A 56361-nucleotide genomic window follows, 5' to 3' on the forward strand; every position below is an offset into this window, starting at 1 on the left:
CCGGTACTCGGGCATCACGTAACGACCGCGACACAGTGCGTCGGGGGGCACGTCCTCTCCCCACGCTTGCCAATCCAGCATGCCGGCGGGCAAGGGCTCTGGAGGTGCGGCCAAAACAGGGCTGATCGACAGGCCGATACCACTTACCATTCCGGCCAGTACAGTCCAGTAGTGTCGCTTGCCCATCTTCCTCGGTGTCCTTGACGAATGGAATCGGTATTATACAGGCCGCACGTTGCACGTCTTCCCTGCATAGCCTCGCCTTGAGCACGGCAGGGGCCAGCATGCGGCGCTGCCATCAGTCCGTCAACCGAGATCACCCGAGCAAGGACCGAGGATGCTACAGGCCACTCCCCCCGAGCGACTCGACAAGATGCGCCACTGGATCGCCCAGCGCCAAGCCCTGGCCCCATCCGACGTCTCATTGCGCCTGGCCGCCGGCGATGCCAGCTTTCGCCGCTATTTCCGCCTGACGCTGCCCGACGGCGGCACCCGTATGGTGATGGACGCACCGCCGTTCCAGGAAAGCGACAACACACTCCGCTTCGTGACCATCGCCCAGGAATGGCGACGGGCGGGGCTCCCGGTACCGCACCTCTACATCGCGGATCAGGAAGCCGGCTTCGTGGAACTCGAGGACCTAGGCGACACCGCTCTGCAACAGAACTTTACCGGCATCGACGACCCGGCGACCCTGGCCTGGCACGAGCGTGCCATCGAACTGCTCGAACGGCTCCAGTCACACGCGCCGATCGCGACACTTCCTCCTTATGACGAGGCGCTGTTGGGACGCGAACTCGACCTGTTTCCCGAATGGTGCCTCGAGCGACTGCTGGGTATCACTCCCCCCAGCACCTGGCATGAGCTGCGCCAGACCCTGATCGATGATGCCCTGCGACAGCCGAGCGTCGCAGTGCATCGTGACTTCGATGCCATGAACCTGATGGTCCGCGATGATGCCCTGTATCTGATCGATTTCCAGGATGCAGTGGCCGGCCCACTGACCTACGACCTGATCTCGTTGTTGCGTGGCCGTTACTGCCGTTTCAACGAGGCTCGCTACGCAGCCTGGATCGAGGCCTTTCGTCGGCGGGCAATCGCTGACGGCCGCCTGGATAGCGACATCGATACCGAGACATTCCGCTACCTGGCCGACGCCATGGCCGCCCAGCGCTCGCTCAAGGTACTTGGCATCTTCTGCCGGCTGACATTACGCGACAACAAGGCCGGCTATCTGGCACGATTGCCACACTTCCTCGCTCACTTGCAGGACAGCCTGGCCCCTTGGCCAGTCTTCGATGACGTCAGTGCCTGGCTCGTGGATTCCTTCGCCCCAGCGTTGAATGCCGAGCTACAATGCCGCGGCATCACCACAGGAGGGGCATCATGAAGGCCATGATCCTTGCCGCTGGCCTCGGCACACGCATGCGCCCCCTGACCGACCATTGCCCCAAGCCACTGTTGCCGGTGGCCGGCAAGCCGTTGATCGTACATCACCTGGAACGCCTGGCCGCGGCCGGCATCCACGAGGTGGTGATCAATGTCAGCTATCGTGCCGAGCAAATCATCGACACCTTGGGCGATGGCCACCAGCACGGGATTTCCATTGCCTGGAGCCGCGAGGACTCGCCGCTGGAAACCGGCGGAGGCATTCGCCAGGCACTGCCCCTGCTGGGTGAAGCCCCCTTCCTGCTGGTCAACGGCGACATCTGGTGCGATGCCGATTTGAATGATCTGCCGCAACTAGGCAACGACCTGGCCCACCTGTGGCTGGTCGACAACCCCGATCATCATCCCGAAGGCGATTTCCATCTCGATACCAACTGCCGAGTGCACGAGTCAGGCACGCCGCGCCTGACCTTCGCCGGAATCAGCCTGATCGCCCCGGCGCTGGTCGCCGACCGGCCACCCGGCGCTTTCGCCCTGGCCCCGCTGCTGCGTCGCGCCATCGCCGACGGCCGCGTGGGAGGCCGCCACCATCGCGGCCAGTGGATCGATGTCGGCACTCCGGAGCGTCTGCGACGGCTCGACGCCTGGCTGAGCGACACGAACCAATCTCGCGGCTGAGCCCGGTGCCCCAGCGGTGCTATGCTGCGCCCATAGCGATAATGACATTCACCTCTACCAAGGAACCCCTGCCCATGAAAGCCAGTATCAAGTGGACCGATGGTCGCCAGTTCGTCGCTGAGTCGGGGAGCGGCCATAGCGTGGTCATCGACGGCCCCCCCGAGCACGGCGGACGCAATACCGGTCCAAGACCCATGGAAATGATGCTGATGGGCATGGGCGCCTGCACTGCCTTCGACGTGCTGCAGATCCTTGAAAAGTCGCGCGCGCCGGTCAGCGACTGCGTGGCGAGCCTCGAGGCCGAGCGCGCCGACGAGACGCCTAGCGTGTTCACCAAGATTCACGTGCACTTCACGGTCAGCGGCACGGGGCTCAAGGAGGCCCACGTCAAGCGTGCCGTGGAGCTATCCGCGGAGAAGTATTGCAGCGCCTCGATCATGCTCGCCAGAGGCGGTGTCGAAGTGTCACATTCCTATACTATTGTCGAGGACTGAGCGAAGTGAGGCGGTCGGCCGCGACCGTGACAAAAAAATCTTCTCGGGCGGGTGCGCCGCCCGCGCGGGATGTGCATAATACGCGGCTTCGTTCACCAACGAAGACGTAGATTCATGATGCCGGAATATCCCGTTCGGCCATGGATTTCTCGTTTTCGATGTGGGTTCCGGCGCAGGCTCGTCGGGTAGCACTCACCTACCATCAGGGAGGCTCGGAAGTGACCGATAATCTCCGACTCCATGGGTTCAACAACCTGACCAGCTCGCTGAGCTTCAACATCTACGATATCTGCTATGCCAAGACCGAAGAGCAGCGCAAGGCTTATATCGACTATATCGACGAGCTGTACAACGCCGAGCGCCTGACGCAGATATTGAAGGATGTGACCAATATCATCGGCGCCCATGTGCTCAATATCGCTCGCCAGGATTACGAGCCCCATGGCGCCAGCGTGACCATCCTGATTGCCGAGCACGAACTGGACGAGACCAATCCGGAGCAGGTCGAGCCAGGGCCGGGTCCACTACCGGAAACCGTGGTCGGCCACCTGGACAAGAGCCATGTGACGGTGCACAGCTATCCCGAGTCGCACCCCGACAACGGCATCAGCACCTTCCGCCTGGACATCGACGTCTCGACCTGCGGCATGATCAGCCCGCTGAAGGCGCTGAACTACCTGATCCACAGCTTCGACTCCGATATCGTCACCATGGACTACCGCGTCCGAGGCTTCACTCGCGACGTCGACGGCAAGAAGCTGTTCATCGACCACGACATCACCTCGATCCAGGACTACCTGGCCGAGGACACCAAGAACGCCTACCAGATGGTCGATGTCAACGTCTATCAGGAAAACATGTTCCACACCAAGATGCTGCTCAAGGACTTCGAGCTGAACAACTACCTGTTCGGCACATCGAGCCGCGACCTCACGTTCGAGGAAGCTCGCAATATCGAGGACCGCCTGCGCAAGGAAATGCTCGAGATCTTCTACTCGCGCAACCTGGACTGAGACGGAAGACGGAAGACGGAAGACGGAAGACGGAAGACGGAAGACGGAAGACGGAAGACGGAAGACAAGGATAGCTTCGTCCAGGAATCGAAAACCCCGCCAGGCACAGCTTGACGGGGTTTTCTTCTTTCTTGCGCCTTCCTCTCTTACCCCTCAGATTCGATAAACGCTCTTGGTCATCACCTTGGACATCAGACGCATGCCCAACTTCACCGGCAATGGGAAGCGTGCGCCACCGGCTTCCAGCGCCCAACGTTCGTGATGGGCCTCGTCCTCGCGCATCTGCTCGAGTATCTTCCGCGAGCGGCGGTCGCCGGCAGGCATTTGTCGCAGGTGATCGTCGAGATGCTTGCCGACCTGCTCTTCAGTGGCGGCGACGAAGCCCAGACTGACCCGGTCGCCCACCGCACCGGCCACGGCACCCAATCCGAAGGAAGCGGCATAGAACACCGGATTCAGCACGCTGGTGTGGCCATGCAGCTCCTGTAGGCGGGCATCGCACCAAGCCAGGTGATCGATCTCCTCCTGGGCAGCCTGTTCCATCTGCTCGCGCATGTCCGCGAGCTTGGCGGTCAACCCCTGGCCCTGATAGAGCGCCTGGGCGCATACCTCGCCCGTGTGGTTGATGCGCATCAATCCCACCGCATGCTCGCGTTCGGCCTCGTTCATCGGTTCGTCGACGATATCCGTCGCCGGTGACGGCCGTGACGGCTGGGCCGCGTGGGGCACCAGGGTTCGCAGCACGGTATCGAATTGATGGATCAAGCGGTCGGCACGTGAAAGCTGACGCGTCATGGTGGCATCCCTGTGGCTGATGGCAACCATTCTACCTTGCCCTTGGCTCGGAATGAACGAGGCCCCGAAAACGGGGCCTCACGGTAAACAGGATGCACCGATGCGTCGTCCGCTTGATTCGCCGCGCCTCGTTCGGGTCGAACGGCGCCAGCTACCCAGCCGGCCATGTGAAGCGCCGACCGCCCATCAGGTGCATATGTATATGGTAGACCGTTTGGCCGCCCTTTTCATTGCAATTCAGTACCACTCGATAGCCATCCTCGGCAAAGCCGTATTCCTTGGCCAGCTTGGCCGCAGCGAACGACAACCGCCCCACCAGCGGCAGATTGTCTTCCTCCAGATCATTCAAGGTGGCGACATGTTGCTTGGGGACGAGCAGCACATGAGTCGGCGCCTGGGGATTGATGTCGTTGAACGCCAGAACATCCTCGTCTTCATAGACGATGTCGGCGGGAATATCGCGATTGATGATCTTGCAGAACAAGCAGTCCATGGATCACTCCAGTTCGAATTGAGGCTGAATGATGCCGTCAGGGCAAGAGGTTACCCTCGCACGGCACTGTTGTCAGTCCATATGCTCTGTCATCGGTGCCAGACAGGGCCCCGCTTGCCGAACTAGACATTGGTCGAAAGCCTGTTGACCTACCATCAGGAGCCACCTAGCCTGCGAAATGTTGACGTTAACATTTATGTGATGTCAGCACCCACTCACCCCACAAGCGATACAAGAACAAGCCTGGAGCACACCATGACATTCCGCGAGATCACAGGATATTTCTGCAAGACCGCCCTCATCGCCGCCTGCTCGGCCACCATGGCCACGGGCACCGCGGTGGCCGATGACCATAGCCTGAAAATCGGCATGTCCTTTCAAGAGCTCAACAACCAGTACTTCGTGACCATGCAAGAGGCGCTAGAGGCCGCTGCCGATAGCCTCGGGGCCGAGCTAATCATCACCGATGCCCGCCATGACGTGGCCAAGCAAGTCAACGACGTCGAGGACATGGTCCAGCGCGGCATCGATATCCTGCTGCTCAACCCCACTGACTCGGTGGGTGTCGAAACGGCGGTGCTGGCCGCCGAGCAAGCCGGCGTAACCACAGTCGCGATCGATGCTCAAGCCAACGGTCCCGTGGACGGCTTCGTGGGCTCGAAGAACTTCGACGCCGGCTACAAGGCTTGTGACTACCTGGCCCAGCAACTCGGCGGTGAAGGCCAGGTAGCCCTGCTGGACGGCATTCCGGTAGTGCCGATTCTGCAGCGCATCGAAGGCTGCACGGCCGCCCTCGACGAATACACCGGCATCGAGATCGTCGACAAGCAGAATGGGCGCCAGGAACGCACCCATGCCATGACGGTGACGGAGAACATCATCCAGGCTCATCCCGATCTCAACGGCCTGTTCAGCGTCAATGACATCGGTTCCCTGGGGGCGCTGATCGCCATCGAAGCCGGCGGCAAGGACATCAAGCTGGTCAGCGTCGACGGTCATCCCGAAGCCATCGAGGCAATCAAGCGTCCCGATTCCGCCTTCATCGCCACCTCGGCGCAATACCCCCGCGACATGGTGCGCCTGGGTCTCGGCCTGGGCCTGGCCAAGCACTGGGGTGCCAGCACCGCACCCGCGGAAATTCCCATCGATGTGGAACTGATCGATCGAGAAAAAGCCGCCAACTTCAGCTGGTAATCCCTACCGCAGACGCTGACAACGTGTGCCGCCAGCGGCGGCACACGAGGGTATCCCCATGACACCATTACTTTCCCTGAGACACATCTCGAAGTCGTTCCCCGGGGTCCGGGCCTTGCACGATGTGTCGCTCGATGTCCACGCCGGCGAGGTGCATGCCTTGCTCGGCGAGAACGGGGCCGGCAAATCGACCCTGATGAAGATCCTCTGCGGTATCTACCGCCAGGACGAGGGCAAGATCGTCATCGACGGCAAGGCCTGCGACTTCCACGGCTATCAGGATGCCCTGGAGGCCGGTGTGGGCATCATCTTTCAGGAATTCAGTCTGATCCCCGACCTGGATGCCGTGGATAACATCTTCCTGGGTCGCGAACTGCGCAACGGTGTCGGCCTGCGCGATCGCCGGCGCATGGAACGGGAAGCCGCCAAGCTGTTCACGCGACTCAAGGTATCGATCCCGCTGGATTGCCCGATCGCCGAGCTGAGCGTCGCCGACCAGCAGTTCATCGAGATCGCCAAGGCACTGTCGCTGAATGCCCGCATCCTGGTCCTCGACGAGCCGACCGCGACACTGACACCGAGCGAAGCCGACCACCTGTTCACCATCATGCGCGAGTTGCGCGACCAAGGGGTCGGCATGGTGTTCATTTCGCATCATATGGAGGAGATCTTCACCATTTGCGATCGCGTCACTGTGATGCGTGATGGCGAGAAGATCGATGATTGCGACATCGAGTCGACCACCGCCGATGACTTGATCGAAAAGATGGTCGGCCGGCGCGTCGAGAACATCTTTCCCGAGCACCGCTGCGATGCCGACTGGAAAGATGTGGTGCTGGACATCGAAGCTCTGCGCCTCGACACCAACAGTCCCGAACACTCGCTCAAGCTGCACCGCGGCGAGATCCTCGGCTTTGCCGGCTTGGTGGGCTCCGGACGGACGGAACTGGCCATGGGACTGATCGGCGCGACCCGTCCCGCTTACGCCAGGGTGCGCGTGGAAGGCAAACCGGTCAGGCTGCGCCATCCCGCCACGGCCCTCGAGCAGGGCATCGGTCTGCTGCCGGAAAGCCGCAAGACTCAGGGGCTGATCCTGCCGTTCTCGTGTCGCGACAACATCTCCTTGAACAATATGACGCAATTCCGGGGGGCGCTACCACTGATCAAACGACGCCAGGAATCACACACCGCCGGTAAATTGATGCAAGCAGTCCGCGTCAAGGCGCCCAGCCCCGAAACCCCGGTGAGCGATCTCAGTGGCGGCAACCAGCAGAAGGTAGTCATTGCCCGCTGGTTGGGCCATCAGTGCAAGGTCCTGATCTTCGACGAACCGACTCGCGGCATTGACGTCGGTGCCAAGTCCGAGATCTATACCCTAATGAAGGAGCTCACCGCCCAAGGCGTGTCGATCATCATGATCTCCTCGGAACTACCCGAAGTGCTCGGCCTGTGTGACCGCGCCGCAGTTTTCTACCACGGCAGGATTGCCGCCGAACTGCAGGGCAAAGACCTCAACTCACAATCCATCATGCATCATGCCACGGGGGGACTCAGCTCATGAGCCAGCTCGCCTCAACACCTGGCACCGCCTATCAGTCACTCAGCCTGCGACTGGCCCGGTGGCGCCGCACCCCTATCTTCTACCCACTGATCGGTTTCATTGTCGTGTTCATCGCGATGGCGGTGATCAATGACAACTTCCTGACTTCGAGCAACATGGTCAACCTGGCTCGCCAAGCGTCGATCATCGCCATCATCGCCGCCGGAATGAGCCTGGCCATTCTCACCGGGGGTATCGACCTGTCGGTTGGTCCGGTGATGGCCCTCTCGGGTACGGTCATGGCCGGCCTCATGGTCGCCGGCGTCCCGCCAGTACTGGCCATCGTGATCGGGCTACTGGTGGGTGCCGCCTTCGGCGCCGCCAATGGCGTCTTCGTCGCCTTCGCCGGCATGCCACCGATCATCGTAACCCTGGCTACCATGGGCATCGCCCGCGGGCTGGGGCTGATCTATACCGGGGGTTATCCCATTTCCGGCTTGCCTCAGGAATTCGCCTTCTTCGGGCGCGGCAGCCTGGCCGGCATCGAGATGCCGATCCTGATCATGATTGGCGTCTATGCCATCGGCTATGTACTGCTCAGCCATACCGCCACTGGCCGTTACCTGTATGCCATCGGCGGCAACGAGGAAGCCACCCGACTGTCCGGCATCCGTGTCTCGCGCTACAAGCTGCTGGTCTACACCCTGAGCGGCACGACCGCGGCCATTGCCGGACTGATCCTGACCTCGCGCCTGATGAGCGGCCAACCCAATGCTGGGGTCGGCTTCGAGCTCGACGCCATCGCCGCCGTGGTACTGGGCGGCGCCGCCATCACCGGTGGTCGCGGCATGATCCTCGGCACGCTGGTTGGCGCCCTGCTACTCGGCGTCCTAAACAACGGCCTCAACCTGATGGGAGTATCGCCATACCTCCAGAACGTCATCAAGGGCTGCATCATCCTGCTGGCCATCTACATCAGCCGCAAGCGCACGCCTTGACCCTCGTGCGTCACCAGAAAACGACTCGTTCCATCCACGACATATCGGAGCTCTATCATGCCCCGCCAGCAAGACCAGATGAAAGCCGTCGTCTGCCACGGCCCCTACGATTACCGCCTGGAGCAGCGCGACATCCCGAGCGCAGGCCCCAATGAGATGATTCTCAAGATCGTCGCCTGCGGCATCTGCGCCAGCGACTGCAAGTGCCGCTCCGGCGCGGCGATGTTCTGGGAAGGCGATGCCCCTTGGGTCAAGGCCCCGGTAGCCGCTGGCCACGAGTTCTTCGGCGAGGTCGTCGAACTCGGCGAGGGCGCCGGAGAGCACTTCGGCGTATCGCTGGGCGATCGCGCCATCGCCGAGCAGATCGTGCCCTGCAACAAGTGCCGCTACTGCACCTCGGGCAAGTACTGGATGTGCGAAGTGCACAATATTCACGGCTTCCAGCGCGTGGTTGCCGAGGGAGGCATGGCCGAGTACCTGAAGGTTGGCCCGACCGGCCGAGTGCACCGTATCCCCGAGTCAGTCAGCGATGACGATGCCTCCTTCATCGAACCCATGTCGTGTGGCATCCACGCGGTCAACCGCGCCGACATCCAGTTCGACGACGTGGTGGTGATCGCCGGTGCCGGCGCCATTGGCCTCGGCATGGTCCAGGCCGCCCACCTCAAGACGCCGCGCAAACTGATCGTGGTCGACATGGTCGACGAGCGCCTGGAACTGGCCAAGACGTTCGGCGCCGACATGGTCCTGAACCCCGCCCGCAACGACGTCGAGGCTGAGATCAAGGCCGTCACCGACGGCTACGGCTGCGACGTCTACATCGAAGCCACCGGAGTTCCGGTGGGGGTGACCCAAGGCCTCAACGTGATCCGCAAGCTGGGGCGCTTCGTCGAGTTCAGCGTGTTCGGCAAGGAAACCAGCGTCGACTGGTCGATCATCGGCGACCGCAAGGAACTGGATGTGCGCGGCGCCCACCTGGCGCCCTACACCTATCCGATCGCCATCGACCTATTCGCTCGCGGCCTGATCACCTCGAAGGGCATCGTCACTCACCGCCTGTCCCTCGACGACTTTAGCCACGGCTTCGACCTCGCCGACTCCACCGACTCGATCAAGGTCATCCTCAAGCCGTGAAGGAGATCGACATGGATACCGTCATAGGCATCGATATCGGTACCCAGAGTACCAAGGCCATGGTGATCGATCGCCATGGCCGGATCTTGGCCCAGCATAGCCATGGCTACCGCGTCGACACCGCCAGGCCACTTTGGGCCGAACAGTGGCCGAACGTCTGGTGGGATGCCGTGCTCATCTGCATCCGCGCCTGCCTGGCAACCCCCGGGATAGATCGCCGTGGCGTCAAGGGTCTGTGTGTCAGCAGCCTCTATGGTGGCTCGGGAATTCCGGTCGATGCTGACATCCGCCCCGTGCACCCCTGTCTGATCTGGATGGACCGGCGCGCCGAGGCCCAGGTCCAGTGGGTCAAGGAGCATCTCGACCTCTCTCGCCTAGAAGCCGTCACCGGCAATGGGGTGGACAGCTATTACGGGTTCACCAAGATGATGTGGCTCAAGGCCGAGCGCCCCGAAGTCTGGTCACGCACCCGCTACCTGCTGCCGCCCAACAGCTATATCAACTATCACCTGAGTGGCGAAATCGCCATCGATCACAGCTCGGCCGGCAATATCGGCGGCATCTACGACCTGGCGGCGCGCGACTGGTCAGCGGAAATGATCGATGCATTGGACCTCGACCGAGACAAGCTACCCACCCGACTGGTCGAGTCGGGCGCGACTGTCGGCGGCCTGCTGCCGGCGCTGGCCGACTCGCTAGACCTGTGCGATGGCATCCCCGTGGTCGCCGGTGGCGTCGATGCGGCGATGGCCACGCTAGCGGCGGGTGCGACCCGGCCCGGCAATCACGTCGCCATGATCGGCACCAGCATGTGCTGGGGAGTGATCAACCAACGCCTTGATGCCGGGCAGGGGTTGATCAGCATGCCGCATGTGCTTAACGGTGACCGAGACCTGTATACCTTTGGCGGTGCCCTGACCGCCGGAGCGTCGGTCAGCTGGTTCGTCGATACCTTCTGCGGCGAGGACAAGGCCGCCGCCGGGGATGGTAGCAGCGTCTTCGAGCGTCTCGAGTCGCTTGCCCGTGAGCTGCCCCCGGGTGCCGATGGCCTGCTGTTCCTGCCCTATCTGATGGGAGAGCGCAGCCCGGTATGGGATGCCCATGCCAGTGCCGGTTTCATCGGCCTCAGCCTGTATCACCGCCGCCACCACCTGTATCGCGCCGTGTTGGAAGGCGTGACCTTCGCCCTGCGCCACAACATGGAAGCGGGGGTGCGGCAAGGGGTAACCCTCGACCCCCGACTCATCGTGGTCGGCGGTGCCACCCAGTCGGATCTATGGATGCAGATCATCTCCGACGTGACTCGCATGCCGGTCTACACCTACCGCGAGGATGTGGAGGCGGCCCTGGGGGCCGGCCTGTTGGCAGGACAGGCCATCGGATTATTCGACCTCGACCAGCCCTTGCAGCATGGAACCTTGATCGAACGTGCAAAACCATCCGACGAGGCAGCGCGTCGCTACGAAGAACTCTTCGCGTTGTATTGCCAGCTCTATCCGACTCTCAAGCCAGTCATGCACCGGCTCAATACGATCAGCTCAGCAGTGACCGATTGAAGGACGCGCCATGAACTTCGAACTCCAGGAAAAACGCATACTCGTCACAGGAGCGACCAGCGGTATCGGGCTCGATATCGCCTGGTCGCTCACCGAACTCGGCGCAGAGCTGGTGCTGTTCGGTCGTAACCGGGACAAGCTCGTCGAACTCGAGCAGGAGTTGGGAGCACGTACCCTGGCACTCGACATTACCGATGAGGCCGCGGTATCCGAGGCCTTCGCCGAGATGCCCGCCCTTGATGGTCTGGTCAACTGCGCAGGCATCTCGCGACTCGAATCCGCGCTTCGGGTGAGGGCTGAGGACCTGGACGCCCTGATGACCACCAACGTGCGTGCGGCCGCCATCGTGGCCCGAGAAGCGGCGGCCAACATGCTCGCTCATGGACGCCATGGCAGCATCGTCAACGTCTCCAGCCAAGCGGCCATGGTCGCGCTCGAAGGTCACCTCGGCTATTGCGCATCCAAGGCCGCCATGGATGCCATGACACGCGTACTGTGCCTCGAGTTGGGGCCGAAGGGCATTCGCGTCAATAGCGTCAATCCGACGGTAACCCTGACGCCCATGGCCGAACGTGCCTGGTCGGATCCCGCCAAGCGAGATCCCATGCTTGCCGCGATTCCCTTGGGACGCTTCGCCACCCCCCGGGAAGTTGCACTGCCGGTGGCATTTCTGCTGAGCCGGTCCGCTTCGATGATCAGTGGTACCTGCCTGCCTATCGATGGTGGCTATACCGCCCACTGATATCTTGTTATCCGGCCATCCCAGTCCCCTTTTCTTATCTCCAATGGAACCCGACGATATGCCTTCTCAGCTCGACACCCTGAAATGCTTCTCCCTGGTGGTAGCCGATACCGGCGATCTCGACGCCATCCGCCGTTACCAGCCCCAGGACGCCACCACCAACCCCTCGCTGATTCTCAAGGCCTTCGAATTGCCCGGCCATCAGGCGCTGATCGACGAGGTGCTCGCGGCGATCAAGGCGACGGGCGGCGAGCGCCAGCCCCAGGTCGAGCAGGCCGTCGACGAACTCGCCGTGGCCATGGGCGCGGAGATCGCCCGCGCGGTACCAGGCCGGGTGTCCACAGAGGTGGCCGCCCGACTGTCCTTCGACATGGAAGCAAGCATCCGCAAGGCCCACGAGCTGATCGAGCGCTACGAACGACGCGGCGTGGCGAAGGACCGGGTGCTGATCAAGCTGGCCGCGACCTGGGAAGGCATCCGTGCCGCCGAGGTGCTCGAGAAGGATGGCATCCAGTGCAACCTGACACTGCTGTTCAGCGACGCCCAGGCCCAGGCCTGTTTCGATGCCGGAGTGTTCCTGGTCTCGCCGTTCGTCGGCCGGGTCAGCGACTGGTACCAGCAGGCGACCGGCCAGGACTTCACTGCCGATACCGACCCCGGCGTGCAGTTCGTGCGCGGCGTCTGCCAACGGGTCAGCCAGGGCGGTTACGACACCGTGGTGATGGGCGCCAGCTTCCGCACCACCGGCCAGGTACTGGCGCTGGCCGGCTGCCCGCGCCTGACCATCTCGCCGACCCTGCTCGAGGAACTGGCCGCCACCGATGGTGAGGTGAAACCTAAGGTGCTCATGACCCGTAGCGGCGGCCCGCGCCCGGCAACGCTCAGTGAACCCGAGTTCCGCTGGGGCCACAACCAGGACGCCATGGCCAACGACAAGCTGGCCGAAGGCATCCGTCGCTTCGCCGAGGACCAGGAACGTCTTGAGGACCTGATCGCGGACCGGCTGGCGAGCCTCTGACCCGATAACCGCCTGACCCTAACCGCTTCGTGCTTTCCAACGGTCACGGCTCGAGTGGTCAAAAGGGCGATGGACGCTGCACGGTGGCGGGCGGAAGCCCCCACCTCCGGGACTAGCGCAATAGAGTGGCAGAGATCACGACCTCGCGGGCGGCAGTGGCGGGGTCGTCGATCTGCTCGAAGAGCAATTGAATCGCTTCGTGTCCCGCCTGGTAGGTATCATGAACGGCACACGGCACCGATACATCGAAAATATCGGCATATGGAAGGCGATCGACACCCACCACGAGAACATCGTCCCGGGAAACATGGGCATCGTGCAAGGCGCGCATCGCACCCAGCGTAATCAGTTGGTTAAAACCGAAGACGGCTTGGGGAAGCGCACCTCGACGCAGATAGTCGGCCATGTCGCGGTAAGCCGGTTGAAGGGTGTAGTCACCCGGTCGCTGTTCAAGCGTCAAGGTGACACCAGCAGCGTCATAGGCCCCCTTGAGACCAGCCAGGCGTTGTTGCGTGATCTGCGAGCCACGAGGGCCAGTCAATGCCAGCACCTGCTGGATGCCTTGCTTCACCAACTGCTCGCCGAGCAATCTTCCCGCACGGTGGTTGTCCAGTACGACGCGACTAAAATCAGCAACGTTCAAGGTACGGTCCAGCATCACCACCGGCAACCTGGCCTGACGCAGTCGATCGAGATAGACGGGACGATACTCCGCATCGTCGGAGACGGGAGACAGGATGATACCAGCCACCTGGTAACTGAGGAGGGTCTCGATCGCCACTTCCTCGAGTTCCGGCGCGCCATCAGTATCGATGAGCATGATGGTGTAGTTCTGCTTCTTCGCATCACGCGAAATCGCCTTGATCACCTCGCTATAGAAGGGATTGTCGACACTCGCTGTGACCAGGCCGATCAAGCGATTCTCGCGACTTCTGAGGTGGCTGGCGAAAGCGTTAGGGACATACCCCAGTTCCCGAGCCGCGGCGAGAATCTTTTCTCGTGTCTCCGGCTTGACCTTGTCAGGTTTGTTCAAGGCACGCGACACCGTCATGTTGGTCAAGCCCACATGCTTGGCGATGTCGGTAATGGTCACCTTATTGCGTCTTGCCATGCCTCACCCGAGATGCCAAGCCAGTTCAGCGAAAACGTCGCTGAGCAAGCAGGTGCCGCACCAACGGTGCGAGAATCAGTTCCATGGCCAGTGGCATGCGGGCTCCCGGCACTACCAGTGTATGCGGGCGACTCATGAAGGAGTCCTGGATCATCGCCAGCAGATAGGGGAAGTCCACCGTGGAGGGATCGCGGAAGCGGATCACCACGAAGGACTCGGCATCGGTGGGGATATCCTGGACCTCGAAGGGGTTGGAAGTATCCACCGTAGGGACGCGCTGGAAGTTGATATGGGTACGCGAGAACTGCGGCTGGATATAACGCACATAATCGTGCATGCGCCCCAGGATGGTATCGATTACCGCCTCCTGGGAATAGCCACGCAGCTTGGTGTCGCGGTCGATCTTCTGGATCCACTCCAGATTCATGGTCGGAGCCACCCCGACCAGCAGATCCACGTGGCGGGCGATGTCATGCTCGGCGGACACCAACCCGCCATGCAGGCCCTCGTAGAACAACAGGTCGGTGCCACAGGGCAGCGGCTGCCAGTCGGTGAAGGTACCGACCCGGTGGCCACCCTCGATCATGCGCTTGTCTTCGGCATGGATATAGTGTCGATAGGTACCGGTGCCATGCTCGCCGTACTCTTGGAACAACGCCTCGAGCCGGTCGAGCAGGTTAGCTTCAACGGCGAAATGCGACAGTTCGTCCTTGCGCTCGGGTTCCTCGCGAAAGATCCGCGCCAGTTCATCCTTGGTATAGCGATGAAAGGCGTCGCCGTCGACCATGGCGGCATGCACGTCCTCGCGGGCAAACATGCGCTCGAAGGTACGCCGGACCGTGGTGGTACCGGCCCCCGAGGAGCCAGTCACAGCGATGATCGGATATTCCCGCGACATCAGACAACGCTCCGAGTCAAGTCTCTCTGGCGATGGCCCGATGGGCGATATCGCGCCGATAGTGCGCATCAGGCCAGTGAATGGCCGATACTCCCCGGTACGCCGTATCGCGTGCCTGCGACACGCTCTCGCCCAGGGCAGACACACATAGCACGCGCCCTCCACTGGTGACGACTCGGCCTTTGTCGTCATGGGCGGTACCGGCATGGAACACCTTGCAATCGAGGCTATCCACCGTGTCGAGCCCTTCGATGACATCGCCCTTGCGATACTCTCCAGGATAGCCACCGGCGGCCATCACCACCGCAACGGCTGGGCGAGGATCCCACTCGCAACGCTCGCCGGCCAGGCGCCCCTGGGCACCGGCCAGGCACAAAGAGGCCAGGTCCGATCGCAGGCGCTGCATGATTGGCTGGGTCTCCGGGTCGCCGAAACGACAATTGTATTCGATGACCTTGGGTGCACCTTCAGCATCGATCATCAAGCCGGCATACAGAAAGCCGGTATAGGGATGGCCCTCGTCGGCCATGCCGCGTACGGTGGGCAGGATGACCTCGTCCATGATCCGTTGGTTCACCTCCGGCGTCACCACCGGCGCCGGCGAATAGGCTCCCATGCCGCCGGTATTGGGGCCAGCGTCGCCGTCGAGGGCACGCTTGTGGTCCTGACTGGTGGCCATGGGCAATACGGTCTTGCCATCGACCATGACGATAAAGCTGGCCTCTTCGCCCTCCAGGTACTCCTCGATCACCACACGTGCCCCGGCATCGCCGAAGGCATTTGCCTCGAGCATGTCACGAATCGCGGCCTCCGCTTCCTGCTCGGTCATGGCCACGATCACCCCCTTGCCGGCTGCCAGACCGTCGGCCTTGATGACGATGGGGGCGCCTTTCTCGGCCAGGTAGGCCAATGCCGGCTCCACGGCGGTGAAGGTCCGATATTCGGCGGTTGGAATACCATGACGGGCCAGGAAATCCTTGGTGAAGGACTTGGAACCCTCGAGCTGAGCCGCGGCCTGAGTGGGACCGAAGATGGCCAGACCAGCAGCCTGGAAACGATCGACCACCCCTGCGACCAAGGGTGCCTCGGGGCCGACGATGGTCAGGTCGATTCCGATGCGGCGGGCGAAGGCTTCCAGCCCCTCGAGGTCGCTGGCCTCGATCGCCACATTGGTCAGCCCCGGGTCCTGTGCCGTACCGGCATTGCCCGGGGCAACGTAGACCTCTTCCACCTGCGCGGACTGAGCGACTTTCCAGGCTAGGGCATGTTCGCGGCCACCGCCGCCGATGATCAGAACCTTCATCTGGGAAACCTTGATCGATGGTTATGGAAAATCGGCGTATTATGCCAGAAAGTGATCGCCTCTTCCCGCGAGCTTCGCACGCTCAGTCTTCGTCGTCGTCCTTGCGACTGCGCTGATTGATGGTCTGCTGCCAGAAGCGCATGTTTTCCTCGGCCAGCTCGCGCATGAGCTCCATCGGCGAATGCTGCATGGCCTGCTGCCACTGATCCTGCATGCGCTGCTGCTGTTCCAGCATCAGGCGCGTGCCCTGCTCCAGATAACGCGCCAGCGGCAGCGGTTGCGACATGGCATAGACACGGATCAACTGCTCCAGCAGGCCGTTGGAGAATACTTCGGCTTCGCTGTCGGCCTGCTCCTGTTCGATGATGATCGACAACAGGATCGTTCGGGTCAGATCCTCACCGGTCTTGGCATCCTCGACGCGAAACGGCACCTCATCCAGAATCAGCCGACGCAGGTCCTCGAGGGTCACGTAGCGGCTCTGCTCGGTATCGTAGAGCCGACGATTGGCATATTTGCGAATCACGCGCACGGCGCTGCTCCTGATTTGTCGTCTTTGCTGCTATTGTGCACCGCGCTAAGCTTTCAAGCCAATCCGCGTGCATCGAGTCCCCATGAACCTGATCCTGCTCGCCGCCCAAGACCTTCTCGACGACCACTGCGCCGTGGTTCGCGACCCACGCCGCCTGCGTCATCTGCGCGAAGTGCACCGCGCCAACGTTGGCGACGAACTGACGCTGGGCGTGGTCGGCGGCAAGCTCGGCCGGGGACGATTGACCCAGCTCGACGCCGACGAGGCACGATTCGAGGTCGATCGACTCGATCAATCCCCTCCCCCACCACTGCCGGTGCACCTGGTACTCGCCCTGCCACGACCGCGCATGCTGGCACGCTCACTGGAACATGTCACTGCCCTGGGGGTAAAGCAAATCACCTTGTTGCATACCCGGCGGGTGGAAAAAAGCTACTGGCAATCCCCGGAACTCAGGCCCGAGAAGATCCATCAGCACCTGGTGCTGGGGCTCGAACAGGCTCGTGACACCGTACTGCCCGAGGTGAACCTGGCGACCCGCTTCAAACCCTTCGTCGAAGACCGCCTGCCCGGCCTGCTCGAGCATCGTCGTGGGCTACTGGCCCACCCCGGCATGCGCGATGCCTGTCCGCGTGGCATCGACGAGCCCACGTTGCTGGTTATCGGCCCGGAAGGCGGCTTCATTCCTTATGAAGTCGAGCGGCTGCTCGAAGCCGGCTGCCATGGCATTCACCTGGGCGGACGCATCCTGCGCGTGGAAACGGCGGTCACGGCGCTGCTGTCACGACTGTTCTGACTGCAGCCGTTCCAGCAATCGCCGGGTGGCGAAGCCATCCGGTATGTGGTCGATGCTACGCTGGTATTCACGCAGCCCGCGACGCGTATTGGGGCCCATCACCCCATCCGGCGTCCCGGTATCGAAGCCCTGGGCGTTGAGCCGCTGCTGCATTTCACGCACCTGACTGCGCGACAACGGTTGTTCGTGACGGGGCCAAGACTGGGCTACCGTACCACGCCCAGCGATTCCATCGGCGAGCGTCCCCACCGCCAGAGCATAGCTGGTGGCGTTGTTATACCGCAGAATGGCCCGGTAATTGGGGCCGACCAGAAACGCCGGACCCTGCGCACCGGCGGGAGCGATCACCGAGGCAGAATCGAAATTCGGCAAGGCCCCGCCAGCCAAGGGACGCACACCCTGTGACGCCCACTCCTGGCTGGACAGGTGGGTGGAAAGCTCGGTCCGGGAATAGTCGAAGCCATCCGGTAGCACGACTTCCCCCCCCCAGGGCTGACCGGAGCGCCAGCCGGCCTCTGCAAGATAGTTGGCGGTGGAGGCCATGACATCGGGAATGCTGCCCCAGATGTCACGGCGTCCGTCACCATCGCCATCCACTGCATGACGTTCGAAACTGGATGGCAGAAACTGGGTATGCCCCATGGCCCCGGCCCACGATCCCTGCATGCGCTCACGACTGATATCGCCTCGCTCCAGGATGCGCAGCGCCGACATCAGCTCGTTGCGAGCGAAATCCGGGCGACGGCCGTCATACCCCAGGGTGGCCAGCGCATCGATGGTCGAGAAGCTACCGAAATTGCTGCCGTAATTACTCTCGATCCCCCAGATGGCCGTCACGATTTCCCGAGGCACACCGTAGCGACGTTCCATTTCTCGAGCGGTGTCGCCATGCTCGGAGAGCTTGGCACGCCCTTGGTCGATCCGCGTCGATGATACGGCGATATCCAGGTATTCCCAGATCGGACGTACGAACTCCGGCTGCGAGCGATCAAGCTCGATGACTCTCGGTTGGTAGCTCACCCTGTCGAAGGCTGCCGCCAGAGTGGCTTCGTCGATGCCTTCGGCACGTGCGCGGGCACGGAAATCGGTGACCCAGGCCGCGAAACTGGCAGGTCGCACGACCACTTGGGAATCGTCGACTGCCGCGGATGCGGTAGCGGGGGAAGGCGTCGTTTCGTGCGCCTGCGGCGTGACCTTGGCGGCCGCCGGCCGGGAGCCTTCAGGAGTGGCCTGGCAACCGGCCAGGGCCATCAACAGCAGCGATGGGATCAGAATCTTGCGCATGGTCATCCTTGTGAGCGTGCTCGTCAGGCCGGACGAAGGGTGCCGACCGTCCGAGTCGCGAAGAGGTCGGTGCATGATAACTCGGCTCACCGGGTGTCGGAATCCTGAGGCAGGCGTTGCGCGTTGGCCTTGGTTTCCAAACCGCTCTTCAACTCGTGGGTCAGGGGGTCGTAGTTGGGACGCAGCTCATCCTTGACCGTGCCGCTCCACAACTTGGTTCCCAAGAAATAACCGGCGCGCCCGATGACATGAGCGGCAACCGGCGCTGTCATCAGCACGAAGACGATGACACCGAAGGCCCTGGCAACCACCGCCACCTCGGCGAAATGCAGTGCCACGGCCAGCATCACCAGTGCCACACCCAGAGTGGCGGCCTTGGTGGTGGCATGCATGCGCGTCAACAGATCCGGCAAACGCAATACCCCTACGGCCGCCAGCAACATGAAGGAGGCTCCGGTGAGCAACAACGCCCCCTTGATCACCTCAATCATCCTGCGGTCCTCCGCGTTCCAGAAAGCGGGCGAAGCCAATGGACGCCAGAAAAGCCATCAACGCCATGACGATGGTCACATCGAGAAAGCTGGCCACGTCGGTCATGATGGCGATGACGCCAATGACGCCGACGATCAGCGTCGAGAACAGCTCCAGCGCCACCACCCGATCCGGTAGCGTTGGTCCTTTGACCAGACGTACGAACGCCAGGCACATCGCCAGCGTCATCAGCGCCAGGGTTATGCCGATCACGATGTCCACATGACCTCCTCGGTGCGTAACATCCTTAGCGAAACAGCTCCAAGGCACGTCGCTCTAGCTCTGCCAACCCTCGACGCAACTCCGGCTCATCATCCAGGAACATGGCATGGATATACAGCACCCGGCGGTCGTCGGATACGTCCAGGCTCAGGGTACCGGGTGTCAGCGAGATCAGGTTGGCGACGAAAGTGATCTCGAATTCGGTCTCCGCCTTGAGCGGCATGGCGATCACGCCGGGCTTCATGTACCAGGGCGGCGTCACGATGTCGAAAGCCACACGCAGATTGGCCTTGACCAGTTCGCCCAGGAAGAAGCCGACGAACATCACAATACGCGGCAAGCGCTGGGAGTAGCCGTCCAGTGCCTCGACCTGTGACTGAATCAATGCCAGGGTGACATAACCGAACACCAGACCCGCGAGTAGATTGGGGCCACTGAAATCGCCGGTCAGGACCACCCAGGCCAAGGCCAACAACAGATTCCAGGCCGCGCCGATCATGGTGTCACCCCCGTCGAACGCCCCATGACGGCCTCGATATAACGCGTGGGGTCCAGCAATTGCTCTGCCGATGCTTCCGCCAGGGCATAGATAGGCTGCCCATAGAGGCCGATGAACAGGGTACACAGCGCCAGACCGACGATAGGCAGATACATCTGCCACAGTTCGCGTTGGCCGATGGGGGCGACTTCCGGCTCATCCTTTCGAGTCTCGGGTGGCGCCTTCCAGAAGACCTCGGCCCAGATCTTGATCATCGAATACAACGTCAACAGCCCCACCAGCAAGGCAATGAAGGTCACGCCATAGGCCTCGGTCTCGATACCGGCCCGTATCACGATGAACTTGGCGAAGAATCCCGACAGCGGCGGCACACCCGCCAGTGACAACGCCGGGATCAAGAACAGTACCGCTAACCAGGGATGGCTCCGATATAGCCCACCCAGCCGCTTGAGCTCATAGCTGCCACACAGGCGGTTGACGAAGCCACTGACCAGGAACAGATTCGTCTTCACGATGATGTGGTGCACGATATAGAAGACACCGCCAATGATCGCCAGCGGCGTGAACAGCGCCAGGCCCAGGATCATGTAGCCGATCTGGCTGACGATATGGAACGACAGGATACGCCGGAACTCGAACTGAGCCGTCGCGCCCAACACCCCCGAGAGCATGGTCACCCCAGCCCCCCACAGCAGGATCTCGTGGGTATAATCGGGATTCTGGTTGAAGATCAACGTAAAGACCCGGAACAGGGCATAGACCCCGACCTTGGTCAGCAGACCGGCGAACAGCGCCGATACCGCCACCGGCGGGGTATGGTAGGACGCCGGCAGCCAGAAGAACAACGGAAAGGCGGCCGCCTTGATACCGAAGGCCACCATGAACATCACGGCCAGCACATCAACCATGCCGTTCCCCTCGACCTGCCCAAGGCGCTGGGCGATATCGGCCATGTTGAGTGTCCCCACCAAGCCATAGAGCAGCCCCACCGCGGAGAGAAAAATCACCGAAGACAGCAGGTTGAGGGTCACATATTTGATGGCGCCCTCCATCTGCGCCTTCTCGCCGCCGAGGATCAGCAACGCGAAGGACGCCACCAGCATCACCTCGAACCAGACGTAGAGATTGAAGATATCGCCGGTGAGAAAAGCCCCGGCGACGCCGGCCAGCAACAGATGCATCAGTGGGAAGTAACCGAAGGCCTCATGGCCACGCCCGGTAGTGGCCAGCGAATAGAGCGCTACCGCGAAGCCGATGATGCCGGTCATCACCACCATGATGGCACCGAGCAGATCGGCGACCAGGCTGATACCGAAGGGAGCCTGCCAGTTGCCCATCTGCATGACCAGGATGCCGTGCTCGCTCACCGACGACAGCAACCACAGGCCGCTCACCAGCAGACTGCCGGTACCGGCCACGGCGACGAAGCGCTGCACCAAACGCTGCCGCCAGAACAGCAGCGAGACCACTCCCGACAGCAACGGGATCAGGATGGGCAGCGCGACTTCAGTGCTCACGTATCGGTATCCTTCATCTTGTCCAAATCGTCGGCCTTGACGATCTCGTAGGCTCGGCGAATCAGTACCACGGCGAAGGACAGTACTCCGAAAGCGATCACGATGGCGGTCAACACCAACGCCTGCGGCAAGGGATCGGCGACTTTCCCCAAGGGCTCGGCGAGCCCCTCGGGCACCAGGGGTGGCGCCCCCCGGGTCAAGCCGGCAGAAGTAAAGATGAGTAGATTGGCCGCGTTGGACAGAAGCATCAGACCGATCACCAACTTGACGATCGAGCGGCGCAGCATCATGTAAATCGCCGCCGCATAGAGAATGCCGATCACCACGGCCATCAACGGTTCCATGGCTTTCCTCCATTGCCTATCACCGGTCGTACCTCAGCCGTCATCCCGGCCTCCATCCATCAGCCCCACCACTGCCGTCAGCACCGAACCCAGCACCACCAGGTAGACGCCGATATCGAAAATCAAGGGGGTCGAGAACGTGAAACCGATCAGCGGGATCGTCCACCACTGGGCGGTCATGAAGGGCTGGCCGTGCCACCAGGCAGGCAATGTCGAGGCCACCCCAAGGAAAAGCCCCATCCCGATCAGGTCCTGGGGGGCAACCCGCAGCATGGCACGAGTCGCCTGAGTGCCATAGGCGAACATGTAGAGCGCGAACGCGCCGGCCGCCACCAGGCCGGCGATGAAGCCGCCTCCCGGTTCATCATGGCCACGCAGCAGCAGGAATACCGAAAACAGCAACTGCAACGGCATCAGCAAGCGTGCCGCGACGCTGAGAATCAACGTACCCGACCTAACCATCCCTAGGCTCCTTTCGTTCGGGTTGGCGTCGAGCATCGTATTCATCGACGTGGAAGCTCAACATGGCGTAGACCCCGATGGCCGCCAGAGCCAGCACGAACACCTCCCCCAAGGTATCCAAGGCACGAAAGTCGACCAGGATCACGTTGACGATGTTGTGGCCATGACCCTCAGGCTGACTGTTGGCAATCATGTAATCGGCAATGCTCGGGAACAGTCGCTCATCGAGCACCGTCAGTATCAGCAACGTCATAAGCAACCCCGTGGCACCGGCGACCACCAGATCGCGAACCCGCTCCAACGTGGTGGACAGGCTGGCGAAGCGCGGCAGGCGAAACAGCACCAGGATCAACAGGATTACCGTGAGGGTCTCGATCAGTAACTGGGTGATACCCAGATCCGGGGCACTGAAGATCACGAAGGTCAGGGCGATACAGAAGCCCATGACGCCGACCGAGGCCACTGCGGCGAGCCTCAGGCGCATGATGCAGGCAGTGACCGCCCCAGCCACCATCAGTCCGGCCACCAGCGCCTCATGAAAGCGGACATCCAGGGCGAAGGAAAAAGCCAACCCATGCCGGGACCACAGGGTATAACCGGTCAGGCCGACCAGTACCATCAGGGTCATGACCAGATAATTGCGGATATAGCCATTCTGCAGCATGCGTGTCTGCCAGACGGAGATCGTCACGATCAGATCCATGATCTTGAAATATCCCATTTCCGGACCACGCGCGAACAACGGCTCCAGGGACCGCATCCAGATCCGCCAATAATCCCAGTAGCGAAAGATCAGCAGCCCTAGCACCAGGCTCACCAGCGACAGCCCCAAGGGCAGGTTAACGCCGTGCCATAGAGATAGCGAAGCCGGCAGCGGCGCACCGTTCACACTGCTGGCGGTGGCTCCCACCAAGCCGGACGCCAGCCCAGGCATCAGCCCCAGCAACAATGACAGGCCAGCCATCACCAGCGGACCAGCAAGCATCTCGGGAGGCCCTTCGTGCGGCGCCCTGGGCATTTCGCGCCTATTCCCGAAAAACGGCCGTAGCGCGACGATGGCAGCGGCGGCCAGAGTCATCACCGCCGCTGCCAGACTCAGCGCCGGCAGCAAGACTGTGAAGCGTTCGGCGTGCAGAACAGACGTGAACATCAGTTCCTTGGCAGTGAAGCCGAACAGCGGGATTACCCCACCCAGCGACAATGCCGCGACGCCGGCGCAGGTGGCGGATACCGGCATCACCCGACGCAACCCGCCCATGGCCGAGATATCCTTGGTGCCGGTTTCATGATCGAGAATGCCCGCGACCAGGAACAACGCCCCCTTGTACAACGAATGTGCCAGCAGGAAGGTACCGAAAGCGATCATGGCCTCTTCGGTACCGATACCCAGCAGCATGGTCAGAGTGCCCAGCGCCATGATCGTGGAATAGGCCAGCAAGGACTTGATGCCGGTATGACGCAGAGCCAGGAAGGCTCCCGTCACCATGGTTACGGCCCCGAACAGCGACAGCAGCGTCACCCAGGCTTCTGTGCCGCCCATGCCTGGCTGCATGCGTGCCAACAGATAGATGCCGGCCTTGACCATGGTCGCCGAATGCAGGTAGGCGGAAACCGGTGTCGGTGCCGCCATGGCGTTGGGCAGCCAGAAGTGGAACGGGAATTGAGCCGACTTGGTGAAGGCACCGGCCAGCAGGCAGAGTAGAATGGGCAGGTAAAGGGGATGGGCGCGCAGGGTATCGCCTTGGGCCACCAGCGTCTGCAACGACCAGCTTTCCCCGACGACGGCCAGCATGACCAACCCCGCCATCAGCGCCAGGCCTCCAGCGACAGTGACGAACAACCCTTGCGATGCTGACTTGCGGGCCTCGGGGTCGGTATGGTTGAAGCCGATCAGCAGATAGGATGTGATGCTGGTAAGTTCCCAGAATACGAACAGGGCTACCAGGTTGTCGGCCAGCACCAGGCCGAGCATCGACATCATGAAGGCCACTAGCACCACATGGAAGCGAGCCAGATCGGGATGCCCCTTGAGGTAAGCGCTGGAATAGACCAGCACGAAGACACCGATCACACTGATCAGCAAGGCGAACAGCAATGCCAGGCCATCGAGCAGGAAGGTCAGTTCAATGTCCAGGCCCGGCACCCAGGCTTGCTCGAATACCAACACCTCGCCGCCGACCACTGCCGGCAGTTGAGCGAACAGCCACAGCGACAGGGCGGCAGGCAACAGGGCCATCACCAGGCCGGCACGGTCACCGAACCAACGGTGCAGCAGCGGCGCGAAGGCCGCCAATACGAAGCCTCCCAATACGGCCAGTTGCATGCCCCTTGGTCTCCTGTCACCGTATCCCGATCCGGCATTGCCAACGCCTGCTCCAGGCTGTCGAAAAAAGTGCCTGGTCACCGTTCGCAGCGGCACTGCGCTCCCATCTAGAGCAAATTAGACTCTATCGATTCACATCGATGGTAATCAACAACTGGATCGGAAAGCCTGCGTGTCCGTTTCCTTTACGATAGAGTATGGCGGCGTCGATAGGCTCAATCACACCCCTATTTCGATGGACCCACGCAGGACAATCGATCGATGACATTGCTTTGGATTCCCTTGTTGACCCTGCTAGGCGTGCTGGTCCCCGCGCTCACCGCAAGACGTGGGCGCGGCTTTTGCACGCTAGCCACGGTAACGCTACCGGCCATGGCCCTGCTCCTCACCCTGAGTCAGGTGCCCGCTTTACTCGACGGAGAGCTTCCCCGCGTCGCGCTTAGCTGGATTCCCAGCCTAGGGCTTGACCTAGCCTTCCGTATGGACGGCCTCTCCCTGATGTTCGCCACCTTGATCCTCGGTATCGGCCTGCTGATCATCCTTTACGCCCATTTCTATCTCTCGGCAGGGGAGCCCTACGGCCGTTTCTATGCCTATCTGGTACTGTTCATGCTGTCCATGCTTGGCATCGTGATGGCCGACAATCTCCTGTTACTGTGGATATTCTGGGAGCTGACCAGCCTGTCGTCCTTTCTGTTGATCGGCTATTGGTCACACTGGACGGATGCCCGCAAGGGTGCCCGCATGGCCATGACGGTAACCGGCGCAGGGGGGCTGGCGTTATTGGCAGGCTTCCTGTTGCTGGGTGATATGGTCGGCAGTTTCGATCTGGGCGTAGTGTTGTCCAGTGCCGATGTCATTCTCGCTGACCCACGCTATCCCGTCATGCTGGTGTTGGTGCTGCTTGGTGCCTTCACCAAATCGGCGCAGTTTCCGTTCCACTTCTGGTTGCCACACGCCATGGCGGCACCAACGCCGGTCTCTGCCTACCTGCATTCGGCAACCATGGTCAAGGCTGGCATTTTCTTGATGGCGCGCCTGCATCCGGCACTCGGCGACAGTGAGCTGTGGGGATGGCTGGTGACCCTGACCGGTATGACCACTTTCCTGTATGGCGCCTGGTTCGCCCTGCTCAAGACCGACCTCAAGGCCATCCTGGCATTTTCCACCGTTAGCCACCTTGGACTGGTCACCGCGTTGCTGGGTATCGGCAGTCCCATGGCGATCCTCGCCGCGCTGTTCCATATCCTCAATCACGCCACCTTCAAGGGTGCGTTGTTCATGAGCGCCGGGATCATCGACCATGAAACCGGCGCCCGTGAGCTCGGCAAGCTGGGCGGATTGCGCCGCGCCATGCCGATCACCGCCTTGTTGACCACCATCACCGCGGCGTCCATGGCCGGGGTACCGTTGCTCAACGGTTTCCTGTCCAAGGAGATGTTCTTCACCGAGACCCTGGATACGGCGCTGCTGGGCGGCCTGGGCTGGCTGCTGCCAGTGCTGGCCACGCTCGGGGGCATCCTGTCGGTGGCCTATTCCCTGCGCCTGGTACATGGTGTCTTTTTCAAACCCGCCAAGGAGGTTCCTCCCAAGTCTCCCCATGAGCCGCCACGCCTGATGCGCGCGCCAGTGGAGCTGCTGGCCACCTTGTGCGTCGCCGTGGGACTATTCCCTGCGGCCCTGGCCACCGGGATACTCGATCTGGCCACCCGCGCGGTACTGCGCGAGCCGCTCGACTTCCACCTTGCCATCTGGCACGGCGTCAACCTGCCACTGGTGATGAGCCTCGCCGCCCTGGCTGCCGGGATCACCGCCTATGGTCTGCACTCGAACATCCGACACTTTGCCCGCCAGTTCGCGCCAATAGATGCCCGACTGGTTTTCGAGGGGACTATCCAGTCCCTGGTCGCCCGCACTCAAACGCTAACCCACCGGCTGGAGAACGGCTCGCTGCAACGCTACATGAGTCTGCTGCTGGGCACGGCACTGCTGCTGGCCACCCTGGGGCTGGTCGAACTGCCTGAGCTCGCCGGCGACAAGCCCACCCAACCGCTGGATGCCATGCTGGTGCTGGGCTCGGCGCTGATGATCTTCGCGGCGTTGGGCACCGCGATCACCCATCGCTATCGCCTGATCTCGCTGCTGATGCTGTCGGTGGTGGGGCTGGTGGTATCCCTGACCTTCGCCCGCTTCTCCGCACCCGACCTGGCGCTGACCCAGTTGTCGGTGGAGGTGGTGACCATGATCCTGCTGATGCTGGCGCTGTTCTTCCTGCCACAGAAGACGCCACAGGAATCTTCGGCAAGCCGCATTATCCGCGACCTGGTCTTGGCCGGCACGCTAGGCATGGTGGTGGCAAGTCTCAACTACGCAGTACTGACTCGTGAAATCGACAGTATCGCCGGTTTCTTCATCGCCAACAGTGTCCCTGGTGGCGGTGGCCACAACGTGGTCAACGTGATTCTGGTCGATTTCCGCGGTTTCGATACCTTGGGCGAGATCACCGTACTGGCACTGGCCGGCCTGGCGATCTTCAAGCTGCTGAATCGCCTGCGCTTGTTCATGCCTCATAGTGATGGCGAGGGGCGGGTCTGGTCGCCGGACCGTTATCCGATGATCCTCACCACCGTATCCCAGGCGCTACTGCCCTTGGCGCTACTGGTCGCGGCCTTCATCTTCCTGCGCGGCCACAACATGCCGGGTGGCGGTTTCATTGCCGGCCTGGTCACCGCCGTGGCATTGATCCTGGTGTACATGGCGCGTGGCGTGGAATGGACTCAGAACCGGCTCGATTTCCCCTACCAGCCGGTGGCCATTGGCGGGGTGGCCGTCGCCACCCTCACTGGGCTGGGGAGTTGGTTGTTTGGCCGTCCTTTCCTGACCTCGGCATTCGGTCACTTTCATATCCCGCTGGTCGGCGATATCGAGCTGGCCACCGCCATGCTATTCGACTTGGGCGTTTACCTGGCGGTGGTTGGCGCAACCCTGATGATCCTCGCCAACTTGGGCAAACTGACCACACCGCATCGCCCGACCAAGGAGGCGCCAGCCGTTTCCCGCAAGGAAACGCCAGCACCTCCCAGCGAGGAAGCGCCTCTGATCCTCGACACCGAGAAGTCCCAGCGCCCCAGCAAGGAGAAAGCCTGATGGAAAGCCTTTATGCCATTACCACCGGCATCCTTACGGCCTGCGGCCTGTTCCTGACTCTGCGCGGTCGCACCTTCCCCGTGGTCGTCGGCCTGACGCTGCTGTCCTACGCGGTCAATCTATTCCTGTTCTCGATGGGCGGGCTGACCACCAACGGAGCGGTCATCATCGATGGCCCCAGCAACTACGCCGACCCTCTGCCCCAAGCCCTGGTGCTTACCGCCATCGTCATCGGCTTCGCCATGACCGCCTTCGTGGTCATCCTGGCGATGCGCGCCCGTGGCGACCTGGGCAATGACCATGTCGATGGCGGAAAATTCGAGGAGTTTCGGGAGGACCGTCGATGATGCAGCATCTGGTCATTCTGCCTATTGTGCTGCCATTGGTGGCCGGTGTCGTCTTGCTGCGCAGCCGACAGGGTAATACCCATCACAAGCGTGTGATCGGCGTCAGTGCCACCGTAGCACTGCTGGCGGTAGCCATTGCCCTTGTGATCAAGGCATCGAGTGGCGAGGTGACTTACTATGCCGTGGGCGACTGGCAGCCACCCTTCGGTATCGTCATGGTGCTGGACCGCCTCTCGGCACTGATGATACTGCTCACGGCGATCCTGGCACTGGGTTGCGTGGTATTCGCCTGCGCCGGCGACGATGAGCAGGGCAGCAACTTCCATGGCCTCTTCCAGTTGCAGTTGATGGGCATCAACGGTGCCTTCCTGACCGGCGACCTGTTCAACCTGTTCGTGTTCTTCGAGGTGCTGCTGCTGGCCTCCTATGCCCTACTGATGCACGGTGGTGGCAAGGCACGCATTCAGGCCGGCGTGCACTATGTGGTCCTCAATCTGGCCGGATCGTCGCTGTTCCTGATTGCCGTTGGCGTCCTCTATGGCGCCACCGGCACCCTCAACATGGCCGACATGGCCGTACGCCTTAGCGAACTGAATCCCGAACGCGCCGGGCTGGTCAGTGCCGGGGCCCTGCTGCTGCTGGTGGTGTTCGGTCTCAAGGCCGCCATCCTGCCACTCTACTTCTGGATGCCGCGCGCCTATGCCGCGGCACCGGCGCCAGTGGCGGCACTGTTCGCCATCATGACCAAGGTGGGAATCTACGCCATCCTGCGGGTCTATCACCTGGTGTTCGGCGATCATGCCGGACCGCTGGCGGCCCTGGAGCAGCCTTGGGTATGGTGGCTGTCACTGGCGACACTGGTGGTAGCGGCCATTGGCGTGCTGGCGGCACGCGACCTGCGTTTGCTGGTCGCTTATCTGGTGCTGGTGTCGGTGGGTACCCTGCTGGCAGGTATCGGCATTCACACGCCCCAGGCCATAAGCGCTCTACTTTTCTATCTCGTGCACACGACCCTGGTGACTGGCGGCTTGTTCCTGCTCGCCGAACTGATCGGCTTGCAACGCGGCAAGGCCAACACGCGCCTGGTCAAGGGCCGTCCCCTACAGAACGGAGGCCTGCTCGCCAGTCTGTTCTTCCTCAGCGCCGTGGCCGTGGCGGGACTACCGCCACTCTCCGGAGCGATCGGCAAGGCACTGCTGCTCGATGCCACGCCGGCGGACCACCAGCCTTGGCTGTGGCCGATCCTGCTGGGCGCAGGCCTGTGCTCGCTGGTCGCCCTGTCGCGTGCCGGCTCGACACTGTTCTGGCGTAGTCACGAGGGCGAGCCCAACCGTGCCCCATTGACACGACGCCAGTTGTTCGGCGTGTCGTGGCTGCTCGGTGCCTCGCCCTTGCTGGTGATACTGGCCGGTCCGGTCAGCGATTATACCCAAGCCACGGCCGAGCAATTGGCCAGCCCCGACCCGCATATTCAGGCGCTGCTGCCTGAAGCTGTTGCTGGAGGTGATACATGATCACACCACGCTCCTGGCTGCCTACACCTCTACTGTCGATCCTGCTGCTGATCGTATGGTTGTTGTTGGTACGCAGCCTGTCCCTCGGCCATATCCTGCTTGGCGCCACCCTGGGTGTCGCCATCCCGTTGCTGACCCGACGCTTCTGGGACGATCAGCCGATGGTCAGAAAACCCTGGCTGCTGCTGCGTTTCATGTTCCGTGTATTGATCGACATCATCATCGCCAACCTCCTGGTTTCGTGGATCATCATCAATCCCTGGCGGCGTTCCCGCCCTGCCTTCATCGAGTATCCGCTGACGCTGGAGCACAGCTTCCCGATCACTCTACTGGCCAATACCATCAGCCTGACCCCTGGTACGGTCTCGGCCAATCTGCGCATGGATGGCAGAACGCTGCTGATCCACGCCCTGGATGTGGACGATGAAAAGGCCTTGGTAGAGGAAATTCGCGAGCGCTACGAGCAGCCACTCAAGGAGATCTACGAATGCTAGATACGGCACTGTGGATCAGCCTGGCACTGATCCTGATGGCTCTGGCTCTGAACGTCTATCGTCTCATTGTGGGCCCGGACATGCCCGATCGTCTGCTGGCGCTGGATACCATGTATGTCAACTCCATCGCCCTGATCGTGCTGCTAGGGTTGTGGCTTAATACCAAGACCTATTTCGAGGCGGCATTGCTGATCGCCATGCTTGGTTTCATCAGTACCGTAGCGGTCTGCAAGTATCTGCTACGCGGCGACATCATCGAATAAGCCGAGGAAAGGAACACGACATGACCTATTACGTGATTCTGGAAGGTGTCATCGCCTTTTTCCTGGTCGCTGGCGGCGCCTTTACCTTCATCGGCTCGCTGGGCATGGCTCACTTTCGCGATTTCTACATGCGCTTGCACGGCCCCACCAAGGCCACCACCATGGGCATCGGCAGCACTCTAGTCGCCTCGATGCTGTATTTCGGGGTTATTGAAAGTCAGCCGGTCGTCCAGGAAATGCTGATCACCCTGTTCCTGTTCATCACCGCACCAGTGTCCGCACACCTGCTGGCCAAGACCGGGCTTCACCTGCAATTGCGCCACGCTGACAAGACTCGTGGCAAGCCGGTCGAATTGCGCAAGGAAGAAATTGGCGAGAAGCCGGTGCCACACCCCGACAAGGGGCATGGCTGACACAGGGCGCTACGCGCCGGTTACGAGTCGCGGGCCTCGGGCTGCGAGCCCCCGTAGCCGTAGTTCTTAGCTCGTAGCCCGAAGCTCGTCGCCCGCGGCCTTTATTACCAGCCGCGGGTATGCTGCTCGACCAATTGGCTCAGCAGCTCGATGTGCTCGGGGCGGTCATTGAGCGCGGGAATGTAGCGATAGGTCTTGCCGCCGGCACCGAGGAAGTTGTCGCGGTTCTCAACTTCGAGTTCCTCCAAGGTCTCGAGGCAGTCGGCGGCAAAGGCAGGGCTGATGATGTCGACCTGTTCGATCCCCTCACGTCCCCAGGCCTTGAGCGTTTCATCCGTGTAGGGCTTGAGCCATTCCTCGCGACCAAAGCGTGATTGGTAGCTCATCAGCCATTCGTCGTCGGACAGCTCCAGCGCCTCGGCCACCAGACGGCTGGTGGTCTCGCAATGACGTGGATAGGGATCACCTTCCTCGGCATAGCGCTGGGGAATGCCATGGTAGGACAACAGTAACCGGCCCCGTTCCCCGCCGTGCGCCGCCCAATGTTCGCGAATGCTCGCCGCCAGCGCCTGAACGTAAGCCGGGTGATCGTGATAGTCGCGCACGAAGCGCAGCTCTGGGAGATGCGGACAAGGCGTCAATGCCCGGGCCAGACCATCGAACACCGCTGCGGTGGTCGAACGCGAGAACTGCGGGTATAGCGGCAAGACCAGGATGCGCCCCACACCGGCCTCGCGCAGGCGCAAGCCACTTTCGCGCAGCGAAGGGTTGCCATAGGTCATGGCCAGTTCCACCGGGATCGTCTCACCATAAAGACGCTCCAGCGCCGCGGCCAAGGCACGCTGCTGACGTCGACCGATCGCCAGCAGCGGCGAGCCTTCGCCCGTCCAGACCGCCTGATACCCCTTGGCGACACGCCCCGGGCGAAAGCGCAGAATCACTCCATGCAGAATCAGCCACCACAGCGGACGCGGAGCATCCACCACACGCTTGTCCCACAGGAATTCGCCTAGATAACGGCGTACGGCATCCGCGGTCGGGGCATCGGGGGTTCCCAGGTTGACCAGCATCACACCGAAACGGGGGGATGGCATGATCGCCTCCATGCAAGGAATGATGGCGGCATTGTACCAGCCCGGGTGCCGATCAATGGAATAAAGTTATACTATCAATGTCATTCGTATAACTTCTGACCAACCTAGGCTCCCAAATCCGGATAGTCGTCAAAACACCAGTGGCATGCGCGAAGTCAGAGGATCGCGATAATGGGTCTCACGCCCGATCATTTCGTCGTGGGGATCGTGCTGTACCAGATAGGCACGATGGATGCCGGAGCGATTGAGTTCGAGATAGACGTCCTCGAGTGTGCGGAACAGCATCGGCTTGCCGCGTTGGGTCAGCATATGTCGCTTGCCTTCGACATCCTCCAGTTCGATCTGGTAGAAGCGGCTACCGGTATGGGTAATCACGCGAATCTCGAAATTGTCCTGATGGCCGACAAAGGCCTTGAAGTCCTGAAGTTCCATGAAACTTCCCTCCTGGAAAGCGAGTTGACCGTCACAGCATATCGATGGGCCAGCATGCCAGCGCACGATGACAACCTTGTGTCCCTGTGACGTTAGGAGTGTGACCTTTGTCCAACCCACCAGGTTCCCCGGCTACTGATAGCTGGAGGGATCGATGGCCTTGCCCAGGGAGTTGCGGTCGACCCACTTGCCGGCCTTGGTTTCCCGATAGCGGAACACCACCCGGTCACCGATCTGCACCGGGATCTCGGCCTCCTCGGTTTGATAGCTATAAGTTTCGCCATCGACCACCAATCGATAGCGATAGAGGTCCGGCATGCCCAGCCACTCCTTGAACGGACCTTCGCGCTCGATTTCCTGCAGTTCCCCTCGAGCCTCGAGCTTGGGAGTACGCTTGCCGCGACGAAATCCGCCTGCCATATCCTCTCCTTTCGATACCGGTATTGAGGGGCGGCATTATAAGCCCCGTGCGATCAGGCTCAAGCATGTCCGGCTCGTCAGCCCCGGCCAAGCGCTCACTCGCCGAAATGCTGGCCGTAGCTGTCGGGCGCCAAGTCTTCGAAACGCGTGTATTTGCCAATGAAGGCCATGTGCACGGTACCGATCGGCCCGTTACGCTGCTTGCCGATGATCAGCTCGGCCAAGCCCTGATTGTCGGGGTTATCAGGATTATAGACCTCGTCGCGATAGACGAAGGCAATCAGGTCGGCATCCTGCTCGATGGCGCCGGACTCGCGCAGGTCGGACATCACCGGGCGCTTGTTGGGTCGCTGCTCCAGTGAACGGTTTAGCTGCGACAGGGCGATCACCGGACAGCCGAATTCCTTGGCCAGCCCCTTCAGCGAGCGTGAGATTTCGGAAATCTCGCCGGTACGGTTTTCGGAGAAACCGGGGATCTGCATGAGCTGCAAGTAGTCGATCATGATCAACCCGATGTTGCCATGCTCGCGAACCAGGCGCCGAATTCGCGAACGCATCTCGTTGGGCGACAGCGCCGCGGTATCGTCGATGAACAACTGCTTGTCCTTGAGCAGATTTACCGCCGAGGTCAGCCGTGGCCAGTCCTCATCCTCGAGTTGCCCGGTACGCACACGGGTCTGATCGATGCGCCCCAGCGATGAGAGCATGCGTAGCATCAAGGCGTCGGCGGGCATTTCCATGGAAAACACCATCACCGGCTTGTCGCTCGAGATCACCGCATGCTCCACCACGTTCATGGCGAAGGTGGTCTTGCCCATGGATGGGCGGCCGGCGATGATCACCAGGTCCGAAGGCTGCAGGCCCGAGGTCATGTCGTCCAGATCGCGGAAGCCGGTGGAAAGCCCGGTCATCTCGCCCTGCATGTTGAACAGCTCGTCGATGCGGTCGACTGCCTTGGCGAGTAGCTCGCTCATGCCGACCGGACCACCGGACTTGGGGCGATCCTCACTGATCTGGAATACCAGCCGTTCGGCTTCGTTGACCAGCTCGTCGGAGGGTCGACCCTGGGGAGCAAAGGCGCTCTCGGCGATCTGATTGGCGGCCTGGATCAACTTGCGCAACGTGGCGCGCTCATGAACGATGTCGGTATAAGCACGGATATTGCTCGCCGAAGGCGTATTGCGCGCCAACTCGGCCAGATAGGCCAGTCCGCCCACGGTATCGAGCTGATCGCGGTTCTCCAGTGCCTCGGAGAGAGTCACCACATCGAGTGGCTGACCGCTTTCGGCCAACGCGGCCATGGCGTTGAACACCAGGCGGTGTTCGTAACGATAGAAGTCGCCTGCCACGAGGCGCTCGGAGACCGTATCCCAGGCGCCGTTGTCGAGCATCAGCCCGCCGAGCACCGATTGCTCGGCCTCCAGAGAGTGCGGCGGCACCTTCAGCGCGGCGGTTTCCTGATCGAGCTCGACGGTTTCGTTCATGGTGGCCAAGGATCCTCGACGGTACGGGAAGCGGGGCTCATTCTACCCCAATAGCCCATCGCACCCTATGCTCCCTGAGCCACGTCGACATGAAAATCCCCGTGGGGGGCATCACACCGCCCACGGGGAAAGATCGAAACAGTGACGCTGCCGTCGCGACACGACCACGTCGCCGTTACTAGCAGTATGGCTCGAATCTGAATTAGAACCAGGTTTCCATCTGCACCCCGAAGCTCCACTGCTCGCCGGTGAAGCCCTCCGTGCCGAAGGAGTCGCTGTCGCTGAAGTCGTTCAGCTCGCCGGTCCAGTCGGTATAGGAAGCGAAGGCACGAATCTCGGGACGCTGCCAAAAGCCGCCCACCTGGGGCTTGAAGGTCGGTGCGATGGTCAGCTTGCCGAAGTCGCCCCTGACCGCGTTACGGCCATCGAAGCCTTGCGGGTCGAGATCCATGTACTGGTAACTCGCCTCATACTGCATCTCGAAGTTCTGGGTGATTTCGTTGGCCAGGCGCACATTGAGACCGGCCCATTTGTAGTCGTCACCCTGTACGAAACGGTCATCGCTGGTCTCGGCCAGGATAGACGGTGCGATACGCCAGCGCGGTGCCACGTAGGTGGTACCGTACAAGCCGATACGCGTCGCCTGGGCATCGTCGGTCAGATTGCCGTCAGCACCAATGACCTTGGCTTCGGCACCCAAACCTCGGCCGTGGATCAACGCCGCCTTGAAGTTGCCCTCGCTCAGGCCGAAGAAGCTGTCGCCGTGATAAGCGACCATGGTGTGGAAACCGCTGTTGGCTGCTGTTTGATCGGCACCAATATCTCGCTCCTCATTGTCCGCGGCGGACAGACCGCTGACCATCCACTGCCAGTTGCCGAAGTGGTTGTTGGCGGTCAGCGTCAGGTTGTCAGTCTCGGCGTTGCCGGTATCGGCATCTTCCTTGAGATCCAGGTCGCTGAAGGTACGACCATAGAGTGAGAAATTGGCGCGCCAGTTGTCGGCGAGCTGTACGTCGTAGATCCCGGCACCGGTTCCGGCCAAAAACACGAAGTCGCTGTCGATCCAGTGGATATCGAAATTATCGCGATCGAAGCGCTTACCGGCCCAGATAGAGGCATGCTCGAAGGCTCCGGTGAAGCTCGGCAATTCGCTGAACTCGGCGTAGACCTGGCGTACGTTGAGATTCGACTCGTCGGCGGTCCAGTCATTGCTGGTGGTCACGCCATCGGCAATCATGGTGGTATATTTGGCCTTTGCACCGTTCTCGTACTGGGTCCTGTAATTGAGGACAGCCTCTGCGTAAGTATCAGGCTCGTTACCCAAGCGGCCCACGGCACCGCCCAACGGTCCTGCCGGTGTCACGTAAGGGCCACCGGGAAGACTCTTGCCATCCTCGCCAATCAGCAGACCGGAACGCGCATAGCCGTTGAAGGAGAAGCCCTCTTCGCCACTGGCCCGACGCTCGACCTTGGCCAAGCGCTCTTCGACCTCTGCGTCGCTGAGGCGCGACTCGGCCTGCTGCTCGGCCAGTGCCGCCCGTTGTTCGGCGGCCTCGGCACGCTGCTCGGCAGCAACGATGCGGGCCTCGAGTTCAGCCAGGCGTTGCTCGAGGCTGGCGGTATCGGCGGCGGCAACGCCACTCACCCCGAGGCTAACGGCGGCAATGGCGGCAACGAGTGGGGTTCTGAGCATAGCTGCATTCATTGAAGCGAATCCCTTTATGGTTGTTTTGGTAGTCAGGCGAGGAACTTGAAGCTTAATCGTTTAAGACGAAGGTCGTACGACAACCTCGATCAAGCTCCTCACATCCTTCTCTCCGGCATTGGACGTGATGGAATCTTCCAACGTCAGCGCCAACTTAATCGTTTAAGCCGTGAATCGCAAAAAGAAAAAAGTAATATTACTACCAATGTCTAATCGGCAAATACGAGCGCAGCTCAGCCAAGACGCAGTGGAACCTCGGCCAACTGCCAGGCGGCCACCAGTTCACGGGCCTTGGCACCGACCTCCGCGGCACTTCGCCCGGGCTTGTAGAGCGCGCTGCCAAGTCCGGCGCCAGCTACACCGGCGGCCCGCCACTCGCCAAAGTTGCCGGCATCGATACCACCGACGGCATAAAGTTCGGTGCCCGAAGGCAGCACGGCACGCAGCGCTTTCATGCCTTCGATGCCGACCTGTACCGCAGGGAATAGCTTGAGACCGCTGGCCCCGGCATCCAGGGCATCGAAAGCCTCGGAGGGAGTGACGATCCCTGGCAATGACACCATGCCCAGACGCCGGCTCTCCTCGATCACCGCAGGCCGGCAGTTGGGCGAGACTACCAACCGACCACCGACGGCGTGCACCTCGCGCACCTGGGAAACGTGCAATACGGTACCGGCCCCGATCAGGGCGCGTTCGCCCAGTGCTTCACTCAGGCGACGAATGCTCTCCAGCGGCTCAGGAGAATTGAGAGGGACTTCGATGCGCTCGATACCGGCGTCGAGCAGCGCCTCGCCGACCTCGACGACTTCGTCCGGGGTGATACCACGCAAGATACCGATCAGGGGAAGAGACATGGGGAACTCCATTCATTCATGCTTGACGGTGCTTCTAGCTAGTGCCAAGCCAGCCAGCACCGCCCTTTCGTTGTCGATGACCCGGCTGGTGTACCCCAAGGCTTCCAGCGCCAGCGCATAGCGATGACACAGTGCCTCGGCGCCGATCAGACACACCTGCTCACTCTCGTCCAACCCACCGAGAGCCCCCGCCAGTTCGAGGCCGATCACTAGACCGGAAAGGCGTGCCGCCAAGCATGCGCCACGGGCTTCCCCGCCTGGCAGCCGTTCATCGAGCAGGTCGCCGGCACGAATGGCGAACAAGCGCTGGGTGAAGCGTGTCGGTTCGGTGCTGACATCTTGCACCGCGGTCACGAAAGCCTCGCGACAGGCTGAATCCGCAAGGTCATCCTCACTCAGCGAATGCGACAGCACCGACTGTTGGGCCAGCAGGCGGAACAGTTCACCGCTCATGAAGGTTTGGAAGCCAAGCAACTCGCCCACAACGAGGCGTGCCCACTTGGCATGAGTACCGGGCAGGCAGACTCGGCCCGAGAATTCCGGCTCGCGGGCCACCAGGCCGGCGAGTTGGGTCTCCTCACCACGCATCACGTCGAATTCTTTCCCCGTCTCGTCGCGATGCTGGCATAGGCCCGGCAACAGGCGGACCTGCAAGCGCGGGTCCTGAACCGATGGCACTACCGCTCCCTCGGCCAAGGTATCCAGGCGGGCCGGCACCACGAGATAGGGTGCTTCCCGCCAGCCCTGACGAGCCCCTGCCATGCCGCAGACGATCACATCCAAGGGATCATTCTCGGGCAACCAATCGCCCAAGACGTCCAACAGCGTTGCCTCGTATTGCGTCGAGCTCAGGCCCAGCATGCCCCGCTCCGTGCCACGGTGAGCCAGTACCTCGTCGGCATCACTCATGGCCCAGACGCGTAGATTGCTCGAGCCCCAGTCCACGGCGATCCACGCCAGGCGCTTACGGGTGGTCATGCTCGCCTCCCTCACCATTCGGCGATCGAGCCATCTTCGTGGGTCCAAACCGGATTGCGCCAACGATGCCCCACCTTGGCGCGCTCCTCGACGAAGCTTTCGTCGATCTCCACACCCAACCCTGGCCCCTGAGGAATGGCACAGAAGCCGTCCTCGATCCTGAGCGCGTTCTTGTCGACAAGATAATCGAGCACGTCGTTATCCTGGTTGTAGTGGATGCCCATGCTCTGTTCCTGGATGAAGGCGTTATGGCACACCGCATCCAATTGCAGCGAAGCAGCCAGGGTCAGCGGGCCAAGCGGGCAATGCGGGGCCAGGGCCACGTCGTGAGCCGACGCCAGGGCGGCGATCTTCAGCCCCTCGCTGATACCACCGCAATGCGACAGATCCGGCTGCACCACGTCGACCATGCCGTCACGCAGCAGGTCACGGAATTCGAAGCGAGTATGAAGTCGCTCCCCGGTAGCGATGGGGTAGCCGAGCCCGCCGGCGATCTGCTTCAGACACGGCAGATGCTCCGGCGCCACCGGCTCCTCGACGAACATCGGGTGGAAAGGCTCCAACTCGCGCAGCAGGGCCTTGGCCATGGGCCGGTGCACGCGACCATGGAAGTCGATGCCGATTCCTACGTCCGGCCCCACCGCTTCGCGAGCCTCGGCTACGCGCGCCACGGCATCATCGATCTTCTGGTGCGAATCGACGATCGCAAGTTCGGGGGTGCCGTTCATCTTGAAGGCGGTGAATCCCTGATCGACAAGCGCCTTGGCGCCGTCGCCCACGTCGCTGGGGCGATCGCCACCGGTCCAGGCATACATGCGCATCCGGTCGCGCACCGCCCCCCCCAGTAGCTGGTGTACCGGCACTCCCAGGTCACGTCCCTTCAGGTCCCACAAGGCTTGATCGATCCCGGCAATGGCCGACATCAGGATCGGCCCGCCACGATAAAAACCGGCACGGTAGAGAGTGTTCCACAGATGCTCGATGCGATGAGGATCCTGGCCAACCAGGTAGTCGGCCAACTCGTGTACCGCAGCTTCGACGGTCGCGGCACGTCCTTCGATGACCGGCTCGCCCCAGCCGTAGCAACCTTGATCGGTTTCGATCTTGAGAAACAGCCAGCGCGGGGGAACTTGCCAGGTCTTGAGGCGGGTGATTTTCATAAGCCGGGTCCTTGCAGTTCAGGAATGGAAGAGGAGCTTGCGACGGTGCTGGACGCCTTGCTCAGATCGTCAGCGGTACGTTCGAGCACCTGAGCCGTGGCCAAACGAGCCGCCTGGGGTTGGCGCAAGCGTATCGCCTCCATGACCCGGCGATGACGCTCCAAGCTATCGTCCAGGTCGCCAGCCCGGCGCTGCGAATGCTGGATCAAGGCAATGATCGACGGCCGCAGCAGATGCCCCATCTGGCGCCAAACCAGGTTGTGACTGGCGCGGTAGACTGCGGCATGGAAAGCCACATCGCATTCGGCGTGCTCGTTGCGCCGCTTGGGGTCGCCGGCGCTGTCACGCATGCCATTCCAGGCCCGCTCCAGGCGCGCAAGGTCTTCGGCATCGGCGGCTTGCGCGGCGAGTTCGGCGACATGTGGTTCGGCCGATAATCGAAACGCGAAGATCTCGCGCATCAGTTGGGGGTGTGTTGTCTCCAGCCCTGTCATCCAGACACTCATCTGCGGATCGAGCAGATGCCAGTCACCGATCTCGCGAACCCATGAGCCTCGTCCGGCGCTGCGCTCGATCAGACCGGCACTGGTCAGGCTGGCCAAGGCATTGCGCACCAGGTTGCGGCTGACAGCGAAATGCCGACACAAATCCAACTCACGGGGAAAGCCGTCGCCAGGGTTCCAGTGACCCGACAGGATGGCTCGGGCCAGTACCGTGGCCAATTCCCGGGCGTCAGCATCTGGCGACAACGATGCCAGCGGGGATAGGGACATATCGGGCCCGTTCTCCTCATGAAACATGGACAAAACAATTGTCTGATAAATACTATTAAATGTCTGACATTTTGACAAGCCCGAAAAAAGCGCAAGGAGTCAAACTCCTTGCGCCCTTCGCTGCGTCAGGCGACGACCATGGCTTACTCGGCCACGACCACCACGCGAACGCTGGCACTGACTTCGGCATGCAACTGCAGCGCAATGTCATATTCGCCGGTCTGGCGAATCGGGCCTTCCGGCATGCGCACTTCGCTCTTGGCGATGTCGATGCCGGCCTGGGCGATGGCCTCGGCCAGATCACGCGGCCCAATAGAGCCGAACAGCTTGCCTTCGTCACCGGCCTTGGCGACCAGCGACAGCTCGATTTCGGCGAGCTGGGCAGCGCGGGCTTCGGCCTCGGCCTTGCGCTCGGCGGCATGCGCCTCGAGCTCGGCACGCTGAGCCTCGAAGGCTTCCACGTTTTCTTTGGTCGCCGGTACGGCCAGGCCGTAGGGCACCAGATAGTTGCGGCCATAGCCGGGCTTGACGGTGACCTTGTCACCCAGGCCACCCAGCTTGCCAATCTTGTCGAGCAGAATGACTTCCATCTCGTTAACCTCTTGTCAGTCGCTGCGGGCTATGCGCGCGCGAATATTCGCGAGCGTATCGATAAAGGCCAGCAGCAGCACGATCAGAATCATGGGCCAGGTGGTCACCAGCAATACATAAAAGGCCACCAGCCAGAGCCCGTTCATCCCCTTGAGACCAATAACACCATGTATCAGCGCAATGCCCGCCACCAATAGCGGCACCCAAGCCAGCATCGCCAGCGCCGGAAACCCAAGCACCATCCCGACCACACCCAGGACCACCAGCAAGACCAGTTCCCTGGGCGAGAGACGCAGCGCATGGAACTCCTCGCGGAAGCCGCCGGGGTTGTAGAGGCCGGCCTGCCAGTTCCGTGCCAGAGCCAGGCAAACCACCGCAGCCAGCAAGACGATCAGCCCGGTGACGCCACCGATCAGCAACGCCGCCAATTGTTCGGTGGCAACCCCCTGACCGGCGAGATCCTGGAGCATGCGATCGATCTCTGGCGAGCCCTGCCGCGCCTGCTCGAGCAGGGGGCCAGCGCCGCCTGGCGGCAAGAAGATGCCCAGTTGCACCATCCCGGTGGCGGCCAGCGCGCCGGCTATCAGCGCCTCGCTCCAGCGCATGCGCGAGCGCAGTACCACCGCCATCAGCGTCACCAGCAGGACACTCGCCAACGGAATGGCGTCACCTTGCATCCACCACCAGCCGGAAGGCACGGCGGCACCCAGGATCACCGGTGTAGCCGGAGCCAATCCACGACGCAGCGTCACCAGTGCGGCAATGGCGGCACTGAGCCAGAACAGCCAGGGCACTACGGCCGCGAGTGCCGCCGCCCCCGCCGCATAGGGAGTGCCGCGCATCAGCCAGCGGGCGATCGGGAGCATCACGCGACAGGCTTATTGGTGGCTATCGGTATACGGCAGCAGCGCCAGGTAACGTGCCCGCTTGACGGCGGTGGACAGTTGGCGCTGATAACGGGCCCGGGTACCGGTAATGCGGCTTGGAACGATCTTGCCGGTTTCGGTGATGTAGGCCTTGAGCGTATCGATATCCTTGTAATCGATCTGCTTCACGCCTTCAGCGGTGAAGCGGCAGAACTTGCGGCGACGGAAAAAGCGTGCCATTGAAGAATCTCCTCTGGACGTGCGTTATTGGGCTTCAGCGGTTTCGGTGGAGCGCTCGCGGGGCTTGTCTTCGCGACGCGGACGCTTCTCTTCCGCCGGTTTCATCATCGGAGAGGCTTCGGTGATGGCTTCCTTGCAGCGCACGACCAGGCTACGGATGATGGCATCGTTGAAGCGGAAGATGTTCTCGATTTCCTCGAGCGTCTCGCCACTGCATTCGACGTTCATCAGCACATAGTGGGCCTTGTGGATCTTGTTGATCGGATAGGCGAGGTGACGACGCCCCCAATCTTCCAGACGATGCACGGTACCACCGCTCTCGGTGACGAGGCTGGTGTAACGCTCGACCATCGCCGGAACCTGTTCGCTCTGGTCCGGGTGAACCATGAACACGATTTCGTAGTGACGCATGGGTTCTCCTTACGGTTTGGCAGCTTCCGCGTGAGGCTCGATGCGCTCCGGGGAAGCAAGGAGGTGATAGTAATATACGCAAATGCCCGCTCAAGGGTCGAACGGGCGCTAGCATTCTAAAGATTAGCGGATGGGTTAGCAAGCTGGAAGCTGGAAGCTGGAAGCTGGAAGCTGGAAGCTGGAAGCTGGAAGCTGGAAGCTGGAAGCTGGAAGCTGGAAGCTGGAAGCTGGAAGCTGGAAGCTGGAAGGCAGCATATTGCCCCTGAAGTTCGGATCAAGGTTTTTTTCTTCTAGCTTCCAGGCGCGGAGCGCCGCTCTTCAAGCTTCAAGCTTCTTTGCCTGACCGCCTCGAATAGACAGATACCGGTGGCCACCGAAACGTTGAGGCTGGAAACCTTGCCGGCCATGGGCAGTTTGACCAGGCCATCACAGGACTCGCGGGTCAGGCGTCGGAGCCCCTTGCCCTCGGCGCCCATCGCCAGCGCACATGGCCCGGTATAGTCGCCCTCGTAGAGGCTGGCCTCGGCCTCGCCGGCGGTACCGGTGATCCATACCCCCCGTTCCTTGAGGCGTGCCATGGTTCGGGCCAGGTTGGTGACCTGATAGACCGGCACCACCTCGGCAGCGCCGCAGGCCACCTTGCGCACCGTGGCATTGAGCGGCGCGGCTTTGTCCTTGGGCACGATCACGCCATGCACGCCAGCGGCATCGGCACTGCGCAGGCAAGCGCCGAAATTGTGCACGTCGGTGACGCCGTCCAGGATCAGCAATAGCGGCGGCTCGTCCCTCGTCCAGGCACCCAACCTAAGCCACAACGATTCCTCTCCCTCCGCGGCGAGCGGCGCACAGAAAGCGACGACCCCCTGGTGGGCCGCGCCCTGAGCCAGGTCATCAAGTGCCTCGCGCGATTGGGTGCGGATACGCGCGCCGCCCGAACGAGCCCTATCGACCACTTCGGCCAGGCGTGACGCCGCACCGCCCTCCTGAATCCACAGTTCGCGGGGCGCTTCGTCGCGCTCGAGCAGCGCACGCACGGCATGCACGCCATATACTACATCGAGCCCTCCCGGTGCCTTGACTCCGGCTCGGCCACCTTGCCGTTTGCGGCTCGACATCAGCGTTTTCCACCCCGCGCCTTGCGTGGCCCGCGTCGAGGGCCCTTGGCAGCCTCGACACCACCACGCGACTTGCGGCGCCGACCTTTCGGCTTGGCGTCTGCCTTCTTGGCCGGCCCGGCGTCGCTCTGCTCCAGACCTGGCTTGCGACGACGTGGGGCACGACGCGGTCGCGGCTTCTCGTCGGCCAAGTCGAAATCGATCTTGCGGTCATCGAGATCGACTCGCGCTACCCGCACCGTGACCCCGTCGCCGAGGCGATAGCTGACACCCGTGCGCTCACCTTTGAGGCGATGCTTTTCGGGTTCGTAGTGATAGTAGTCGGAAGGCAGCGAGGTGACATGCACCAGGCCCTCGACATAGACCTCGTCAAGGCGCACGAAGATGCCGAACTGGGTCACGGAGGCGATGGAGCCCTCGTACACCTCGCCAACCTTGTCGGACATGAACTCGCACTTCAGCCAGTCCTCGACGTCACGGGTGGCGTCGTCGGCACGACGTTCGGTCATCGAACAGTGCTCGCCGAGTTCGACCATCTGCTCGAAGGTGTAGGGGCACCATTTGCTGGGCGGATCTACTGGCGCGCTTTCGGCGCGCAACACCGTGGCCGTCTGACGAGGGCCACGGACCACCGAACGGATGGCGCGATGCACCAGTAGATCGGGATAACGGCGAATCGGCGAGGTGAAGTGCGCATAGGCCGGATAGGCCAGACCGAAATGGCCTTCGTTGTGCGGCGAGTAGACCGCCTGGTTCATCGAACGCAACATCACCGTCTGGATGATATCGGCGTCGGGACGATCCTTGATCACCTCGCGCAGCTCCTGGTAGTCCTGCGGCGTGGGCTCGTCGCCGCCACCCAGCGACAGCCCCAATTCGTTGAGGAACAGGCGCAGCTTATCGAGGCGCTCGGGGGGCGGCGATTCGTGGATTCGATACAGCCCCGGCAGGTCATGCTTGTCGAGAAAGCGCGCCGTGGCCACGTTGGCCGCCAGCATGCACTCCTCGATGATCTTGTGCGCATCGTTGCGTTGGCGTGGCACGATGGTCTCGATCTTGCGCTCGTCGTTGAAGATGATCGCCGTCTCGGTGGTCTCGAAATCAATGGCGCCGCGCTCGCTGCGTGCCCCACGCAGCAGTTTGTACAGCTCGTGCAGGTTCTCGAGCGAGGGTACCAGGTCACGATACTGCTCGCGCAGTTCGCGCCCTTCAGGGCTGTCGGGCTCCTGGAGGATCTTGCCGACCTTGGTATAGGTCAGCCGCCCCTGGGACTGGAAGACAGCCTCATAAAAGCAATAGCGGCTGATGGCACCGGTCTTCGAGATGTTCAGCTCGCAGACCATGGCCAGGCGATCGACGCCGGGATTCAGCGAACACAGGCCATTGGACAGCAGTTCCGGCAGCATCGGCACCACCTGTCCCGGGAAATACACCGAGTTGCCGCGGACATGCGCTTCCTGATCGAGCGGGCTTCCAGGACGCACGTAGTGGGAAACGTCGGCGATGGCCACGACCAACTTCCAGCTCCCGGACTTGGTCTTCCAGGCGCACACGGCGTCGTCGAAGTCTTTGGCCGTTTCGTCGTCGATGGTGACCAGTGGCAGGTGACGCAAGTCGATGCGATGCGCCTTGTCGGTTTCCGCCACCTCGGCGGACATGCCGGCGATCTGCTCATCCACGTCGGGTGGAAAATCGGCGGGGATATCATAGCTGCGAATGGCGATGTCGATCTCCATACCCGGATCCATGCGCTCGCCCAGCACCTCGACCACTTCTCCCACCGGCTGCACCCGGGTCTCGGGCTGGCGCACGATGCGTGCCGAGACGATCTGGCCACTCTGCGCACCGCCGCAGGCACTATGTGGGATCAACACTTCCTGGGTAATGCGGGTATTTTCGGGGATCAGTATGCCGAACTCGTCGTTGTGCTGGCGATAAAGCCCGACGACGGTCTGGGTGTTGCGGGCGATGATCTCGGCAATGGTGGCCTCGTCGCGACCGCGGCGGTCGCGTCCACTGACGCGCACCAGCACGTGATCGCCATGGAAGACCCGTCGCATCTGGCGTGGCGGCAGCACCAGGTCGGGCTTCTTGCCGTCGTCGCGCAGCAGGAAGCCGAAGCCGTCGCGGTGCCCCAGCACCTTACCCTTGATCAGATCGAGCTTGTCGATCAGCGCGTAGGCACCTCGCCGGTCGCGCAGTACCTGGCCGTCGCGCTCCATGGCTGCCAGGCGGCGACGCACGGCTTCCATCTGTTCCTCGTCCTCGAGGCCCAGCATGCGGCTCATGTTTTCGTGCGTGATGGGTTTACCGTACTCCTCCAGCCGGGCGAGCAGATATTCGCGGCTGGGGATCGGCTTGCCGTATTTACGGGCTTCACGTTCCGCGTGCGGATCGTCGCGTAGCGTCCAATGGGTCATGCGGTAAACGTCCTTGATGAAATGGCGAGAAGCCGCGGGAGTGAGGCAATACTGCGAGGATTCATGATCATGGCAGCAGTATAGCGCCGCATAAGGCGTGACCCAACCACCCCGGTCTCGCACCATGCCGAGTAGCCCGCGGCGATGCCGTCGAAAGTTGCGCGCATACACTCTCGCAGGCTTGCATTGTACGATGGAATCGGTATCATACCCGCCACTTGCCCAGGTGGCGGAATTGGTAGACGCGCTAGCTTCAGGTGCTAGTGTCCTTACGGACGTGGAGGTTCAAGTCCTCTCCTGGGCACCACTGATATCCCATTCGTCGTTACGAGGGATATCTTGGGATGAAGATCCCTATCTTTGCAAGACTCGACAGTTCGTGTTCGCCCAGGTGGCGGAATTGGTAGACGCGCTAGCTTCAGGTGCTAGTGTCCTTACGGACGTGGAGGTTCAAGTCCTCTCCTGGGCACCATCGGCCCAGCCAAGCGAACACGACGTACATGACACGCCCAGGTGGCGGAATTGGTAGACGCGCTAGCTTCAGGTGCTAGTGTCCTTACGGACGTGGAGGTTCAAGTCCTCTCCTGGGCACCACGAGTGTCCTCGACCGTGTCATGATCCCCCCTGAACATCGACTCTCGCTTCCAGCTCGCATACTCAGAGCCTGGCAAGTGCAGCCCTGTTCCGCACTCTCCCTGGTTCATCAGAAGCGCGAAGGCAATCTAGCCACTTTCTCCAGTTCCCACCCTTGGGTACGCACCTGCCCTTCCAGCACTCTGGCCGCGCCTTCAGGTAGGTTGGGGAAGAAATTCAGCCCCGTGCGTGCCTCGATCTCGTCGATGCTGACCACGTAGCGATCCAGAGGTTCGTTGCCCCTGACGTTCTGGGGGACGAGAAACGCCAGTGCTACCGGCTGATCGGCCGGCACTACGATGATCTTGTAGAAAGCCTCGGGAATCTCGACCAACCCCACGCGGTTAAGAACATTGTCGAGGAAACGCTCGGGGAACACCGGCCCGGTGACCACCTGCAACGTGCCGAAGCGCGGGGCGAAGTGATCGATCACTACCTCTTCCAGCCGCTGCCACAAGCGCCGATTGAAATCCGGGCGCTGCGGCGAGATATTGCTCATCAAGAAGGTCTGCTGCTGCGCACCTCGCCCGTGTACGGTCGCGATGGCATAGTTGGGTGCCAAGTGTCCACGGTCGTAGCCACTGCCGAAATAGCTATCGGCGGCAATCGGCCACAGGGTACGCCAGTCGCGCTGGAAGTCCGGTCGCGGCCCGGCACGCGGGTCATCCACTGTCTGCAGGGTATAACTCACCCACAAGGGATTGACGCGCACGTCCGACCAGCCGACCAGGAAGCCGTCGTTGCGCAGCACACGGTGCACACTGGTAGGGGACAAGACCTCCCACGTAGGCACCCCCATCCAGCTCAGCCGATCGCGATAGTCCCTTTCCTGGGTGTACCACAGCCCCGTGGCAACCATCACGAACACCAGGCTGACGCCAAGATTGCGCGCCTGACGGCGCCACAAGGAAGTCCGTTTTCTCATCAGTGAACGCTTGCTGACTCGTGACAATAAACAGGAAAGGCCTTTCATCACCGAAAGACCGAGGAAACTACCGCCCCAGTGAGCGTTTACCAACCGACCGAAAACATGGTTTCGAGGTCGTGACGGGAATGAACCTGAAGGGCATTAAGGGTTTCGGTATCGCGAATCCCCTCGACCAGATTCAAGTGCTCGGTAACCAGTGTCGCCAGGCTTTCGAAGTCCCGAGTGCGGGCAATGGCGACCAAATCGTAGCGACCACAGGTGGAATAGACCTCGCTGATGCCTTCGACATCGGCCAGACGTTCGGCGACAGCCTTGACCTGCCCCTTCTCGGTATTGATCAGAATCACGGCATTCTGCATGGTCACTCCTCCTGGATGGCTGTCAGCCTGTCGGCGTGGAAATGCTATCGATGGCGCGAGTATAGCAGTGGCCCCGCCTCGACAGAATCGACATCGCCTTTTCAGGAACGGCGTTCGCGCTTCCCTGGCTCTTTTGACTAGGATAAAGAAGTCGAACTACCGATACCGCCGGATGTCGGAGTCATTGCATAACAACGATCATCATGACCACCGTGACGAGTGCCGCATGCCCCTGGCAAGGCATGGTTGGCACTCACCAAGGACGATAAGGAGAGACCATGGCAAACCAGAGTCGTCGTGACTTCATGCGCCACAGCCTGCTTGGGCTGGCTGCCCTGCCATTGGGCATCGGCGTATTGTCCAAGACCGCTTTTGCACAGGACCTGCCTCGCCTGGACCCGGAATCCCCAGACGCCCAGGCCCTCAACTACGTGGAGAGCGCCAGCGACGCCAGCGATCACCCCGCCTACGAGGAAGGCGAAACCTGCGCCAACTGCATGTTCTTCCAACCTGACACCGAGGGCTGCCAGCTATTTCCCAACAACAGCGTCGAACCGGGCGGCTGGTGTCAGTCATGGACCGAGCGGGCGGGATGACAACCTGGCCTGGCTTGAACCACACCAACCGATGACAACGACGCGCCGCTGGCCAACCAGCGGCGCGTTGTCGTACATGGGTGTTCGGTTGCCATCAGTCGCGTGGGTCGTCATCGGGCAAGGGCCACTGATAGCGGCGCACCACTTCACCGTTGTCGATCGACTCCAACTTGACCGGGAAACCCCACAACTGGTGCAGATGGCGCATCACCGGATAGACGCTCTTGGCTAACGGCCGTCGGCGATCCTGGACATGATGCAAGGTCAACGAGCGATCGCCACGAATGTCGGCCGAATAGACCTGAATGTTGGGTTCACGGACCGACAGCGCGTACTGCGTCGACAGCTCTTCGCGAATCCGCTGATAACCACGCTCGTCGTGGATGGCGCTGACGGTCAGCATCTCGTCCTGATCGTCATCGACCACGGTGAACAGTTTGAGATCGCGAATCACTTTGGGCGACAGGAACTGCTGGATGAAGGACTCGTCCTTGAAGTTGCGCATGGCGAAGTGCAAGGTATCCAACCAATCGCTACCGGCGATATCGGGGAACCACTCGCGATCCTCTTCCGTCGGCTCCTGGCAGATGCGCTTGATGTCGCAGAACATCGCGAATCCCAACGCATAGGGATTGATGCCACTGTAGTAGGGGCTATCGAACCCCGGTTGGTTGACCACCGCAGTGTGCGACTGCAGGAACTCGAGCATCAGCCCTTCGTCGACCATCCCCTCGTCGAACATGCGATGCATCAGCGTATAGTGCCAGAAAGTCGCCCACCCTTCGTTCATCACCTGGGTCTGGCGCTGGGGATAGAAGTACTGGGCCAGCTTGCGCACGATGCGTACGATCTCGCGCTGCCAGGGAGCCAGCAGCGGCGCGTTCTTCTCGATGAAGTAGAGCAGGTTTTCCTGGGGCTCCGGCGGATAACGCCCATTCTGATGCAGGCCCAAGGGATCCTCTTCGTCGAAAGTGTCCTCTTCACGCTCGCCATCCTTGAGATTGGGAATGGTGCGCCACAGCATGTTGACCTGGGCTTGCAGGTAGGCCTCGCGCTCGGCCTGACGCTGGGCCTCCTCTTCGGGAGAAATCGGAGAGGGGCGCTTGTAGCGGTCGACACCGTAATTCTGCAGCGCATGGCAGGCGTCGAGGAGTTGTTCCACCGCTGTTACGCCATGCCGCTCCTCGCACTCATCGACGTACTTCCGGGCAAACACCAGATAGTCGATGATCGACGCCGCATCGGTCCAGGTTCGGAACAGATAGTTGCCCTTGAAGAAGGAATTGTGCCCGTAACAGGCATGGGCCATCACCAACGCCTGCATCATCAGGGTGTTCTCTTCCATCAGGTAGGCGATGCAGGGGTTGGAGTTGATCACCAACTCATAAGCGAGCCCCATCTGGCCACGTCGATAGGCCTGTTCCACTGCCAGGAACTGCTTGCCGAACGACCAGTGATGGTACCCCACCGGCATGCCCACGCTGGCATAGGCATCCATCATCTGTTCCGACGTGATCACTTCGATCTGGTTGGGGTAAGTATCGAGACGATACTCGTCGGCCAGACGGGCAATCTCCTGCTCGAAATCATGCAGGATATCGAAATTCCAATCGGAACCGGTGGCGATGGGCTTGCGTCGGGTCATACATCCTCCTGGAGCGAACCGGCTCAGGCTTCGGCGCGGCGGCGAAACAGCTCACGAAATACCGGATAGATGTCTCCCCCTTCGACGATCTGACGCATGGCGAAGCGGGACGGATATTCGGCAGCCACCGTCTCGTATTCCTCCCACAGCGCCTGATGGGCATGCGGGGTGATCTCCACATAGGTAAAATATTGCAGCCGCGGCATCAAGGAATCGAGCAACAGATCGCGACAGGTGGTGGAATCATCGTCCCAGTTGTCACCGTCCGAAGCCTGGGCCACGTAAAGGTTCCACTGAGATGGCGGATAACGGTCGGTGACGATCTCGTCGACCAGCGACAGGGCACTGGAAACGATGGTGCCGCCTGTTTCCCGTGAATAGAAGAACTCGTCTTCGTCAACCTCCTTGGCCGCCGTATGGTGACGCACGAAGACTAGTTCGACCTTTTCATAGTTGCGTTCGAGGAACAAGTACAGCAACAGGAAGAAACGTTTGGCGATGTCCTTGTGTGACTGGGTCATGGAGCCGGAGACGTCCATCACGCAGAACATCACCGCCTTGTTGGACGGTTGAGGCTGATTGATCAGGTTGTTGTAGCGCAGGTCATAGGTATCGATGAACGGCACCGCTTCCAGCCGCTTCTCGAGACGTTCGATCTCGGCCCTGAGTTCGGCGATGCGCGACGGATTGCGCAGTACCGAATCCTTGCGCTCCTCGGCCTCCAGCGCTTCCTGAGCCTCGCGCAGGGCTCGCCGGATAGGCGCGCGCATGGCGATGCGCCGGGCATAGGCTTCGCGCATGGAGCGCACGATATTGATGCGTGCCGGCACGCCGTCACGGGAAATCCCCGCCCGCACCGGGCGTACCTCCTCGAGGTCCAGCAACTGCTTGCGTTCCAGGTGCGGCAACTCCAGGCCATCGAAGACGAAGTCGAGAAACTCCTCGCGAGTCAGGCTGAAGGCGAACTCGTCCATCCCTTCGCCCTGATTCGACGCTCCGCCTTCTCCGGCGCCACCGCCACCGCCGCCGCCGCCGGGCCGCCGCAGGCGATCACCCTCGACGAACTCCTTGTTGCCGGGGCTGACGATACTGCGCTTGCCGCCCGGGCCGTGCTGGAACACCGGCTCGGAGATATCACGGGTCGGTATCGACACCTTCTCACCACGCTCCATATCGGTGATCGAGCGGCGATTGACCGCCTCCTCCACCGAGCGCTTGATATGTGTCCGGTAGCGGTCAAGAAAGCGCTGCCGGTTGACCGCGCTCTTGTTCTTGGCGTTGGCTCGTCGATCGATGAAATAGCTCATGCTTCCCTCCGGGGGCATATGCCGACTGCAGGCCAAACCCCTTGGTCCGGGACGTCATTGCGACTTGCGTACGCGCAGGTACCACTCGGACAGCAGTCGAACCTGTTTTTCGGTATATCCGCGATCGACCATCCGCGCCACGAAATCCTCGTGCTTCTTCTGGTCCGCCGCCGAAGCCTTGGCGTTGAAGGAGATCACCGGCAACAGCTCCTCGGTGTTGGCGAACATCTTCTGCTCGATCACACCCCGGAGCTTCTCGTAGGACTGCCAGCTCGGGTTCATGCCGTTGTTCTGGGCACGCGCCCGCAGCACGAAGTTGACCACCTCGTGACGGAAGTCCTTGGGGTTGGAGATGCCGGCCGGCTTCTCGATCTTCTCCAGTTCCTCGTTGAGGGCCTGACGGTTGAACAGCTCCCCTGTCTCGGGGTCGCGATACTCCTGGTCCTGGATCCAGAAATCGGCATAGGTGACATAGCGATCGAAAATGTTCTGACCGTACTCGGAGTAGGATTCGAGATAGGCGGTCTGGATCTCCTTGCCGATGAAATCGACATAGCGCGGCGCCAGAAACTCCTTGATGAAGCGCAGGTAGCGCTCGAAGGTATCCTTGGGCAGTTGCTCCTGCTCCAGGCGCTGCTCCAGCACGTACAGCAAGTGCACCGGGTTGGCGGCGATCTCGTGGTTGTCGAAGTTGAACACCTTGGACAGGATCTTGAAGGCGAAACGTGTCGACAGACCGTCCATGCCTTCGTCGACCCCAGCGGCGTCGCGATACTCCTGGATCGACTTGGCCTTGGGGTCGGTATCCTTGAGATTCTCGCCGTCATAGACGCGCATTTTCGAATAGATGCTGGAGTTCTCGGGCTCCTTGAGCCTAGACAGCACGGAGAACTGCGCCAGCATGCGCAGCGTGTCCGGTGCGCAGGGAGCTTCCGAGAGCGAGGAGTGTTCGAGCAACTTCTTGTAGATCTTGATCTCTTCGGTGACTCGCAGGCAGTACGGCACCTTGACGATATAGACGCGGTCGAGGAACGCCTCGTTGTTGCGGTTGTTGCGGAACGTCTGCCACTCGCTCTCGTTGGAGTGAGCCAGCACGATACCGTCAAACGGGATCGCCCCCATGCCCTCGGTGGGGTTGTAGTTGCCCTCCTGGGTCGCGGTCAGGAGCGGATGCAGCACCTTGATCGGCGCCTTGAACATCTCGATGAATTCCATCAGACCCTGGTTGGCCTTGCACAGCCCACCCGAGAAGCTGTAGGCATCGGGATCGTCCTGGGCGAACATCTCGAGCTTGCGTATGTCGACCTTACCGACCAGCGAGGAGATATCCTGGTTGTTCTCGTCACCCGGCTCGGTCTTGGAAATGGCGATCTGGTTGAGACGCGAAGGGTACAGGCGCACCACGCGAAACTGCGAGATATCGCCACCGTACTCCTTGAGACGTTTGGCGGCCCAGGGAGACATGACACTCTTCAGGTGGCGACGTGGGATGTTGTACTCCTTCTCAAGCAGTTCGCCGTCCTCCTCTGGCGAGAATAAGCCAAGCGGTGATTCACACACCGGCGACCCCTTGATGGCATAGAAGGGCACACGCTCCATCAATAGCTTGAGCCGTTCGGCCAACGACGACTTGCCGCCCCCCACCGGGCCCAGCAGATACAGGATCTGCTTCCTCTCCTCCAAGCCCTGGGCGGCATGACGGAAGTAGGCGACGATCTGCTCGATGGCCTCCTCCATGCCGTAGAACTCGGAAAACGCCGGGTAGCGCCGGATCAACTTGTTGGAGAAGATCCGTGACAGCCGAGGATCCTTAGCGGTATCGATCACCTCGGGCTCGCCAATCGCCTCCAGTATGCGCTCGGCGGCCGAGGCATAGGCCGATGGCTCGCTGCGACACAGCTCCAGATACTCCTGCAAGCTCATCTCTTCCTGCTGAGCCTGTTCGTAGCGGTTCTGGATATGATCGAAGATGCTCATTGAAGCCTCCTTAAGCGCAACTCCCCGGCCTGAAAACGGATATCAAGATTGCCGAGGTGGCGTATCTATCAGCGTAGACAGATTTAATGGCCGAAGGTTGGTCAAGCTTTTCAACGCAACGCATGAACGCAACGCACGAATGCCCGCCATCTACCCATGAGAGCGGTGCAGCGTCACAAGGTTCGTTGAATCTTTTTCTGTTTTGAACGCAAGATCGAGCAGCACCGCTCCGGCCATGTTAACCGCTTGCGGTGCCACCGCGTCAAAGTGAGGCCAGCGACTCGTGGATATCGGCCAGCAAGGCATCCAGCAGTTCGGTAGTGGTGTTCCAAGCACACACGAAACGCACACCACCGGCTCCGATAAAGGTATAGAAGGTCCAGCCACGTTCGCGCAACTGTTCGATGGCGGCCGGCGGCAGACTGACGAAGACACTGTTGGCCTGGGTCGGAAACATCGCCTCCACCCCGGGCAGGCCGACCAGCCCTTCGGCCAGATAGCGGGCCATGGGAAACGACACAAATCCTGTGTCGTTCCCAGTCTATCATCGTCTTACGCCAGGATGGTGAGTTCAAAGCGAAGCGGCCAGGCGGGCCCCCTGGTCGATGGCACGCTTGGCATCGAGTTCCGCCGCCTCATCGGCACCGCCGATCACGTGCACTGCGACACCGGCTGCGTGCAGCGGCTCGAGCAGATCGCGCACCGGCTCCTGTCCGGCACAGATCACGATGCTGTCGACCTCGAGCCGACGCGGTTCGCCATCGACACGGATATGCAGACCATCGTCGTCGACCCCCATGTACTCGCAACCCGCCACGGTCTCGACGCCACGGTGCCTGAGCGAAGCACGATGCACCCAGCCGGTGGTCCTGCCCAATCCCTTGCCGGGCTTACTGGTCTTGCGTTGCAGCAGAAACACTTGGCGCGGCGTCTTGGGGCGAGTCGGTGCTTTCAGGCCACCGCGTTCCGCCACGCTCAGATCCACCCCCCACTCATCGCACCAGGCCCGGGTATCCAGGGCCGGATGACCGGCATGGGTCAACAATTCGGCAACATCGAAGCCAATGCCCCCGGCACCGACGATCGCCACCCGACGACCGACCCGCTCGGGATGCACGATGGCCATCGAATAGCTCATCACCTTAGGGTGATCGATCCCCGGCAGGTCTAGCTCGCGCGGCCGCACTCCCGTCGCCAGCACCACCGCATCGAAGCCCCCTAGAGTATGCACATCGACATCGGTATTAAGGCGCACTGCCACCTCGTGCTTGTCGAGCATTGCCTTGTAATAGCGCAGGGTCTCGTCGAACTCTTCCTTGCCTGGGATCCTGCGTGCGTAATTGAACTGGCCACCCAACGTACCGGTACGTTCGAACAGCGTTACCCGATGCCCGCGACTGGCGGCGGTCACGGCGGTGGCCAGGCCGGCTGGCCCGCCCCCGACCACGGCGATATCCTTCGGCTCTTCGGCCGGTGCAATGACCAGCTCCGTCTCGTGACATGCACGCGGGTTGACCAGGCACGAGGCCAACTTGCCCTGGAAGGTATGGTCAAGACAGGCCTGGTTGCAGGCGATGCAGGTATTGATCTCCCGCTCCCGCCCTTCGCGTGCCTTGGCGACCCACTCAGGATCGGCCAAAAACGGCCTGGCCATCGACACCATGTCGGCATGCCCCTCGGCAAGTACTCTCTCGGCGACTTCTGGCATATTGATGCGGTTGGTGGTGATCAAGGGGATCGAGAGTTCCGCCTTCATGCGGTGGGTCACCTCGGTGAAGGCCGCCCGCGGCACGCTGGTGACGATGGTTGGCACCCGCGCCTCGTGCCAACCGATTCCTGTGTTGATCAGGTTGGCGCCGGCAGCCTCGATGGCACGACCCAAGGCCACCACTTCCCGCCACGAACTGCCCTCTTCGACCAGATCGAGCATCGACAGCCGGAAGATCACCAGGAAATCGGGACCAAGTGCCTCGCGGATTCGCCCGACGACCTCCACCGCAAAGCGGATGCGGTTCTCGAACGTCCCTCCCCAGGCATCATCGCGGTGATTCGTGCGCGTGCATATGAACTGGTTGATCAGATAGCCTTCCGAGCCCATTACCTCGACACCGTCGTAACCCGCCTCACGGGCGAGTTGCGCGCAGCGCACGTAGTCGGCGATCTGCGCCTCGACCTCATCGGAGGTCAGTTCATGCGGCATATGGGCGTTGATCGGCGCACGAATCGCCGAGGGCGCCACCAGTTCGGGCGAATAGGCATAGCGACCGGCATGCAGAATCTGCAGACAGATTCGACCCTCCTCGGCATGCACGGCCTCGGTGACCTGGCGATGCTGCGCGGCCTCCTCGGCGGAGGTCAATTTGGCCGCGCCCTGGAACACCGCCCCTTCGGGGTTGGGTGCAATGCCGCCGGTGACGATCAGCCCCACCCCGGCCCGGGCACGCTCGGCATAGAACGCTGCCAGCCGGGAAAAGCCATTGGGAGCCTCTTCCAGGTTGGTGTGCATGGAACCCATCAGAATCCGGTTGGGCAGTGTCATGCTGCCTAGATCCAGCGGGCGGAACAGGTGGGGATAACGGGTCACGGGACGTCCTCGCTTGCACCATATCGGCCAAATTCAAACTACCGTATGACAGTGTAGTCAAGCCTGCAAGATGAGCCATCCCGACCAAGGGCGTATAACGAAAGACCCCGAGCCAAGTCAGGCAGTGTTTTGACACTGCCTGACTTGGCTCGGGGTTGCCACTTCACAATGCTATGCCATTTACGCTGTCAAAAGCGGGTCTTTGCTTGTCTTGCCCGACACCAAGTGGACAGATACACTATCTATATATAGTTTAGGTGTCCATTTATGAAAATGAATGACGCTCGTCAGCAGTTTGATGCCTGGGACAGTCGGGAGCGATATGTCTTCACTCATCGGGACCTGCACAAGCTATTTCCCCAGGACAGTCCAAAAACGTTGCAGGAAGGCATCAACCGCCTTCGCCGGCAGGGCCTGCTCGAAAGCGCAACGCGTGGCGTGTATGTATATAAGCAGTCCCGTCACCGGGATGCCTACCTGCTGGAGCGTATTGCCAGCGCCATGCGACGCGGCGAGTACAACTATGTGAGCCTGGAGTCAGCGCTGTCGGAATATGGGGTCATCTCACAAATCCCTGTCGACCGGCTCACGGTCATGACAACCGGTCGCAAAGGCGTTTACCGAACCCCCTACGGCACCATTGAATTTACCCACACAAGTCGTTCGTTGGGAGACCTCCTGTCACGCATGCGCGACATCGGGCGCCCGTTGCGCTTCGCGACGCTCGAAGCAGCATGGGCCGATC

Annotated in this window: 56 protein-coding genes, 3 tRNA genes and 1 pseudogene (2 of these 60 running past the window's edge); 23 read left to right on the plus strand and 37 right to left on the minus strand. The window is 61.4% G+C overall.

All coding sequences use genetic code 11. The annotated features are described in order from the left end of the window. Window positions 1–186, minus strand: the beginning of a protein-coding gene (locus tag IE093_RS14995; RefSeq protein ID WP_189470569.1) for an LPS-assembly protein LptD. 2250 nt of this gene lie to the left of the window's left edge; the window shows 186 of its 2436 coding nt (coding positions 1–186); the start codon lies at window positions 184–186; the stop codon falls past the left edge of the window. Window positions 187–337: 151 nt separating this feature from the next. Here IE093_RS14995 and IE093_RS15000 point away from each other — a divergent pair, with 151 nt between their 5' ends. The 4 genes from IE093_RS15000 (at window position 338) to speD (ending at window position 3574) form a co-directional block, all read left to right on the plus strand. Beyond that, window positions 338–1390: an aminoglycoside phosphotransferase family protein gene (locus IE093_RS15000; protein ID WP_189470571.1), complete on the plus strand. Its 1053-nt coding sequence runs from the start codon at window positions 338–340 to the stop codon at window positions 1388–1390. Continuing rightward, on the plus strand, window positions 1387–2067 hold the full coding sequence (gene murU, locus IE093_RS15005; RefSeq protein WP_189470573.1) for an N-acetylmuramate alpha-1-phosphate uridylyltransferase MurU: 681 nt from the start codon (window positions 1387–1389) through the stop codon (window positions 2065–2067). Before IE093_RS15000 ends, murU begins: the two co-directional genes overlap by 4 nt. Before the next feature lie 74 nt (window positions 2068–2141). After that, window positions 2142–2561 (plus strand): OsmC family protein, encoded by a 420-nt coding sequence (locus IE093_RS15010; protein WP_189470575.1) that lies wholly within the window; start codon window positions 2142–2144, stop codon window positions 2559–2561. Between the two features lie 218 nt (window positions 2562–2779). Then, the gene (gene speD, locus IE093_RS15015; protein ID WP_189470577.1) at window positions 2780–3574 is read left to right on the plus strand and encodes an adenosylmethionine decarboxylase; all 795 of its coding nucleotides are present in this window, start codon (window positions 2780–2782) and stop codon (window positions 3572–3574) included. A gap of 153 nt (window positions 3575–3727) precedes the next feature. Here the strand turns inward: speD and coq7 are convergent, their stop codons facing one another. Next, window positions 3728–4369 carry a 2-polyprenyl-3-methyl-6-methoxy-1,4-benzoquinone monooxygenase gene (gene coq7, locus IE093_RS15020; RefSeq protein ID WP_189470579.1) on the minus strand — a complete coding sequence of 214 codons (642 nt, stop codon included), beginning with the start codon at window positions 4367–4369 and terminating at the stop codon, window positions 3728–3730. Between the two features lie 151 nt (window positions 4370–4520). Next, on the minus strand, window positions 4521–4862 hold the full coding sequence (locus IE093_RS15025) for a histidine triad nucleotide-binding protein (protein ID WP_189470581.1): 342 nt from the start codon (window positions 4860–4862) through the stop codon (window positions 4521–4523). Between the two features lie 255 nt (window positions 4863–5117). Here IE093_RS15025 and IE093_RS15030 point away from each other — a divergent pair, with 255 nt between their 5' ends. The 7 genes from IE093_RS15030 to tal are packed head-to-tail and all read left to right on the plus strand — an operon-like array spanning window position 5118 to window position 13044. Further along, window positions 5118–6056 (plus strand): ABC transporter substrate-binding protein, encoded by a 939-nt coding sequence (locus IE093_RS15030; protein ID WP_189470583.1) that lies wholly within the window; start codon window positions 5118–5120, stop codon window positions 6054–6056. A gap of 58 nt (window positions 6057–6114) precedes the next feature. Beyond that, window positions 6115–7617, plus strand: coding sequence for a sugar ABC transporter ATP-binding protein (locus tag IE093_RS15035; protein WP_189470585.1), 1503 nt, complete (start codon window positions 6115–6117; stop codon window positions 7615–7617). After that, a complete protein-coding gene (locus IE093_RS15040) occupies window positions 7614–8594 on the plus strand; it encodes an ABC transporter permease (RefSeq protein WP_189470587.1) in 981 nt (326 codons plus the stop codon). The genes IE093_RS15035 and IE093_RS15040 overlap by 4 nt, the downstream gene beginning before the upstream one ends. Window positions 8595–8651: 57 nt before the next feature. Further along, on the plus strand, window positions 8652–9728 hold the full coding sequence (locus IE093_RS15045) for a zinc-binding dehydrogenase (protein WP_189470589.1): 1077 nt from the start codon (window positions 8652–8654) through the stop codon (window positions 9726–9728). Between the two features lie 11 nt (window positions 9729–9739). Beyond that, window positions 9740–11284, plus strand: coding sequence for an FGGY-family carbohydrate kinase (locus IE093_RS15050; RefSeq protein WP_189470591.1), 1545 nt, complete (start codon window positions 9740–9742; stop codon window positions 11282–11284). A 10-nt stretch (window positions 11285–11294) separates the two neighbouring features. Continuing rightward, window positions 11295–12026 carry an SDR family oxidoreductase gene (locus tag IE093_RS15055; RefSeq protein ID WP_189470593.1) on the plus strand — a complete coding sequence of 244 codons (732 nt, stop codon included), beginning with the start codon at window positions 11295–11297 and terminating at the stop codon, window positions 12024–12026. 58 nt (window positions 12027–12084) lie between these two features. Next, window positions 12085–13044: a transaldolase gene (gene tal / locus IE093_RS15060; RefSeq protein WP_189470595.1), complete on the plus strand. Its 960-nt coding sequence runs from the start codon at window positions 12085–12087 to the stop codon at window positions 13042–13044. 112 nt (window positions 13045–13156) lie between these two features. On the opposite strand, the gene IE093_RS15065 is transcribed toward tal, so the two are convergent. The 4 genes from IE093_RS15065 to phaR all read right to left on the minus strand — a co-directional run bounded on the left by IE093_RS15065 (window position 13157) and on the right by phaR (window position 16888). Continuing rightward, entirely contained in the window at window positions 13157–14155 is a 999-nt protein-coding gene (locus tag IE093_RS15065; protein ID WP_189470597.1) for a LacI family DNA-binding transcriptional regulator, read from the minus strand. A 25-nt stretch (window positions 14156–14180) separates the two neighbouring features. Next, on the minus strand, window positions 14181–15053 hold the full coding sequence (locus IE093_RS15070; RefSeq protein ID WP_189470599.1) for a phosphoribulokinase: 873 nt from the start codon (window positions 15051–15053) through the stop codon (window positions 14181–14183). A 16-nt stretch (window positions 15054–15069) separates the two neighbouring features. Next, on the minus strand, window positions 15070–16356 hold the full coding sequence (purD, locus tag IE093_RS15075; protein ID WP_189470601.1) for a phosphoribosylamine--glycine ligase: 1287 nt from the start codon (window positions 16354–16356) through the stop codon (window positions 15070–15072). An 82-nt stretch (window positions 16357–16438) separates the two neighbouring features. Further along, on the minus strand, window positions 16439–16888 hold the full coding sequence (phaR, locus tag IE093_RS15080) for a polyhydroxyalkanoate synthesis repressor PhaR (RefSeq protein ID WP_189470603.1): 450 nt from the start codon (window positions 16886–16888) through the stop codon (window positions 16439–16441). 82 nt (window positions 16889–16970) lie between these two features. Between phaR and IE093_RS15085 the strand changes: the two genes are divergently transcribed. Then, window positions 16971–17684, plus strand: coding sequence for a 16S rRNA (uracil(1498)-N(3))-methyltransferase (locus tag IE093_RS15085; RefSeq protein ID WP_189470605.1), 714 nt, complete (start codon window positions 16971–16973; stop codon window positions 17682–17684). Here IE093_RS15085 and IE093_RS15090 read toward each other — a convergent pair. The 8 genes from IE093_RS15090 to IE093_RS15125 form a co-directional block, all read right to left on the minus strand. Beyond that, entirely contained in the window at window positions 17670–18968 is a 1299-nt protein-coding gene (locus tag IE093_RS15090) for a lytic murein transglycosylase (RefSeq protein WP_229803616.1), read from the minus strand. The two genes, IE093_RS15085 and IE093_RS15090, sit on opposite strands and share 15 nt — an antisense overlap. An 86-nt stretch (window positions 18969–19054) precedes the next feature. Then, window positions 19055–19459, minus strand: a complete 405-nt coding sequence (gene mnhG / locus IE093_RS15095) for a monovalent cation/H(+) antiporter subunit G (protein ID WP_189470606.1) — start codon at window positions 19457–19459, stop codon at window positions 19055–19057. Continuing rightward, entirely contained in the window at window positions 19452–19721 is a 270-nt protein-coding gene (locus IE093_RS15100) for an MrpF/PhaF family protein (RefSeq protein ID WP_189470609.1), read from the minus strand. The genes mnhG and IE093_RS15100 overlap by 8 nt, the downstream gene beginning before the upstream one ends. 25 nt (window positions 19722–19746) lie before the next feature. Beyond that, window positions 19747–20220: a Na+/H+ antiporter subunit E gene (locus IE093_RS15105; RefSeq protein WP_189470610.1), complete on the minus strand. Its 474-nt coding sequence runs from the start codon at window positions 20218–20220 to the stop codon at window positions 19747–19749. After that, window positions 20217–21737, minus strand: a complete 1521-nt coding sequence (locus tag IE093_RS15110) for a Na+/H+ antiporter subunit D (RefSeq protein ID WP_189470612.1) — start codon at window positions 21735–21737, stop codon at window positions 20217–20219. The genes IE093_RS15105 and IE093_RS15110 overlap by 4 nt, the downstream gene beginning before the upstream one ends. Beyond that, window positions 21734–22081, minus strand: coding sequence for a Na+/H+ antiporter subunit C (locus IE093_RS15115; RefSeq protein ID WP_189470614.1), 348 nt, complete (start codon window positions 22079–22081; stop codon window positions 21734–21736). Before IE093_RS15115 ends, IE093_RS15110 begins: the two co-directional genes overlap by 4 nt. A gap of 33 nt (window positions 22082–22114) precedes the next feature. Next, window positions 22115–22543 carry a Na+/H+ antiporter subunit B gene (locus tag IE093_RS15120; protein WP_189470616.1) on the minus strand — a complete coding sequence of 143 codons (429 nt, stop codon included), beginning with the start codon at window positions 22541–22543 and terminating at the stop codon, window positions 22115–22117. After that, window positions 22536–24866, minus strand: a complete 2331-nt coding sequence (locus IE093_RS15125) for a putative monovalent cation/H+ antiporter subunit A (RefSeq protein ID WP_189470618.1) — start codon at window positions 24864–24866, stop codon at window positions 22536–22538. The genes IE093_RS15120 and IE093_RS15125 overlap by 8 nt, the downstream gene beginning before the upstream one ends. A 261-nt stretch (window positions 24867–25127) precedes the next feature. On the opposite strand from IE093_RS15125, the gene IE093_RS15130 reads away from it, so the two are divergent. Genes IE093_RS15130 through IE093_RS15155 form a run of 6 tightly spaced genes read left to right on the plus strand, consistent with a single transcriptional unit; the run spans window position 25128 to window position 31044 of the window. Continuing rightward, window positions 25128–28013 carry a monovalent cation/H+ antiporter subunit A gene (locus tag IE093_RS15130; RefSeq protein WP_189470620.1) on the plus strand — a complete coding sequence of 962 codons (2886 nt, stop codon included), beginning with the start codon at window positions 25128–25130 and terminating at the stop codon, window positions 28011–28013. Beyond that, on the plus strand, window positions 28013–28360 hold the full coding sequence (locus IE093_RS15135) for a Na+/H+ antiporter subunit C (protein ID WP_189470622.1): 348 nt from the start codon (window positions 28013–28015) through the stop codon (window positions 28358–28360). The genes IE093_RS15130 and IE093_RS15135 overlap by 1 nt, the downstream gene beginning before the upstream one ends. Then, window positions 28357–29874 (plus strand): monovalent cation/H+ antiporter subunit D, encoded by a 1518-nt coding sequence (locus tag IE093_RS15140; RefSeq protein WP_189470624.1) that lies wholly within the window; start codon window positions 28357–28359, stop codon window positions 29872–29874. The genes IE093_RS15135 and IE093_RS15140 overlap by 4 nt, the downstream gene beginning before the upstream one ends. Further along, window positions 29871–30368, plus strand: coding sequence for a Na+/H+ antiporter subunit E (locus IE093_RS15145; protein ID WP_189470626.1), 498 nt, complete (start codon window positions 29871–29873; stop codon window positions 30366–30368). The genes IE093_RS15140 and IE093_RS15145 overlap by 4 nt, the downstream gene beginning before the upstream one ends. Next, on the plus strand, window positions 30362–30631 hold the full coding sequence (locus tag IE093_RS15150; RefSeq protein ID WP_189470628.1) for a K+/H+ antiporter subunit F: 270 nt from the start codon (window positions 30362–30364) through the stop codon (window positions 30629–30631). Before IE093_RS15145 ends, IE093_RS15150 begins: the two co-directional genes overlap by 7 nt. A 20-nt stretch (window positions 30632–30651) precedes the next feature. After that, window positions 30652–31044 (plus strand): Na+/H+ antiporter subunit G, encoded by a 393-nt coding sequence (locus IE093_RS15155; protein ID WP_189470630.1) that lies wholly within the window; start codon window positions 30652–30654, stop codon window positions 31042–31044. Window positions 31045–31148: 104 nt separating this feature from the next. Here IE093_RS15155 and hemH read toward each other — a convergent pair whose 3' ends face one another. The 15 genes from hemH to rnr form a co-directional block, all read right to left on the minus strand. Further along, window positions 31149–32138, minus strand: a complete 990-nt coding sequence (hemH, locus tag IE093_RS15160) for a ferrochelatase (RefSeq protein WP_189470632.1) — start codon at window positions 32136–32138, stop codon at window positions 31149–31151. Between the two features lie 129 nt (window positions 32139–32267). Beyond that, window positions 32268–32570 carry a DUF6482 family protein gene (locus IE093_RS15165; RefSeq protein ID WP_189470634.1) on the minus strand — a complete coding sequence of 101 codons (303 nt, stop codon included), beginning with the start codon at window positions 32568–32570 and terminating at the stop codon, window positions 32268–32270. Window positions 32571–32702: 132 nt separating this feature from the next. After that, window positions 32703–32990 (minus strand): hypothetical protein, encoded by a 288-nt coding sequence (locus IE093_RS15170; protein WP_189470636.1) that lies wholly within the window; start codon window positions 32988–32990, stop codon window positions 32703–32705. A gap of 95 nt (window positions 32991–33085) precedes the next feature. Then, the gene (gene dnaB, locus IE093_RS15175; RefSeq protein WP_189470638.1) at window positions 33086–34474 is read right to left on the minus strand and encodes a replicative DNA helicase; all 1389 of its coding nucleotides are present in this window, start codon (window positions 34472–34474) and stop codon (window positions 33086–33088) included. 202 nt (window positions 34475–34676) lie between these two features. Further along, complete coding sequence (locus tag IE093_RS15180; protein ID WP_229803618.1) at window positions 34677–36167, minus strand: carbohydrate porin; 1491 nt, start codon at window positions 36165–36167, stop codon at window positions 34677–34679. A gap of 245 nt (window positions 36168–36412) precedes the next feature. Beyond that, entirely contained in the window at window positions 36413–37033 is a 621-nt protein-coding gene (locus IE093_RS15185) for a 2-dehydro-3-deoxy-6-phosphogalactonate aldolase (RefSeq protein WP_189470640.1), read from the minus strand. A 12-nt stretch (window positions 37034–37045) separates the two neighbouring features. Next, window positions 37046–38011, minus strand: coding sequence for a 2-dehydro-3-deoxygalactonokinase (locus tag IE093_RS15190; protein ID WP_229803620.1), 966 nt, complete (start codon window positions 38009–38011; stop codon window positions 37046–37048). 11 nt (window positions 38012–38022) lie between these two features. Beyond that, window positions 38023–39171, minus strand: a complete 1149-nt coding sequence (gene dgoD / locus IE093_RS15195) for a galactonate dehydratase (RefSeq protein ID WP_189470642.1) — start codon at window positions 39169–39171, stop codon at window positions 38023–38025. Further along, window positions 39168–39944, minus strand: a complete 777-nt coding sequence (locus IE093_RS15200; protein ID WP_189470643.1) for a FadR/GntR family transcriptional regulator — start codon at window positions 39942–39944, stop codon at window positions 39168–39170. The genes dgoD and IE093_RS15200 overlap by 4 nt, the downstream gene beginning before the upstream one ends. A 143-nt stretch (window positions 39945–40087) precedes the next feature. Then, window positions 40088–40534, minus strand: coding sequence for a 50S ribosomal protein L9 (rplI, locus tag IE093_RS15205; protein WP_189470644.1), 447 nt, complete (start codon window positions 40532–40534; stop codon window positions 40088–40090). 15 nt (window positions 40535–40549) lie between these two features. Further along, window positions 40550–41401 (minus strand): YybS family protein, encoded by an 852-nt coding sequence (locus IE093_RS15210; RefSeq protein ID WP_189470673.1) that lies wholly within the window; start codon window positions 41399–41401, stop codon window positions 40550–40552. Between the two features lie 12 nt (window positions 41402–41413). After that, complete coding sequence (gene rpsR / locus IE093_RS15215) at window positions 41414–41641, minus strand: 30S ribosomal protein S18 (protein ID WP_189470646.1); 228 nt, start codon at window positions 41639–41641, stop codon at window positions 41414–41416. A gap of 24 nt (window positions 41642–41665) precedes the next feature. Further along, complete coding sequence (gene rpsF, locus IE093_RS15220) at window positions 41666–42052, minus strand: 30S ribosomal protein S6 (RefSeq protein WP_189470648.1); 387 nt, start codon at window positions 42050–42052, stop codon at window positions 41666–41668. A gap of 290 nt (window positions 42053–42342) precedes the next feature. Continuing rightward, entirely contained in the window at window positions 42343–43167 is an 825-nt protein-coding gene (gene rlmB, locus IE093_RS15225) for a 23S rRNA (guanosine(2251)-2'-O)-methyltransferase RlmB (RefSeq protein ID WP_189470650.1), read from the minus strand. Continuing rightward, entirely contained in the window at window positions 43167–45587 is a 2421-nt protein-coding gene (gene rnr, locus IE093_RS15230; protein WP_189470652.1) for a ribonuclease R, read from the minus strand. Before rnr ends, rlmB begins: the two co-directional genes overlap by 1 nt. Window positions 45588–45807: 220 nt before the next feature. On the opposite strand from rnr, the gene IE093_RS15235 reads away from it, so the two are divergent. The 3 genes from IE093_RS15235 (at window position 45808) to IE093_RS15245 (ending at window position 46181) form a co-directional block, all read left to right on the plus strand. Beyond that, window positions 45808–45894: transfer RNA gene (locus tag IE093_RS15235), tRNA-Leu, on the plus strand. A gap of 78 nt (window positions 45895–45972) precedes the next feature. Then, window positions 45973–46059 (plus strand) — tRNA-Leu (locus IE093_RS15240). Between the two features lie 35 nt (window positions 46060–46094). Further along, window positions 46095–46181: transfer RNA gene (locus IE093_RS15245), tRNA-Leu, on the plus strand. Between the two features lie 109 nt (window positions 46182–46290). Here the strand turns inward: IE093_RS15245 and IE093_RS15250 are convergent. Both IE093_RS15250 and IE093_RS15255 read right to left on the minus strand, forming a co-directional pair. Next, the gene (locus IE093_RS15250) at window positions 46291–47145 is read right to left on the minus strand and encodes a DNA/RNA non-specific endonuclease (RefSeq protein WP_189470654.1); all 855 of its coding nucleotides are present in this window, start codon (window positions 47143–47145) and stop codon (window positions 46291–46293) included. An 86-nt stretch (window positions 47146–47231) separates the two neighbouring features. After that, window positions 47232–47507: an Lrp/AsnC family transcriptional regulator gene (locus IE093_RS15255; RefSeq protein ID WP_189470656.1), complete on the minus strand. Its 276-nt coding sequence runs from the start codon at window positions 47505–47507 to the stop codon at window positions 47232–47234. Between the two features lie 278 nt (window positions 47508–47785). Here IE093_RS15255 and IE093_RS15260 point away from each other — a divergent pair, with 278 nt between their 5' ends. Beyond that, on the plus strand, window positions 47786–48103 hold the full coding sequence (locus IE093_RS15260) for a high-potential iron-sulfur protein (RefSeq protein WP_189470658.1): 318 nt from the start codon (window positions 47786–47788) through the stop codon (window positions 48101–48103). A 94-nt stretch (window positions 48104–48197) separates the two neighbouring features. Here the strand turns inward: IE093_RS15260 and IE093_RS15265 are convergent, their stop codons facing one another. The 5 genes and pseudogenes from IE093_RS15265 to IE093_RS15285 all read right to left on the minus strand — a co-directional run bounded on the left by IE093_RS15265 (window position 48198) and on the right by IE093_RS15285 (window position 55616). Beyond that, entirely contained in the window at window positions 48198–49748 is a 1551-nt protein-coding gene (locus tag IE093_RS15265; protein WP_189470660.1) for a SpoVR family protein, read from the minus strand. 23 nt (window positions 49749–49771) lie between these two features. Then, window positions 49772–51055: a YeaH/YhbH family protein gene (locus IE093_RS15270; RefSeq protein WP_189470661.1), complete on the minus strand. Its 1284-nt coding sequence runs from the start codon at window positions 51053–51055 to the stop codon at window positions 49772–49774. 54 nt (window positions 51056–51109) lie between these two features. Beyond that, on the minus strand, window positions 51110–53032 hold the full coding sequence (locus IE093_RS15275; RefSeq protein ID WP_189470663.1) for a PrkA family serine protein kinase: 1923 nt from the start codon (window positions 53030–53032) through the stop codon (window positions 51110–51112). A 262-nt stretch (window positions 53033–53294) separates the two neighbouring features. After that, window positions 53295–53540 (minus strand): annotated as a pseudogene (locus IE093_RS15280) (threonine aldolase); the annotation flags it as partial. Between the two features lie 63 nt (window positions 53541–53603). Beyond that, a complete protein-coding gene (locus IE093_RS15285; RefSeq protein WP_189470665.1) occupies window positions 53604–55616 on the minus strand; it encodes an NADPH-dependent 2,4-dienoyl-CoA reductase in 2013 nt (670 codons plus the stop codon). A gap of 267 nt (window positions 55617–55883) precedes the next feature. Here IE093_RS15285 and abiEi point away from each other — a divergent pair, with 267 nt between their 5' ends. Then, on the plus strand, window positions 55884–56361 hold the 5' portion of the coding sequence (gene abiEi / locus IE093_RS15290; protein WP_189470666.1) for a type IV toxin-antitoxin system AbiEi family antitoxin. 59 nt of this gene lie beyond the right edge of the window; only the first 478 of its 537 coding nucleotides appear in the window; its start codon is at window positions 55884–55886; the stop codon falls past the right edge of the window.

Origin of the sequence: Litchfieldella qijiaojingensis (genome assembly GCF_014651875.1) — a bacterium.
Taxonomy (GTDB): Bacteria; Pseudomonadota; Gammaproteobacteria; order Pseudomonadales; family Halomonadaceae; genus Litchfieldella; species Litchfieldella qijiaojingensis.

What these genes read in the sequence shown, in the direction of transcription:
- IE093_RS15135 (WP_189470622.1), top strand. Translation starts at nt 28,013, where the DNA reads ATGGAAAGCCTTTATGCCATTACCACCGGCATCCTTACGGCCTGCGGC.
- purD (WP_189470601.1), bottom strand. Translation starts at nt 16,356, where the DNA reads ATGAAGGTTCTGATCATCGGCGGCGGTGGCCGCGAACATGCCCTAGCC.
- IE093_RS15045 (WP_189470589.1), top strand. Translation starts at nt 8,652, where the DNA reads ATGCCCCGCCAGCAAGACCAGATGAAAGCCGTCGTCTGCCACGGCCCC.
- IE093_RS15140 (WP_189470624.1), top strand. Translation starts at nt 28,357, where the DNA reads ATGATGCAGCATCTGGTCATTCTGCCTATTGTGCTGCCATTGGTGGCC.
- IE093_RS15165 (WP_189470634.1), bottom strand. Translation starts at nt 32,570, where the DNA reads ATGGAACTTCAGGACTTCAAGGCCTTTGTCGGCCATCAGGACAATTTC.
- IE093_RS15085 (WP_189470605.1), top strand. Translation starts at nt 16,971, where the DNA reads ATGAACCTGATCCTGCTCGCCGCCCAAGACCTTCTCGACGACCACTGC.
- IE093_RS15265 (WP_189470660.1), bottom strand. Translation starts at nt 49,748, where the DNA reads ATGACCCGACGCAAGCCCATCGCCACCGGTTCCGATTGGAATTTCGAT.
- IE093_RS15190 (WP_229803620.1), bottom strand. Translation starts at nt 38,011, where the DNA reads ATGACCACCCGTAAGCGCCTGGCGTGGATCGCCGTGGACTGGGGCTCG.
- IE093_RS15035 (WP_189470585.1), top strand. Translation starts at nt 6,115, where the DNA reads ATGACACCATTACTTTCCCTGAGACACATCTCGAAGTCGTTCCCCGGG.
- IE093_RS15050 (WP_189470591.1), top strand. Translation starts at nt 9,740, where the DNA reads ATGGATACCGTCATAGGCATCGATATCGGTACCCAGAGTACCAAGGCC.
- IE093_RS15000 (WP_189470571.1), top strand. Translation starts at nt 338, where the DNA reads ATGCTACAGGCCACTCCCCCCGAGCGACTCGACAAGATGCGCCACTGG.
- IE093_RS15155 (WP_189470630.1), top strand. Translation starts at nt 30,652, where the DNA reads ATGACCTATTACGTGATTCTGGAAGGTGTCATCGCCTTTTTCCTGGTC.
- IE093_RS15055 (WP_189470593.1), top strand. Translation starts at nt 11,295, where the DNA reads ATGAACTTCGAACTCCAGGAAAAACGCATACTCGTCACAGGAGCGACC.
- hemH (WP_189470632.1), bottom strand. Translation starts at nt 32,138, where the DNA reads ATGCCATCCCCCCGTTTCGGTGTGATGCTGGTCAACCTGGGAACCCCC.
- IE093_RS15255 (WP_189470656.1), bottom strand. Translation starts at nt 47,507, where the DNA reads ATGCAGAATGCCGTGATTCTGATCAATACCGAGAAGGGGCAGGTCAAG.
- coq7 (WP_189470579.1), bottom strand. Translation starts at nt 4,369, where the DNA reads ATGACGCGTCAGCTTTCACGTGCCGACCGCTTGATCCATCAATTCGAT.
- IE093_RS15150 (WP_189470628.1), top strand. Translation starts at nt 30,362, where the DNA reads ATGCTAGATACGGCACTGTGGATCAGCCTGGCACTGATCCTGATGGCT.
- rpsR (WP_189470646.1), bottom strand. Translation starts at nt 41,641, where the DNA reads ATGGCACGCTTTTTCCGTCGCCGCAAGTTCTGCCGCTTCACCGCTGAA.
- IE093_RS15210 (WP_189470673.1), bottom strand. Translation starts at nt 41,401, where the DNA reads ATGCTCCCGATCGCCCGCTGGCTGATGCGCGGCACTCCCTATGCGGCG.
- IE093_RS15010 (WP_189470575.1), top strand. Translation starts at nt 2,142, where the DNA reads ATGAAAGCCAGTATCAAGTGGACCGATGGTCGCCAGTTCGTCGCTGAG.
- IE093_RS15125 (WP_189470618.1), bottom strand. Translation starts at nt 24,866, where the DNA reads ATGCAACTGGCCGTATTGGGAGGCTTCGTATTGGCGGCCTTCGCGCCG.
- rlmB (WP_189470650.1), bottom strand. Translation starts at nt 43,167, where the DNA reads ATGTCGAGCCGCAAACGGCAAGGTGGCCGAGCCGGAGTCAAGGCACCG.
- IE093_RS15065 (WP_189470597.1), bottom strand. Translation starts at nt 14,155, where the DNA reads ATGGCAAGACGCAATAAGGTGACCATTACCGACATCGCCAAGCATGTG.
- IE093_RS15145 (WP_189470626.1), top strand. Translation starts at nt 29,871, where the DNA reads ATGATCACACCACGCTCCTGGCTGCCTACACCTCTACTGTCGATCCTG.
- IE093_RS15260 (WP_189470658.1), top strand. Translation starts at nt 47,786, where the DNA reads ATGGCAAACCAGAGTCGTCGTGACTTCATGCGCCACAGCCTGCTTGGG.
- IE093_RS15250 (WP_189470654.1), bottom strand. Translation starts at nt 47,145, where the DNA reads ATGAGAAAACGGACTTCCTTGTGGCGCCGTCAGGCGCGCAATCTTGGC.
- IE093_RS15180 (WP_229803618.1), bottom strand. Translation starts at nt 36,167, where the DNA reads ATGCTCAGAACCCCACTCGTTGCCGCCATTGCCGCCGTTAGCCTCGGG.
- IE093_RS15270 (WP_189470661.1), bottom strand. Translation starts at nt 51,055, where the DNA reads ATGAGCTATTTCATCGATCGACGAGCCAACGCCAAGAACAAGAGCGCG.
- IE093_RS15170 (WP_189470636.1), bottom strand. Translation starts at nt 32,990, where the DNA reads ATGGCAGGCGGATTTCGTCGCGGCAAGCGTACTCCCAAGCTCGAGGCT.
- IE093_RS15030 (WP_189470583.1), top strand. Translation starts at nt 5,118, where the DNA reads ATGACATTCCGCGAGATCACAGGATATTTCTGCAAGACCGCCCTCATC.
- tal (WP_189470595.1), top strand. Translation starts at nt 12,085, where the DNA reads ATGCCTTCTCAGCTCGACACCCTGAAATGCTTCTCCCTGGTGGTAGCC.
- IE093_RS15120 (WP_189470616.1), bottom strand. Translation starts at nt 22,543, where the DNA reads ATGGTTAGGTCGGGTACGTTGATTCTCAGCGTCGCGGCACGCTTGCTG.
- IE093_RS15185 (WP_189470640.1), bottom strand. Translation starts at nt 37,033, where the DNA reads ATGTCTCTTCCCCTGATCGGTATCTTGCGTGGTATCACCCCGGACGAA.
- dnaB (WP_189470638.1), bottom strand. Translation starts at nt 34,474, where the DNA reads ATGAACGAAACCGTCGAGCTCGATCAGGAAACCGCCGCGCTGAAGGTG.
- rplI (WP_189470644.1), bottom strand. Translation starts at nt 40,534, where the DNA reads ATGGAAGTCATTCTGCTCGACAAGATTGGCAAGCTGGGTGGCCTGGGT.
- IE093_RS15040 (WP_189470587.1), top strand. Translation starts at nt 7,614, where the DNA reads ATGAGCCAGCTCGCCTCAACACCTGGCACCGCCTATCAGTCACTCAGC.
- IE093_RS15090 (WP_229803616.1), bottom strand. Translation starts at nt 18,968, where the DNA reads ATGCGCAAGATTCTGATCCCATCGCTGCTGTTGATGGCCCTGGCCGGT.
- dgoD (WP_189470642.1), bottom strand. Translation starts at nt 39,171, where the DNA reads ATGAAAATCACCCGCCTCAAGACCTGGCAAGTTCCCCCGCGCTGGCTG.
- IE093_RS15200 (WP_189470643.1), bottom strand. Translation starts at nt 39,944, where the DNA reads ATGTCCCTATCCCCGCTGGCATCGTTGTCGCCAGATGCTGACGCCCGG.
- IE093_RS15275 (WP_189470663.1), bottom strand. Translation starts at nt 53,032, where the DNA reads ATGAGCATCTTCGATCATATCCAGAACCGCTACGAACAGGCTCAGCAG.
- rpsF (WP_189470648.1), bottom strand. Translation starts at nt 42,052, where the DNA reads ATGCGTCACTACGAAATCGTGTTCATGGTTCACCCGGACCAGAGCGAA.
- IE093_RS15025 (WP_189470581.1), bottom strand. Translation starts at nt 4,862, where the DNA reads ATGGACTGCTTGTTCTGCAAGATCATCAATCGCGATATTCCCGCCGAC.
- IE093_RS15070 (WP_189470599.1), bottom strand. Translation starts at nt 15,053, where the DNA reads ATGTCGCGGGAATATCCGATCATCGCTGTGACTGGCTCCTCGGGGGCC.
- IE093_RS15115 (WP_189470614.1), bottom strand. Translation starts at nt 22,081, where the DNA reads ATGGAACCGTTGATGGCCGTGGTGATCGGCATTCTCTATGCGGCGGCG.
- rnr (WP_189470652.1), bottom strand. Translation starts at nt 45,587, where the DNA reads ATGACCCATTGGACGCTACGCGACGATCCGCACGCGGAACGTGAAGCC.
- IE093_RS15105 (WP_189470610.1), bottom strand. Translation starts at nt 20,220, where the DNA reads ATGATCGGCGCGGCCTGGAATCTGTTGTTGGCCTTGGCCTGGGTGGTC.
- murU (WP_189470573.1), top strand. Translation starts at nt 1,387, where the DNA reads ATGAAGGCCATGATCCTTGCCGCTGGCCTCGGCACACGCATGCGCCCC.
- mnhG (WP_189470606.1), bottom strand. Translation starts at nt 19,459, where the DNA reads ATGATTGAGGTGATCAAGGGGGCGTTGTTGCTCACCGGAGCCTCCTTC.
- IE093_RS15130 (WP_189470620.1), top strand. Translation starts at nt 25,128, where the DNA reads ATGACATTGCTTTGGATTCCCTTGTTGACCCTGCTAGGCGTGCTGGTC.